Here is a 56,776-nt window from a genome sequence, read left to right on the forward strand (position 1 = left end):
GATTCAAGATCCAGGCGGCGAGAGTGCTCACTCACCAGCGGCTACCAGGCACCGAGTCTGCCCGATCAGCAGCCACGGTAGCTCCCATTAGGCGGTGCGGAGGGTCAGGCCGTACGCGCTCAGGATCTCGTTGACGGGCTGGAAGTACGTCGTGCCGCCCGTGCTGCAGTTGCCGGAGCCGCCCACGGTCACGCCCTGGGCCTGGCCGCCCGAGATGAACGGTCCGCCGGAGTCGCCGGGTTCGGCGCACACGTTGGTGCGGGTCAGGCCGTACACGGTGCCCTGGGCGTAGGTGACGGTGGCGTTGTGCTGCTGGACGGTGCCGCAGTGCCAGCCGGTGGTCGGGCCCCCGCGGCAGACGGACGCCCCCACCGTCGCCTGGACGGAGCCGCGTACGGTCACCAGCGTCCCGCCGGGACCGCGGACGTACGGCTGCGCGGTGTACCCGGGGGTGGCGACCCACGCGTAGTCGTTGCCCGGGAAGGACGAGCCCTGGAAGGTGCCGGCCGGTGACTTGACCAGGTCGCCGGTGTGCCCGCAGTGTCCCGCGGTGACGAAGCCCGGAATGCTGCCCTTGGTGACCGAGAAGCCGATCGTGCAGCGCATCGAGCCGACGTAGAAGGGGTCGCCGCCGATGATGTCGGCGTACGTGCGGGGCAGTTCGGCGGACGGCGCCACCACGACGGCCGCACTGCGCGCCGCCGCCGCCAGGGCCGCGGCGACAGGGGCCGCCGTGGCCGAGGACCCGGACGCTGAGGACCCGGACGCTGAGGACCCGGACGCTGAGGACCCGGACGCTGAGGACCCGGACGCTGAGGACCCGGACGCTGAGGACCCGGACAGGGAGGGAACCTGGAGGACGACCCGGTTCGCGCGGACGTCGGCGTACCAGAGGGCGGGCCCCGTCCGGATGCGGCGGGCGGCCTGGTCCAGGCGGCGGACGACGGCGTCCAGCTCCGACAGCGAGTGCCGCACGACGACGGGTCGCGCCCCCCGGGCCGAGATCGCGGCGGTCCGATCGGGGTCGGTGGTGGCGACGACGAGGGCGGAGGCGTCCTCGGTCAGCCACGATCCGCTGTAGGAGTCGCCCAGCGAGGTGGCCAGTTCGGCCTCCAGGGCGGCGGCATGCCGCTCGTTCGCCAGCCGGGTGACCACCGCGGGCACCGAGAGGCCGAGGTCGCGCGAGAGCGCCTCGATCACGGGGTCGGACGCCGCGTGGGCGGGGGTGGCCAGGCAGGCGGCCACCAGGGTGATGCCTGCCACTGCACAGCGAAACATGCCGCCGCTCCTCGATGGGGGGTTCTGTCACGGTAACGGCTGACAGACAAATGAGGAGATACCAAATATTTCCTATTAAGGCGATATGCCCGTCCTTCCGGCCACCGGCCACAAATGGAGATTTTTCGTCCTAAAGTTGTAACTGGTGGTATGTCGGTATCGTATTGGGCCTGGAGGTGTTCCCTATGGGTAATGGTGTTCGTCATTTCGCCGGGGCCGCGGTGGGGGTCGCCGCGATCCCGTTGATCGCGGCCGGTCTCCTGTACGGACCCCGCGCGACCACGTCCGTCCCCGACTGGACGGCGACGGCGGCGCTGGCGGGGACCGCGGTCCTCATCGGAATCCTGGCCGGTTCCCGGATTTCTCCGGCCGCCTCGCTGCTGCCCGGCCTGGCTTTCACGGCCCTGGCCGGGGCGACGGTCGTGCGGGCCGCCACGGGAGGCGACCGGAGAATGGGATTCGACCTGGTGCCCGCCGATTATCTGGACGCGTACGCGGCATTGCTGAATACCTGGTCGTTGGCGGTCGGCGGCATTCTGCTGACCGCTTCGCTGTTCCCGTCCCGCTGGCGGGCGCGCCGGGGCGGGGCGCCGGCTCCGGAGAAGGAGGGGGAGGAGCCGCCGCCGCTGCCCAAGCGCGTCCCGTTCGCGTCGAAGAGGATCACATCGGCGCGACCCGCTCCCGGGCCAGCCACAGGGCGATGACCACGTACGGCAGGACCAGGAGGGCGAACGTCGTGCCGTGGGACAGGAACGGCGATCCCGCGCCGTAGGCCGTGTAGACGGCCAGGGTGACCATGTTCGTGCCGAGCCCGGCCACCGACGTCACGGTGGCCCGCTGATCGCCCGAGACGCGTTCCTGCAGCCGCGTGTCGGCCACCACGCCGGCCATCTGGAACGCCCCGAAGGCGCCGGCGACCAGCGCGAACCCGGCCGGATGCGGAACCAGCGCGCCCGCCGCCATGGCCAGCGCGGCCAGCCCCAGGACCAGCGCGAACGACCGCTCGCTCAGGCGGCGGGCGGGCCCCGCCAGCAGGCCGCCCGCCGCCGCCCCGACCCAGACGGCCAGGACGAGCAGCGGAACGGCCGTCCTGGGCGCGCCGGTCGAGGCGGCCAGGAAGGGCACGTACTCCTCCAGAGCGCCCCAGATCGCCGTCACGACGGAGATCAGGACGATCGCTTCGAGCACGTTCCGATCGGTACGGGCCTCGGCCACACCGGCCCGCAGAACCGCGAGATACCGTCCGTCCGAATCAGTGGACGCCGCTCGGGCAGGACGCCGCTCGGGCAGGGTCAGCGCGGTGGCGGCGCACAACAGGCAGGCCGCCACGCTGGCCGCGCCCACCGCCGGATATCCGCCGGCCGCGAAGACGGGCGTGGCGAGGGCGATCGCCGACGCGGCGGCGGCGATGCCGATCGAGTGGGCCCGGCCCATGATGGCGGCGTACCGGCCCTGGAGGCCCCGGCGTTCGAGCTCCTCGTACGCGAGCGCCTCGAAGGCGCCCGAGACGAGCGCGCCCTCGGCCCCCCACAACACGAAGCCCAGCGCGAAGGCCCAGTAGGACGGGAACAGCACCCACAGCCCGAAGCCGACGCCGGCCAGCAGCGGGCCCAGGAACAACAACAGCCTGCGGGACACCGCGTCGGCCCAGGCGCCGGAGGGGATCTCCAGCACCATGCCGGTCACGGACCAGATGACGAACAGCGAGGACGTCTCGGTCACCGAGAGCCCGGAATCGGTGAACAACAGCGTGTACACCGGGTAGAGCAGGACGAACTCGCCGAGGAACGTGTAGACGTAAAGCTTGGGGACGAACATGCGGCCCTCTCGGAAGGGGCGGACAGGGACTCCGTCTGGTGCTCGGCACCTCGGAGGCCCGCGCGCGCTCCTGCCGCGTCGGCCGCTGGTGGTTCATCAATGTCGCCAGTGCATGCCCGGAGTCTAACCCCGGCCCGCCTCCCCGCGCTCGCCCGTACGCGCTAGGCGGATCTGGCCGGCTCCTCGGGCCGCGGGATCCACTTGTGCGCCCAGGTGACCAGCTCGTCGAGCACCGGGCGCAGCTCCTGACCCATCTCCGTCAGGTGGTATTCGACCCGCACCGGCGACGTGGCCAGCACCCGCCGCTCGACGAGCCCGGCCGTCTCCAGCTCGCGCAGCCGGCGGGCCAGCATCGTGTCGTTGATGCCCGGGATGGCCGCCTTGAGATCGGCGTAACGATGGGCGCCCTTGAAGATCATGTGGATCAGGGCTCCCGACCACCGGGCGCCGATCAGTTCGAGGGCGACGTGGAACCGGACGCAGACGGAATGGGGGCTCACGGGGCAGATCCTAGCATTTGCTAAGAAATGTTTAGTTACTCAATAATGTTGAGGTATCAACTATCTGAGGAGGAACCCCATGGACAAGCCAGTCCTGCAGATCATCGTCGCCAGCACCCGTCCCGGCCGCGCCGGGCGCGAGGTCGCCGAGTGGTTCAGGAGCCGGGCCGTCGCCGCCGGGCAGTTCGACGTCGAGCTGGTCGACCTCGCCGAGGTGGGCCTGCCGTTCCTCGACGAGCCGAACCACCCCAAGCTCAAGCAGTACGTGAACGCCCACACCAAGGAGTGGAGCGCCACCGTCGAGCGGGGCGACGCCTTCGTGTTCGTGACCCCCGAGTACAACCACAGCTTCACGGCCGTGCTGAAGAACGCCCTGGACTACCTGCACCACGAGTGGCAGCACAAGGCGGCGGGGTTCGTCAGCTACGGCGGGATCTCCGGCGGCACCCGGGCGGTGAACGGCCTGCGCCAGGTCGTCAGCACGCTGAAGATGATCCCCGTGGTCGAGGCCGTCAACATCCCCTTCTACCAGCAGTTCATCGCCGAGGACGGCACCGTGGCGCCCAACGATGTCATGATCGCCGCCGCCGACGCCATGCTCGCCGAGCTGGCCAAGCTCACCGGCGCGCTGCGTCCCATGCGGCTGGCCTCCGCCTGAGCTACGCTGCCGGTCGTGGCGCTGGCTGTGGATGTGGTGGTCCGTTACCGCAAGGCCGTGACGTACGGCGTGCACGCGGTGCTCGCCGCACTGGAGACCTCGGGCGTGGAGCACCGGCAGCTGCTGGGAACCACCCCGGAGGAGACGGCGGCCCACATCGCGGCGAGCCGGGCCGACCGGGTGCTCGTGCTCTGGTCGTTCTACTCGCCGGACGCCGAGGCCATGGCCGCCGAGCTGGCCGCCGTCAGGTCGCTCAGCGACGGCCGGGGAGTGCACATCGCCGGCGGCGTGCACGCCACCGCCGAGCCGCAGCAGGTCCTCGACGCCGGCTGGGACCTGGCCGCGATCGGCGAGGGCGAGTCCACGATCATCGCCCTGGTCGAGGCGCTGCGGCGGGACGAGCCGCTGACGACCGTGCCGGGCCTCGCGGTCAAGGACGCCGACGGCGTCGCGCTCAGGACGCGTCCCGCCCCGCAGCTCCCGCTCGACGCGTTCCCGTCGTTCCTGGGGCGTAAGGGGCCGATCGAGATCACCCGGGGCTGCCGGTACACCTGCCGGTTCTGTCAGACGCCGTTCATGTTCGGCGGCCAGTTCCGCCACCGGTCGGTGGCCAGTGTGCGCGAGCACGTCAAGGGCATGGTCGAGCAGGGGCTGCGGGACGTGCGGTTCATCACGCCGACCTCGCTCTCCTACGGCTCGCCGGGCCCCGACCCCGATCTCGGCGCGGTGGAGGAGCTGCTGGCGGGGGTCAAGGAGGAGCTGCCGCCGCACGGCCGGGTGTTCTTCGGCAGCTTCCCCTCGGAGGTGCGGCCCGAGCACGTCACGCCGGAGGCCATGCGGCTGCTCAAGCGGTACGTCGCCAACGACAACCTGATCATCGGCGCCCAGTCGGGGTCCGACCGGGTGCTGGCCGCCTCTGGCCGGGGGCACGGCACCTCGCCCGTGCGCGACGCCGTCCGGATCGCCGTCGAGCACGGCTTCAGGCCGAACGTCGACTTCATCTTCGGCATGCCGGGGGAGTCGGAGGAGGACCAGCGCCAGTCGCTCGTGCTGGCCGGAGACCTGGCCGAGCTGGGCGCCCGCATCCACACGCACACGTTCATGCCGCTGCCCGGGACGCCCTGGCGGGACGCCGAGCCCGCGTTCATCCCGCTCGCGACCATGCGGGAGCTCGACCGGCTGGCCCAGCGCGGCGACGCGTACGGCCACTGGCGCCGGCAGGCCGAGCACTCGGCCCGGCTGGCCGAGACGGCCAAGGCCTACCCCCGCCGCACCCGCCGCCGCCGAACGGACTGAAGGGCCGCGAAACGCCACGCCGACGCCGACGGAGACGGAGACGGAGACGGAGACGGAGACGGAGACGGCAAGCCGAGCACGCGCGGGACAACCCGACTGCGTCCACCCGGCACACGCGGCGGCGGGCCGGTCAGTCGTCGTCGGTGAGTCGTTCGAGTGCGCGGTTGATGGAGTCGCCGAGCGGCCGCAGAACCTCGGAGAGCGCCTCGGCCAGCGGCCTCAGGATCTCCGTCGCCTCGTCCAGCAGGTCGGGCGACTTGTGCTCGGGAGGCGCCCATCGCATGGCGTCCGCGCTCAGCGTCTCCCATTCGTCCACGACGCCGTCGATGGCGTCGAGGACGTGATCCGGATCGTTTGGCATGACCCTCTCCGGAACAAATCGGTCGGATACCTGCCACGGTACCTTCAGGCCGGGATCGACACCCCTACCCCGCCCCGGGTCTGCGCGCCGTACCGCTCCTTGTCGGCGGCCAGGTCGAGCGGGCGGATGGCGGACCGGGCGGCCAGGGTCTCCTCCGTGATCAGCGCGGCGGGCACGAGCCAGGAGACCTCGAACTCCAGGCCGTCGGGGTCCTTGGCGTAGAGCGCCTTGGTCGTCCCGTGGTCGGAGGCGCCGACGAGGGAGCCGAGCTCGCTCAGGGTGACCGCGATGCGCTCCAGCTCGTCGAGCGTGTCCACCTCCCATGCCAGGTGGTAGAGCCCGACGGCGGTGCGTCCGGCGGGCGAGGAGCCGGCGCCCGCGCCGATCTCGAACAGCCCGAGGTCGTGGTCGTTGCTGGAGCCGGGGGCCTGGAGGAACGCGGCGCCGCGCATGCCCATGACCACCTCGAATCCGAGCGCCTCCCGGTAGAAGGCCACGCTGCGCTCCACGTCACGGACGTAGAGGACCGCGTGATTGAGCCTGTGGACCGGCATGGTCGTCCCCTTTCACCTGTTTCTCCCGGCCAGAGTATATGAGAGTTCAACTAAAATGAGAGGGTGACTCGATGGCTGGATCCGGACGAGCAGCAGACCTGGCGTGACTTCCTGGCCGCCGGTCAGCTCATCAACGAGGCGCTGGACCGGCAGCTCCAGCGCGAGGCGGGCATGCCGCACACGTACTACATGATCCTGGTGGCCCTGTCGGAGGCGCCGGACCGGTCGATGCGCATGAGCGAGCTGGCCGCCAGGGCCCAGAGCTCCCAGAGCCGCCTGTCGCACGCCGTCGCCCGCCTGGAGGAGCGCGGCTGGGTGCGCCGTGAGCGCTGCCCGGCCGACGGCAGGGGCAACGTCGCCGTCCTGACGGACGAGGGGTTCGCCACACTGGCCGCCACCGCTCCCGGTCACGTGGAGGAGGTGCGCAGGAGCCTGTTCGACGTCCTCACCCGCGAGCAGGTCCGCGAGCTCGGCGCGATCTGCTCCGCCGTGCGGGCCGCGCTGGAACGGTGAAGCACCCGGCCGTGCGGGCCGCGCTGGAACGGCGGAACGCCCGGCCGTGCGGGACACGCTGGAGCGGTAGCGAGCGAACTGTCATGGCCAGGCCGTAGCCTCTCCCGGTAGCCGAACGAGGGGATTGCCGATGCACGACACCGAAGAGGCACTGTTCCGGACGGTCCACGGCATCGCCGGGCTGATGGCAGGCCAGCCCGTGCCCGTCGTCATGGAGGCGTTGCTGCGCCACCTGCCCAAGGCCCCAGGTCTCGAGGTGGCGGAGATCCGCAAGATCGCGGAGGAGATCAGCGTCGGCCGCGACCCCTCGGGGCTGTAAATCACCCGAATTGCCGCTGAACGTCGCTCCCGAGCGGGGATACCATCTCAACCATCTCGCGCGGGAGCACGCATAAGGAGTTCGGGTGACGCTGGTCGCTGGGGTCGATTCCTCCACGCAGAGCTGCAAGGTCGTCATTCGCGAGGCCGAGACGGGCGCGCTGGTCAGGCAGGGCCGCGCCGCCCATCCGGCCGGCACCGAGATCCACCCCTCCCACTGGTGGACCGCGCTGCTGCGGGCCGTCGAGGAGGCCGGCGGGCTCGCCGACGTCGCCGCCATCAGCGTGGCCGGGCAGCAGCACGGCATGGTCTGCCTCGACGAGGCGGGCGAGGTCGTGCGCGACGCCCTGCTCTGGAACGACACCCGCTCCGCCCGGGCCGCCGCCGACCTGGTGGCGGAGCTGGGCGGGCCCGGGGCCTGGGCCGACGCGGTCGGCTCGGTGCCCGTCGCCGCGTTCACCGTGGCCAAGCTGCGGTGGCTGGCCGAGCACGAGCCGGACAACGCCCGCCGCACGGCGGCGGTCTGTCTGCCGCACGACTGGCTGACCTGGCGCCTGGCGGGCGCGCTCGCCCTGGGCGGCGGCTCCGGCCGGGGCGGCGGCTCGGGGCCGGGCAACGGCTCCGGCCGGGGCGGCGGCTCAGGTCCTCGGGGCGGCTCGGGCTCGGGCTTCGATCTCGCGGCCTGGCACCACGCGCCCCCGCCGCCGCTCGACCTGCTCACCACCGACCGGGGCGACGCCTCGGGCACCGGCTACTGGTCCCCGGCGACCGGCGCCTACCGCACCGACCTGCTCAAGGCCGCCTTCGGCGCCGTCCCGCTGCTGCCCCGGGTGCTGGGGCCCGCCGACCGCGCGGGCGACCCGGCGTCGGCCGGGCCGCTGCTCGCGCCCGGCACGGGCGACAACATGGCGGCCGCTCTCGGCGTCGGGGCCGGGCCGGGTGACGTGGTGGTCTCGCTCGGCACGTCCGGGACGGTGTTCGCGGTCGCGGAGACGCCCAGCGCCGACCCCACCGGCGCGGTCGCCGGGTTCGCCGACGCCACCGGGCGTTTCCTGCCGCTGGTGTGCACGCTGAACGCCGCCCGGGTCCTCGACGCCGCCGCCGGGCTGGCCGGGGTCGGCCTCGACGAGCTGAGCGACCTCGCGCTCCGGGCCCCGGCGGGGGCCGGCGGCCTGACGCTGGTGCCGTACCTGGAGGGCGAGCGCACCCCCAACCGGCCCACCGCGACCGGCTCGGTCCTCGGGCTCACGCTGGCCACCTCGACCCCGGCCCACCTGGCCCGCGCGGCCGTCGAGGGCATGTTGTGCGGCCTCGCCGACGCCCTCGACGCGCTCGGCACCCGTGCTGAGCGGGTGCTGCTGATCGGCGGCGCGGCCCGCTCGGAGGCCGTCCGCCGCGTCGCGCCGACCGTCTTCGGCGTGCCGATCGCGGTGCCGTCGCCCGGCGAGTACGTCGCCGACGGCGCCGCCCGCCAGGCCGCCGCCCTCCTCACGCCCCCCGACTGGCGGACCGAGGACACCGAGACCTACGACGCCCCGGCCGTCCCGGAGATCCGCGCCCGCTACGCCAGGGCCACGTCCCACGTGCTCGACTGAGGGCTCTGGTATCGGGTGAAAAAGCCTCGCAGTTGACAATTCCTTAGAAGTCCGGATGCGTGTCGGACGTACTGATCGCGGCCGTACGAAGCGATGCTGCGATCAGCGTGGTGTGCGGAACCACGGGTGTCGTGCCTGCGAGAGGGGATCCGGCGATGAGACGGGCACCGAGGAGTGCCGTCCACCCCAGGGGGCCGGGGAGGGGGACTCAGGGGTGGACTCAGGGACGGCTCGGGGGTGCCACCGGATGTGCCGGCACGCCTGTGGGCGCGAGAGTTGGGCACATGACCGCAGTGCCGAACAGCAGAGTGAGAGTCGCGAGAGCGCCCTGGAGCGTGAGTCTGAGGGCCCTCATGACCCCGACGAGGCTCTACCCCCTGATCGCCTGTGCATCGATCGTGTTCTCGGTGGTCGCGATCCTGGTCGGCCACTTCGGGCCCGACCCGTACCTCGACCCCATGAACGTGACCATCAGCGAGTACGCCGTGACCGACCGCGGGGGCGTCACGGAGGTCGCGATGGCGGTGCTCGGGATCGGGTCGCTCGCGCTGCTGACCGCGCTGCGGAGGATGGGGGCGCCGGTCCGGGGGCTGCCGGAGAAGTTGCTCATGGTGTGGTCGGCGGCGCTGGTCGTGGTGGCGGTCATCCCGACCGTCCCCCTCGGTCTCGATCTCGACGTCGCGGCCCAGGTTCACCGGTACGTGTCGATCGCGGCGTTCGTGAGCCTGCCGGCCGCCGGGGCGCTGCTGGTGCCCAGGCTGACCGCGGACGTCCACTGGAAGCCCGTCGCGCGGGCCGTGGAGTGGGTGGCGCTGGCGGGCGGGTTCGGGCTGCTGGCGATCACGTACGTGGCCCTGCCGGGGGAGCGGGTCATGATCGGCCTGGTCGAGCGGCTGCTGCTGGGCGCCGAAGTGTCGTTGCTCGGCCTGCTGGCGGCGTGGGCGCTGTGGCTGACGTGGTCGCCGGCCCGCGCCCCGAAGCACCCAGTAGACGCAAATTTCCCGACATATCACAGATTTATCGCTAGTCGATCTTAATCTCGTCCGTTTCGATGCTATTCTCTCCCGCGATCTTCTATGCGGGAGCAGGTGTCATGGCATCGGGCAGATCCATCCGATTCAAGATCTCGACGCTGCTCGTCATCCCCTTGATCTCCCTGATCGCGCTCTGGGGCTTCGCCGCGAGCACGACCACGGGTGAGGCGCTGAACCTCTTCAGGATCGATGCGATCTGGTCGAGTGTGATCAACAACGCCGACGACCTGGTCTCCAGCCTCCAGACCGAACGCCTGGCCTCCGCCGAACGCCTCGCGGGCACGGCGACCGAGCAGGCGGCCCTGTCCAAGGCCCGCGCCAAGGTGGACGCCAGCAGGAAGACCCTGCGCGAGCAGGGCCTGTCGGAGGACGCCCAGTCGGCGATGACCGACGACATGAAAAAGCAGTTCCAGGTCGTCCTGGACACCGTCGACCGGCTGCCGGAGGTCAGGCGCAAGGTCGACGAGCGCAGGATCACCCCCGGCAACCTGGTCACCGAGTACGCCAAGGTCTCCGACGAGGTCCACCTGCTGTACTCCAGGCTGACCGTCAGCACCGACCTCGAACTGTCCCTCCAGGCCCACGGCCTGATCGCGGCCGACGAGGTGCGCGAGCTGCTCAGCCGCGAGAACGCCCTGGTCGTCGCCTCCAACGGCCGTCCCTCGATGCACGACGTGCACCTGCTGGCCGGCATCGACGGCACCCGCACGTTCCTGTTCCCCAAGGCGCTGGCCAACCTCGACACCGAGCTGCGGGCGCCGTTCGAGAAGCTGTTCTACTCCTCCAGGTACATCACCATGGAGAGCCTCCTGCGGAGCTTCGTCGCCGGCCAGCCGGCCGACATGGACCTCTGGCGCGGCATCGGCGACCAGGTGCTCAAGGAGTACAGCGAGGCCGTCTGGGGCACCGGGGACAAGCTGCTGGGCCGGATGCAGCCGGCCGGCGTGGTCATCGTGGTCAGGGCCGCGATCGCGGGCGCTCTGGGGCTCATCGCGGTGGCCTTCTCGATCTTCATCTCCGTCCGGGTGGGCCGCAGGATCACCAGGGAGCTGGCCACCCTCCGCCGTACGGCGCTGGACCTGGCCGAGGTCAGGCTGCCCGACGTGGTGACGAAGCTGCGTACCGGCGAGCGGGTGGACATCGACGCCGAGGCGCCGCCCATCAAGGTCGGCGACAACGCCACCAGCGAGGTCGCCGACCTCGCCGCGGCCTTCGACAGCGTGCAGAGCACCGCCGTGGACGCCGCCGTCGAGCAGGCCAGGCTGCGCGAGGGCGTGGCCGAGGCGCTGCGGAACCTGGCCAGGCGCAGCCAGTCGCTGCTCCAGCGCCAGCTCAGGATGCTGGACGAGATGCAGCACCAGACCGAGGAGCCCGAGGCCCTGGAGCGCCTGTTCCGGCTCGACCACCTGACCACCCGCATGCGCCGCCACGCCGAGGGCCTGGTGCTGCTCTCGGGCGGCACGGCGGGCCGCAGGTGGCGCGGCGTCATCCCGGTCGAGGACGTGCTGAGCGGCGCCGCCGCCCAGGTCGAGGAGTACACCCGGGTCCGGGTCTACCCGATGCCCGAGTGCGGCGTGTCCGGCTCGGCCGTGGCCGACCTCATGCACCTGTTCGCCGAGCTGATCGAGAACGCGACGTCGTTCTCCTCGCCCGCCAACGAGGTCTCGGTGCGCGGCGAGATGGTCGGCAGGGGCTTCGCGGTCGAGATCGAGGACCGCGGCCTCGGCATGGACGAGGAGACCCGCAAGTCCATCAACGACCGGCTGGCCAGCCCGCCCGAGTTCGACCCCGCGCAGACCGAGCGGCTGGGGTTCGCGGTGGTCGGCATGCTGGCCGCCCGGCACGGCATCAAGGTGACGCTGAAGCTGTCCCCGTACGGCGGCACGACCGCCATCGTGCTCGTGCCGGGATCGCTGGTCGAGCCTATGGCGACGCCGGTGCGGCCGATGGAGTTCGAGCCCGTGTCCGTCTCCGTCCTCCGGTCCGAGCGGCCGGTCGACGCGGGGGAGGCGACCGGGCCGGGCGAGCTGCCGCGCCGGGTGCGCACGAGCAAGCGCGCGGGGCCGGCGCCGGGCGAGGGGCAGGACCTGCCCCGCCGCGACCGGCAGACGGGCCTGCCGCAGCGGCAGCGGCTCAGGCAGGCGCCCCTGGCCGCGCCGACGCCGCCGGCGCCCGTGGCGCCCGTGGCCGACGAGCGTTCTCCTGAGGAGACCAGGGCGCTGCTCTCCTCACTCCAGTCCGGATGGCAGCGGGGGCGGCAGGAAAGCGACCAGGATGGGGGTTCCCGAGCGTGAGCGGCGAGCACGAGTGGGTTGACGAGGAGGCCGGGCCCGTCGTCCGGCCGTACGCCGTGGCGCGGGGGCGCACCAGGCCCTCGTCCCCGGCCCTCGATCTGCTGGCGACCGTCGTCTCGACGGGACGGCCCGCGCCGGCCAAGGCCGAGCTGAGCGGCCAGCACCGGCGGCTGATGAGCTGCCTGTCCGGTCACTCCAGGCCCGTCGCCGAGGTCGCCTCGGAGCTCGGGCTGCCCGTGGGCGTGATCCGGGTGCTGCTCGGCGACCTGCTGGAGTACGACCTGATCGACGTGCGCCCGCCGCGCGACAAGACCGCCACCCCGACGGAGAGCCTGCTCCGCGAGGTGATCAACGGGCTGCGCGCGCTCTAGCCCGGCGGCGGGCCGCGCCCGCCCGGGTTCGCGACGGGCCGCGCGTCCTAGTTGGCGGCGGTGAGCGTCCGCAGGGAGTGCTCGACCAGGGTGATCATCACTTCCTTGGCCGAGGCCCTGCGCCGCACGTCGCACAGCATCACGGGGACGTCGTCGTCGAGGTCGAGCGCGATGCGCACGTCGTCCACGCTGTGCTGGGACGCGCCGTCGAAGCAGTTGACGGCCACCACGAACGGCGTGCCGCGCTGCTCGAAGTAGTCCACCGACGGGAAGCAGTCGGTCAGCCGCCGGGTGTCGGCGATGACGACCGCGCCCAGCGCGCCGTAGGACAGCTCGTCCCACATGAACCAGAACCGTTCCTGGCCGGGGGTGCCGAACAGGTAGACGACCAGTCCGTCGCGGATCGTGATGCGGCCGAAGTCCATCGCCACGGTGGTGGTGGTCTTGGCCTCCACGCCGTCGAGGTCGTCGACCCCGATCCCGCGGTCGGAGAGCACCTCTTCCGTGCGCAGCGGCTTGATCTCGCTGATCGACCCGACCAGGGTGGTCTTGCCGACGCCGAACCCGCCCGCGATGAGGATCTTCAGCGCGACGGGGTCCTCAGAGAGCACGGAGTCCATTGATCACTTCCTTGAGAATGCGCTCATTCGAACGCGACCCCGTTGCCGAGGGCGACGTCACCGAGATGAGGCCGTGGTCACGCATGTCGCCGAGCAGCACCCGGACGACGCCTACGGGCAGGTCGAGCTCGACGGCCAGGTCGGCCACCGAGATCGGGCTCCGCGCCGCCCGCAGGATGAGCTGCTGTTCCGGCCCGAGGTCGTCCGCCTGGTCGGCGAGCGCGCGCACGGACGCGACGAGGTCGAAGGCGTCTCCCGACGAGCGCGTCCGGCCTCGGATGAGGGCGAAGGGCCGGACGACGGGCCCGGCCTCCTCGTCGTACCAGCGGGGGGCGTCGGTCATGCCGTTCCCGCGCGCGGGTTGGTGGTGATGTGCTGGCCCACCCGCTTGACCAGCATCGCCATCTCGTACGCGATGTGCCCGACGTCGACGTTCGCCTCGGCGATCACGGCCAGGCAGGTGCCCTGGCCGGCCGCGGTGACGAACAGGAACGCGCTCTCCATCTCCACGATGGTCTGGCGCACGTCGCCGCCGCCGAAATGGCGCCCGGTGCCGCGGGCCAGGCTCTGGAAGCCCGCGGCCACGGCCGACAGGTGCTCGGCGTCCTCGCGGGTCAATCCCTTGGAGTACCCGACGGCCAGGCCGTCGGTGGAAAGGATGACCGCCTGGCGGACGGCGGCGACCCTGCCTGCCAGGTCGTCGAGCAGCCAGTTCAGCTCACCGGTGTTGGTGGTTTGCGCAGTCATGCGTCCCCCTTGCTCATGGGCTCCTCCTCGGAGGCTTCTTCTCGGGCACGTTGGGTTCCCCGCTGGAACGCGGAGAACAGATCGCGTACCTCGTCGGGAGAGCGTTCGGCCTGCGGCTCCGGCTCCGGCGGTTCTTCCTTCAGCTGCGGCGCCAGGTTCGCCTGGCGCACGCGCCTGGGCAGTCCGGCGTGGGTGCCCGAGGTGACCACCGCGAGGGCCTTCTTCGTCCGGCTCGGCAGCTCCGCCGGCCGGCCGTCGTCGTCGCCGGAGGTCAGCGCGGCCTGGTCGGCGACCAGCGAGCGCGGCACGAGCACGATGGCCGCGGTGCCGCCGTAGGGCGAGCGGCGGAGCTGGACCTTGAGACCGTGGCGTTCGGCCAGCCTGGCCACCACGAACAGGCCCAGCCGGTCGCTGTCGGCCAGGTCGAACTCGGGCGGGGTGGACAGCAGCTTGTTGATCGCGGCGTACTCGACGGCCGACAGGCCGAGCCCCTTGTCCTCGATCTCGATGGCGTAGCCGTTGCTGACCACGTCGCCGCGGATCTGGACCACGGTGTCCGGCGGTGAATAGATGGTGGCGTTCTCGATCAGCTCGGCCACGAGGTGCGTGAGGTCGGCCGCGGAGCCGCCGTCGAACGCGCTGACCGGCATGGCCTCGACGTTGACCCTCGTGTAGTCCTCGACCTCGGCGACCGCGGCCCGGACGATGTCGATCACCGGCACCGGCCTGCGCCAGGCCCGCGCCGGGGGCGCGCCCGACAGGATCATCAGGCTCTCGGCGTGCCGCCGCATGCGGGTGGTCAGGTGGTCGAGGCGGAAGAGCTCCTCCAGCCGGTCGGGGTCGTGCGTGCGGCGCTGCATGCCGTCGAGCAGCCCGAGCTGCCGGTGCAGCAGACCCTGCTTGCGCCTGGCGAGGTTGAGGAAGACCTGCCCGACCCCGCGGCGCAGCGCGGCCTGCCCGACGGCCGCCGTCACCGCCGTGCGCTGCACGGACGCGAAGGCCCGGCCCACGTCGGTGATCTCCGCCGATCCGCTCACCCTGATGGCCCTGGCCTCCTTCCGCACGTCAACGTCCTCGCCCTTGCGCAGCCTGTCCACGACGTCGGGCAGGCGCACCTCCGCCAGCTCGATCGCGGCGGTGCGCAGCCCGTACAGCTCGCCCGCCAGGCGGCGACCGAAGCGTACAGAGATGATGATCGACGCGAGCACGGCTATCAACCCGAGGCCGCCCGCGACGGAGATCTCGACGACCGTGCCGGTCGCGGCCCGCGAGGTCCGGCCGGCCAGCGCCTTGGCCGCGGCGGCGCTGTCGCGGTCCAGTTCGGTGGTGAGCCGGTCCACCGCGCTCTTCCACGCCTCGGCGTCGGCGGGCGGCGAGCCGGTCTTGACGACCCTGGATTCCAGCGCGGAGAAGGTCAGGAACGGCTGGGACGCGAACACCTGCTCGAACGGCCTGCGCAGCGGCACGTCGAGCCCGGCCAGCCCGCGGGCGTGCAGGAACTTCCTGGAGGCCGCGTACTCGGTGAAGGCGGCCCGCTCGGGCTCGGTCAGCCGCTTGTCCACCAGCGCGCCGACGATGAGGGCGTGCTCCCTGGCGATGTACTCCCGGGCGCTGCCCATGGCGTGCAGGGAGGTGGCCTGCTGGAAGACGGTCAGGTCGGAGACGGAGATCAGGTGGTCGTAGAGGGCGAAGACGGCGTCGAGCACCTGGTTGTAGGCGTCCACGCCGGCCAGGCGGGAGCTGATGCCGCCGTCGATGTCGGCGCGGATGGAGCCGAGCCGGTCGAGGTGGGCGGTCAGGGCGTCGAGCGGCGTCCGCAGGTCGTCGCCGACCGCGTCGCCCGCCTCGGTGACGGCGTGCGCGAAGTCGGCGGCCGCCTTGTCCGTACGGGCCCGCTGCGCGCCCAGGACCTCGGTGAGTTCACGGGTAGTGAGCGCCTCGGCGGAGCGCACCCGTTCGGACTGGAGCTGAACGCCCAGGTCGGTGGAGGTGACGCCGAGTGTTTCGTAGAGCGTGTCGGCCCGGAGGAGTGACTGTGCGTCGCCCATGGTCAGGTTGAGGACGAAACCCCACAGCGCGCTGAGAGACAGGAGGGGTAGCAGCAGCAATAAAAAGATCTTGAACCGAATTGACCGGTTTCGCGAGCCCATGTCCCAACCTCGAGTCGGGGGCATTTCCACACCTTGTGTAAATACACCTCCGGAAGATCGCACAGGAGACTAGCATCGTTTATGGTTCCGGCGCAGTGGGAGGAACAGGATGATTACCGTGATTATTGGGGCATGATCTCGGTCTCCCGGCGGGCCGCGCGCAGCACCCGCCAGAGCCACCCCAGCGCGACCAGCGAGATCACGATGAGTCCGGCCCAGTTCACCAGCGTGTACACGTGCACCTGCCCTTCGGTCACGTTCGGCACCCGTCCGATCCGCAGCAGCTCGAACTGCCACGGCCGCCCGGTCAGCACCAGCGTGATCGCGATGGCGATGGCGCTCATCGAGTCCCACAGCGCGTGCAGCAGCGAGACGCCGAGGTAGCACCACACGACGTGCCCGGTGAGGCGTCCGTGGGCGGCGAACAGCACGCCGCCGAGTATCGCGGTCCACAGGCCGTGGCCCACCGGCGCCAGGATGCCCCGCAGGATCTCGGTCTCGACGAGCTGCGCCAGCGACAGGCCGTCGGCGGTGAACAGGGCGTTGAAGGCGTAGCCGGAGCTCTCGAAGGCGGCGAAGCCGAAGCCGACCGTCGTGCCGAGCACCACGCCGTCCCTGGACGAGCGCCGGACCGCGTGCCGGGTGACGTACATCAGCGCGGCCAGCTTCACGCCCTCCTCGATCAGGCCGACCAGTGCGTACATGAGGAACGAGGGCCGGATCAGCCAGCTCTCCAGCAGCGACGCGCCGAGCACCCCGAGCACGCCGCCGACCACGAACGCCCGGAACTGCAGCTCCACCGTGACCACCGGCGAGCGGTCGCGCCCGTGCGCCCACACCACGAACGTCACCGGGATCAGGAAGCTGCCGAACAGCACGACGGTCGGCACCAGGTTGGAGTTGGCCGTCCAGGCCGTGACGGCGACCGTGGCCAGCCACAGGACCAGCCCGCCGAGGAAGACCCGCAGCCAGGGCCTCATGCGGTGAGCTCGCGCACGGCCCGGTGCGCGGCCACCACGGCCGCGTCGCCGCCGGCCGCCGGTTCGGTGTCCGACCCGGCGATGGCGATGCGGCCGAACCGCCTGCGGGCGACGTCGGCGGGGAAGGGGCCGTCGGGGTAGAAGGGGTGCCAGGGCCTGCAGTACGCCACCGGCAGCCCGTGCCCCCAGCGGTGGACGGTGACCGCCTCGACGCCGGCCCGGGGGCCCAGCAGCCGGGCCACCTGGTCGCGCACGCCGTCCGCCAGCCGGTCGTACGGCGTCGCCATCAGCTCCCGCCGGCCCGCCGCCGCCCCCGCCACGGGCCCGAGCTCCGACCGGCACGGCGTGGCCAGCAGGCGCAGCCCCTCCGGCGCGGGCTCGCTCAGGCACCAGAACGCGCCCGTCCAGCGGGTGCGCCCGATCCGCGCCCGCCCCCCGCGCAGCCGCACGCTCGCCTCCAGGACCGGCAGCCGGGCCGCCTGGCCCAACGCCCGCCGCTGCTGCTCGGGCAGGTCGGGCACCAGGTGCGGCACGTCCGCGCTCCAGCAGGCCATGATCACCGACTCCGCGCCGACGGTCCTGACCCGATGCCCGTCGAAGTACGCGACCACCACGGACGCGTCCCCGTGCCGGACCGAGACCACCGGGCTGGACGGCCGCAGCACCGCCCGCGCGGCACCGGGCGGGCTCCCGGTCGCGGGCCCGGCCGCCGAGGCGTACCGCGAGGGCTTGTCCAGCCCCAGGCCGCCGAACCCCGGGTAGCCGGCGGCCCAGGCGTCCACCGCGCCGAGCGCCCGGCCGTCGTAGGCCCGTTCGGCGCACGGCAGCGTCCGGCAGAACCGTTCCGCGTCGGGATGCGCGCCGCAGACCTCCAGCAGGAACCGGGAGTAGGTCAGCCCGGCCAGGCGCTCCTGCTTGTCCTCCTGCGACAGCCCGGGGAACCAGTCGGGCGGGTCGTCGCGCAGCATGCGCAGGTCGTCGACGGCCCGCGCGGCGAGCGGCAGCTCCTCCAGCCGGCCGGCCGGGACCAGCGTGTCGGCGCCGAAGCTCTCCCTGTCGCACATCACGTGCGCAGCCGGCCCCGCGCCGAACCCCGCCGGGCCGCCGTGCTCGCCGGGGTCGCGGTTGTCCAGCACGAGCACGCGGGCCCTCGGCTCCCGGCGCAGCCACTCCGCCGCCGCGCTGAGACCGCTGCGACCGCCGCCCACGACCACGAGGTCGTAGCTCTCGCCGGTGGGCTCGGGCGGGCCCGCGTGCCGCCAGAAGCGGCCGTCGCGCAGCGCGTGCGGCACCGCGACCGCCTGCGCGGTGTCCCCGCGCAGCCCTGCGGCCGGTTCCGCGGCATTGACAACGGCCTTCGCCGCCGAGCAGCCCAGAGCGCTCACCGCAATCCCGTCGAACAAGTCACGGCGGGAAATGGGCACATCCATCCCGAGGTCGCGCGGATTCCTGCTCATGAGGGCGATCATCAGCACTTCGGCCAAAAGCCCCACCGGGGCGCGCAGCGGTTCGAGAAACATTTTGCGTGGCCTATTACCGCGAATGCCCGTTTGGAGTAGCGTCCGGAATGCAAGCGAGCGGGGGGAGCAGGGTGGTCGGCAAGCAGGGCAGAGTCACCGGAAAGATCGGCCCAGGGCTCGTCGGCGAGGTCATGATCCCGGTCAGGGGCGGGGTGGAGGCCTTCTACGCCCACCCCAGCGTGCCCGACGAGGAGTTCGGCCTCGGAACCATCGTGGTCGTGGTGGACTACTTCCCCCCGCGGACGGTTTACGTGGCCAGAGCACTCGTCTAGGGAGGGCCCGATGTCCCCCGAGGTCTTCATCGTCGCCGGAGCCGCGGTCGTCGCGGTCGTCATCGTGATTCTGCTGTTCAAAGCCGTCTGGCGGGTCGCCGAGCCCAACGAGGCGCTGATCATCTCCGGGCTGGGGGCGCGCCGCCGGGGCGAGGGCGTCGACAGCCTGGGCTTCAAGATCATCACGGGCAAGGGCACGGCCGTGCTGCCCGGCTTCCAGGCCGCCCGGCGGCTGCGCCTGGACACCAGGGCGGCCAATCTCCAGGTCTCCTGCGTCACCCAGCAGGGCATCCCCGTGCACATCCGCGGCGTGGTCATCTACAAGGTCGGCGACGACCTGTCCTCGATCGCCAACGCCGCCCGTCGCTTCCTCGACCAGCAGGACTTCATGACCAGCGCGATCCACGAGCTGTTCACCGGGCACCTGCGCTCGATCATCGGCAACCTCACCATCGAGGACCTGATACTCAACCGCGAGCGCCTGACCAGCGAGACCAGGGCCTCGGCGGCCGACGAGATGAGCAAGCTCGGGCTGATCGTCGACTCGTTGCAGATCCAGGAGATCGACGACGAGACCGGCTACATCGCCAACCTCGGCAAGCCGCACGCCGCCAGGGTCGCCGCCGTCGCCCGCATCGCCCAGGCCCAGCGCGACCAGGAGGCCACCGAGGCCGAGCAGATCGCCGCCGCCAACAAGGCCGCCGCCCAGCGCGACGCGCAGCTCAAGCGGGCCGCCTACCAGGCCGAGATCGACCGGGCGCAGGCCACGACCCGGCAGGCGGGGCCGCTGTCGGAGGCCACCGCCCGGCAGGAGGTCGTCGTCCAGGAGACCAGGGCGGCCGAGCTGGAGGCCCAGCTCGCCGAGCAGCGGCTCCAGTCGCAGGTGCGCAAGCCCGCCGACGCCAAGGCGTACGAGACCGTCACGCTCGCGCAGGCCGACCGGGACGCCCGGATCGCCCAGGCCCAGGCCGAGGCCCAGGAGACCGAGCTGCGCGCCGGGGCCCAGGCCGGCCAGGTCAAGCTGGCCGCCGCCGCCGAGGCCGAGTCCGTACGGCTGCGCGGCGAGGCGGCCGGCGCGGCGACCAAGATCGCGGGCGAGGCGGAGGCCCAGGCCGCCCAGGCGCGCGGGCTGGCCGAGGCGCAGGCGGCCAGGGCGCTGGGCCTGGCCGAGGCCGAGGCGATCAGGGCGCGGGCCGAGGCGCTGAAGGAGAACCAGGAGGCGGTCATCGCCCAGCAGCTCGCCGAGCGCTGGCCGGAGGTCGTCGAGGCGGGCGCGAAGGCGTTCGGGAACGTGGACCACATGGTGGTGCTGAACGGCGCCCAGGGCGTGGAGGAGCTGCTGGCCAAGGCCCTCACGCTCGGCGGCACCGGGATCGGCCTGGCCAGGGCGCTGCTCAACGGCGGAAGCCGGAACGGCGCCGAACCCGAGGTCCCGCGCGAACCCAAAACCTCTCGCGAACCTGAAATTCCTCGCGAACCTGCCGAATTCCGTGAATAGCGACGTTACTCGGCTCCTTACTCGGCCCTTCCTCTAGCGTTTTCGAAAAAGCCGCTAGAGCAAGGGGAGAATTCGTGCTTAAGGCTATTTCGGGGGTATGTCTGAGCATGATGGTCGTCGCCGGATGTTCCGCCGGCGAGGCCGATGATCAGGCCGCCGGGTCGGCGCAGCCCGCCGCGTCCTCCTCGGCGGTGGAGGCGGCTCGGCTGCGTGCCGCCCTGTTGCCCGTGCCCAAGGGCATGCGCATCGCGTACGGGCCGGAGATGGGGGCGTTCGGCTCGCTCAAGTCCACCCAGGAGGGGCTGGCCGCCATCCAGCAGGCCAAGCTGGAGCGTCCGGAGTGCGCCGGGGCCGCCCAGCTCGACGCGGCCAAGCCGGAGGTCGCCCGGGCGCCCGCCGCCGTCATCGCCTTCTCCGCCGCGCGCGGCTCGATCACGCAGGCCGTCGTGTCGATGCCGTCGGCGTCCATGCCGGCGCCGCTGCCGCCGCAGTGCGCCCTGTACAAGGCCACCGTCGAGGGCGCGGACGTGACCTACCGCACCGCCAAGCTGGCCATGCCGGCCAGGGGCGACGAGTCGCGGGCCTACCTGACGACGGCCTCCGGCGGCGACAAGCGCGCCCAGATCGGGTCGGTCGTGATCAGGCGGGCCCACCTGATCATGAGCATGCTCGTCGTCGGCGAGAAGGTGAAGGCGGCCGGCCTGTACGAGCTCGCCCGCCTGGCCGACCAGAACCTGGCCCGCGTCACCCGCTGAGGCTCAGATGAGCACGTGGTCGTCCGGGCGGCCGACGAAGGAGAACTGCGCGTTGCGGGTCAGCTTGATGTGGTCGGCCTGCCAGGTGTGCATCGAGGCGTCGGCGCTGCGCCAGTAGACGAAGTTGAACCGGTCGGCCGAGTAGATCTTGACGGAGTCCTCCTTCAGCCGGCGTACCAGCTGGGTGTCCTCCCCCCGCGTGATGTCCGCGAAGCCGTACGAGCGGAACATGTCCGCCTTGCCGAGGAACGTCCCGCCCTGGACGAGGAAGGAGTACCGGTGCTCCAGGCCGGGCAGCCGGAGCATGGTGGTGTTGCTGCCCTCGAAGTACGCGTAGTGCGCCCCCTTGCCGACCAGCTCTGCGTCGGAGTAGTCGAACGCGCGCACCAGGTCCGACAGGTAGTGCTCGCCGTAGAGGTTGTCGTCGTCCATCTTGGCGATCAGGTCGCCCTCGGCGGCGGCGATGCCCAGGTTCATGCAGGCGCCGAGCGTCAGTTCCGGGGCGGCGGGCAGGACGACGACGTCCGTGATGCCGGCCATCCGGGCCTTGTCGGCGACCACCACCGGGTCGATGTCCAGCCCGTGCAGGACCATGACGAGCTGCAGCGGCCGGTGGAGCTGCCGGGCCACCGACGAGATCGCGTGCTCGATCTGCGAGGCCCGGTTGGTCGGCAGCACGACCGAGATCGAGCGCGACCGGGGCGTGGTCGCCTGGCCGAGGTTCTGCAGGATCTGGTCCACCCGGTGCGAGAACAGGTGCTTGTCGAAGACCTCCCGCATCGCCAGGTGGCCCATCCTGGCCCGCAGCTCGGGGCTGTTGATCAGGTGCAGCACCTGGTTGTACGACTCGACCGGCTCACGCGCGATCGGCACCAGCTCGCCGAACGTCTCCTCGATCGCCCGCGACCACCCCGACACCACCGGGGTCGCGCACGCCGACAGCTCGAAGACGCGGCGGGCGCACATGGTCGGCGAGTCGAGCACCGAGTTGACGTTGAGGAAGACCTTGTACATCCGGTACGCGGCCAGCATCTGGTCGTAGGGCAGCTCGCCCACGATGTGCGGGCGGTACTTCTCCGGCCAGGCGTACTTCTCGTCCACCTCGCCGTTGCGGGCGAAGATGTGCAGGCCCAGCTCGCGCACCGGGTCGAGGACGACCTCCATCTGCTCGCGCCGCTCGGGGTGCTTGTCGCGGAAGTACATGCCGGCGAACACCACGTCGTGCAGACGGCCCTGCTTCTGCTGGATCGGGTTGTGCACGCGCGGCTGGGCGGCGAACTGCAGCACGTCGACCCGGTCGTGGCCGAGCACCTCGCGGTACTTCGGCACCATGTCGCCGTCGCAGGTGAACACGTGGTCGAACAGCTTGGCCGTGTCGATGAAGAAGTCGAAGTTCGGCGGGTCCTCCTTGTTCCAGAAGACCGTGGGGATGCCCTCGGCGCGGCACCAGGCGACCAGGTCGCGCAGCGGCTCCTTGGGGGCGTTCGTGCCGGTCATCTGGTAGCGCCAGCGGCCCTGGTTGCCGTGCCAGGCCGACTCGCAGAACAGCAGGTCGGGGCGCTTGTCGGCGAAGATCTCCGGCCAGTCCTTGAGGCCGAACTCGATCTGGTCCCACTCGTACCTGAAGGCCATCCTGGAGAAGTCGTCCAGGATGACCGCCACCTTGAGGTCGGGCCGGTTGACCGGGCCGAGCGGCCACTTCGCCGTCGGCACCTCGACCAGCGGAGGACGGTGGTTGGCGAGCTCGACCGCCTCGGTGACCGGCATGGGCGGCTTGGGCGCCTTGTCCTTCGACCTGACCGCCTCGACGATCCTCCCCGGGCTCTTCGAGCCCAGGGCCTCGCCCAGCTTGAACGTGCGCTTGGCCTGCGTGGCCTCCAGCTTCCAGCCGGCGTACGCGGCCTTGGCCTCGGCGATCTCCAGCCGCCGCCGCAGCTCCCTGACCTCGGCCTCGTACCGCTCGATGAGCTTGCGCTCCTCGGGCAGCCAGTTGACGGGTCCCAGTCGCTGGAACGCGGGGGGCTCAGGGTTTTCGGCCATGGTGATACGCCTATCGCTCAGCGGAGGTATGTCATAGTACGGCGGATTCAGCCGCTATTCGGGGCGTTTGGCCTGGGAAGCGGGGGCCAGGTTGTCGCCCTTCAGCCACGCCGCGATCACCGTCGCGATGCGCGGACCGGCCTTGCCGTCCCACAGCACCGGCAGCTCGCCGGCCGGCGTGGCGGCGCCGTCGGCGAGCGCCTTCTCCGCCGCGGCGGGCAGCAGCGCGGGCGTGACCAGGCGGTTCGTGCCGTGCGTGATCGTGATCGGCCGCTCGGTGTTGGGCCGCAGCGTCAGGCAGGGGACGCCCAGCATGGTCGTCTCCTCCTGCACGCCGCCGGAGTCGGTGACGACCAGCGCCGCGCCCCGGACGAGTGAGAGGAAGTCCACATAACCCAGCGGCTCGATGACCTTGATCGTGTCGCCGTCCACCAGACCGGCCTCGGCCAGCCGCGCCTTGCCGCGCGGGTGCACCGGCACCACGACCGGCGTCCGCCGCGACACCTCCAGCACCGCCTCGACCAGCTCCCTGGCGGCCTCGGCGGTGTCCACGTTGGCCGGGCGGTGCAGGGTCGCCACGGCGTACCGGGCCGGCAGGCCGAGCCGCGCCACCACCGGCGCCGGGTCCAGCGAGGGCAGCGCGGCGAACAGGCTGTCGATCATCGGGTTGCCCACCAGGTGCACCTTCGCGGGCGGCACGCCCTCCGAGGCCAGATAGGCGAGGGCCTCGGGCGAGGTGACGAACAGCAGGTCGGCCAGCGCGTCGGTGACGACCCGGTTGACCTCCTCGGGCATGCCCCGGTCGAACGAGCGCAGCCCGGCCTCGACGTGCGCCGTCCTGATGCCCAGCTTGGCGGCGACCAGGATCGCGGCCAGCGTCGAGTTCACGTCGCCGTAGACCACGACGAGGTCGGGCTCCTGGGCGACGAAGACGTCCTCCAGGCCCACGAGCAGGGCCGCGGTCTGCCTGGCGTGCGTGCCGGAGCCCACCGCCAGGTTGGCCACCGGCTCGGGCAGGCCGAGATCGGCGAAGAAGACGTCCGACATCAGCGCGTCGTAGTGCTGACCGGTGTGGATGATGCCCTGCCGCACGCCGAGTTCACCGAGTGCACGCACCACCGGGGCCGCTTTCACGAAATTGGGACGAGCACCCAAAACGTGCAGGACCAGGGGGTTCTCCCTCATTGACCTCGCCTTTCATAGCGGAAGGGAAAAAACGCTGCCTATGGTACGGTCCCAGCGTGGCATCCGACGCCAGTCGTCAAGACTCCTCCAAGGTTTCCGCGAAGTCCGCCCGGGCCGGCGTCGGGGGACTTCTCAAAGGCTTCGTCCAGCACCCCGTCATCGTTTCCCGCGTCGTCGTGACCAAGGTCAAGTCCGACCCCGTCCGCGTGGCGCAGGCCGCCGCCGACGCGCTCCCGCCCAAGCTGCGCCCGCTCGTCGGAAGCGTGGCCTGGCCCGCCGCCCGCCGTGCCCGGCGCATGGTGCGCAAGATCGGCATGCGCGTGATCAAGGCGCCGTGGAACGAGGCGAAGGCCCACTGGGACGCCGGGCGGGTCTCGCAGGCCGCCGAAGTGCTCGACGCGCACACCAAATACCCCTTCGTCAAGCGCAGGGCCGCCTACTACCGCGGTGAGCTGGCCGCCATCAGCCCCGACCCGATCCCGCCGGCGCCGAAGGTCGCCATCGCCGGGCGCGTCGAGGGCCGCGTGCTGCACCTGGTCACCAACGCGCTGCCGTACACGCAGGCCGGTTACACCGTGCGCACCCACCGGATCGTCACCTCCCAGAAGGCGGCCGGGCTCGACCCGCACGTCGTGACGAGCTGGGGCTGGCCCATGCTCCAGGGGCACGCCGACGCGCCCGCGCAGGAGGAGATCGACGGCATCCCGTACTACCGCCTGCTGCCCGACGGGCACGGCGAGGTGCCGTTCGAGATGCGCGGTCGCATGGTCAAGGGCGCCGAGGGCGTCACCCGCCTGGTCGAGCAGCTGCGCCCGCAGGTCCTGCACGCCGCCACCGACCACCGCAACGGCTCGGTCGCGCACGCCGTCCGCGACCGGACGGGCACCCCCTTCGTCTACGAGGTGCGCGGCTTCCTGGAGGAGACGTGGGCCTCCCGCGACCCCGTCCGGGTCGGCAGCCAGCGGCACGTGCTCCAGCGCGAGCGCGAGGCGTTCCTCATGCGCGAGGCCGACGCGGTCGTCACGCTGGCCGAGACGATGGCCACCGAGATCGTCGAGCGCGGCGTGCCCAGGGAACGCATCCATCTGGCGCCCAACGCCGTCGACGACACCCTGCTGTCGGCCCACTACGACGGCGCCTCGTTCCGCGACGCCTACGGCATCGCCCCCGGTGAGATCGTGGTCGGCTCGGTGTCCAGCATCGTGGCCTACGAGGGCTTCGCGACCCTGCTGCGCGCCGCCGCGCTGCTGCGTGACGACCGCACGCCGGTGCGGGTGCTCATCGTGGGCGACGGCGCCGAGCGGGAGAACCTGCTCGCCCTGGTCGAGGAGCTGGGGCTGCGCGACGCCGTCCTGCCCGGCCGGGTCGGCCCCGACGAGGCGCTGCAGGCCCAGGACGCCATCGACATCTTCGCCTGCCCGCGTGAGGACCTGCGGGTCTGCCGGCTCGTCACGCCTCTGAAGCCGGTCGAGGCGATGGCGCTCGGCAAGCCGGTGGTGCTCAGCGATCTGCCCGCGCTCTCCGAGCTCGTCGGCTCCGACGGGGCCGGTCTGCTGGTGCCTGCCGGCGACCCGGCCGAGCTGGCCAAGGCGATCGCCGGCCTGCGCGAGGACCCGGCCAGACGGGCGGAGATGGGCGAGGCCGGACGCGCCGAAGTCGCCGCGAAGCGGACCTGGAGCCGCGTTGCCGAGACTTATCAAGCTCTATACCGATCGCTTGCCGAAAGATGACCTCCACGTTGCCTGTACGTTGTGACGGGTTCGGTCGCATTAGGCGTGAGCTAGGTGGACTTGAGATAACCTTTGCGACCATGAAGTGTTGTTTCCGGCTCTCGAAGGCACTGCTGTGACAGAAATCGACTTGGCTGTCATCGGCCTGGGCTACGTCGGTATGCCGCTTGCGAAGGAAGCGGTTGCCGCCGGGCTGCGGGTCGTCGGCGTGGACGTCGACCCCCGGAAGGTCGACGCGCTCAACGCCGGGCAGTCCTACATCGATGACCTGACCGACGCTGACCTCGATCACATGCAGGCGAACGGATTCAGCGCGACGCTGGACGAGTCCGTGCTGGCCAGAAGCAACACGATCGTCATCTGCGTTCCCACCCCGCTGGACGAGGACCACCGTCCCGACCTGTCCGCGGTCGAGGGCGCGACCAAGGCCGTCGCCCGCAACCTCAGCAAGGGCACGCTCGTCGTGCTCGAATCCACCACCTGGCCCGGCACCACCGACGAGGTGGCCCGCCCGCTGCTGGAGCAGTCGGGCCTGGCCGCCGGCGTGGACTTCCACCTGGCCTTCTCGCCCGAGCGCATCGACCCGGGCAACCCGAAGTTCGGGCTCAAGAACACCCCGAAGGTCGTGGGCGGCTACACGCCGGTCTGCCGCGACCGGGCGACGGCGTTCTACAAGCAGTTCATCGAGCAGGTGGTGCCGGTCAGCGGCACCCGCGAGGCCGAGATGGCCAAGCTGCTGGAGAACACCTACCGGCACGTCAACATCGCCCTCGTCAACGAGATGGCGATCTTCTGCGACGAGCTCGGCATCAACCTGTGGGAGTCGATCGAGGCCGCGGCCACCAAGCCGTTCGGCTTCCAGAAGTTCCTGCCGGGGCCGGGCGTCGGCGGTCACTGCATCCCCGTGGACCCCTCGTACCTGTCCTACACCGTGCGCAAGCTCGGGTACCCGTTCAGGTTCGTGGAGCTGGCCCAGGAGATCAACGAGCGCATGCCGTCCTACGTGGTGGCGCGCGTCCAGCGACTGCTGAACAGACACAAGAAGCCCGTGAACGGCGCCCGAGTGGTTATGCTCGGCGTCACGTACAAACCGGATATCGCCGACGAACGGGAAACTCCGGCTCTGCCTGTGGCGCGTGCGCTGCTGGAGCTGGGGGCCGATCTCTCGTTCGCCGATCCGTACGTCAAGGAGTGGTCGGTCGACGGCACTCCGGTGCCACGGGAAGAGGATCTGACCGAGGCCGTGGTCAACGCCGACGTGACGCTGCTGCTGCAGCAGCACGCCGCGTTCGATCTGGCCATGGTCGAGGCGAAGGCCAAGCTCGTGCTGGACACCCGCGGTGTGCTCACCGAGGGTGAACGCGTCGAGCGGCTGTAGCGACGGAGGGCTGCGCGCAGTGCACGTGCTCGTCATGACGGTGGTGCATAACCCCGAGGACGCGAGAATTCTGCATCGGCAGATCCGTGCCCTCGTGGATGCCGGTCATGAGGTCACGTATGCCGCCTCCTTCTCGGCGCACGGGGTCGTACCGCGTCCATGGGTCAACGGCGTCGATCTGCCCAGGGCCGCCCAGCGGAAACGCGTGGCGGCCGTCTGGGCCGCCCGGCGGCTGTTCAAGCGCATGCGGAACAAGGTCGACCTGGTCCTGATCCACGACCCGGAGCTGCTGTTCGCGGTCTGGGGCGTGCGCAACCGGCCGCCGGTGGTCTGGGACGTCCACGAGGACACCCCGGCGACGTTGTCGCTCAAGCCGTGGCTGCCCTCGTTCCTGCGCCCGCCGGTGCGCTTCTTCGCCCGCATGCTGGAGGGCACGGCCGAGCGGCACATGCACCTGCTGCTGGCCGAGACCGCCTACGCGGGCCGGTTCAAGCACGCCCATCTGATCGTGCCGAACGAGACCTGGGTACCGGACTCGGTGACGCCTCCGGGCGACGACCGGGTGGTCTACCTCGGGTGGTTGTCGCGGGCGCGCGGGGTGTTCGAGGCCGTCGAGGTGGCCAAGCTGCTGCAGCCGTACCGGGTGACGGTGGAGCTGATCGGGTACGCCGATCCGCAGAGCCGTCCGATGCTCAACCAGGCCGTCGCCGACGGCCTGCTGGAGTGGCGTGACTTCATGCCCAACGACGAGGCGCTCAAGCGGCTCGACGGGGCGCTGGCCGGGCTGTCGCTGCTGCACGACGAGCCCAACTACCGGCACTCGATGCCCACCAAGATCGTGGAGTACATGGCGCACGGCATCCCGGTCATCACGACGCCGTCCCCGCGCGCGGTCGAGCTGGTGGAGCGGTACGACAGCGGCGTCGTCGTGCCCTGGGAGGACCCGAAGGCCGTCGCGCAGGCGGTGCTGACGCTGCGGGACGACGTGCGCGAGCGGCGGGCGCAGGGCGCTCGCGGGTATGCCGCGGCCCGCGCGAACCACCACTGGCCGAACTCGGCCAAGCGGTTCGTGACCCAGCTTGAGGCATGGGCCGGGATCACGCGATAGCGGTTTATCTCCGGCAGATCACGAGAGCGGTAGGTTCCTGAACGTGCGATGGCTCTTCCTGCTCGTGGGCGCAGCCGTCCTGGCCGTGGTCGCAGTGGTGATCATCCTCTTCCCGTCGTCGTCCGAGCGGCCGGTCGCGTCCTCGTCGAGCACGCCGACGCCGTCCAGGACCGTATCGACGCCGCCGCCGCCGAAGGTCAAGGAGTTCACCGACCCCTGCGGCACGTTCGACACCACGACCAAGAACTTCTACGCCGTCACCGGCTACTGGATCACGCCGAAGTCGAACCCGTGCACCTGGCGTCACCAGCTCCAGGAGATCCACCGCGCCGGCGGCGACACGATCATCAGGATCGGGTACGGCCTGCAGTTCCGTAGCGTCTCCGACGACACCGGCGAGGTGCTGGCGAAGGACGGGACGCTCGACCCGCTGTACAAGGCGTGCGAAGAGGACGGCCTGAGCTGCCACGACGCCGCCGAACAGGACCTGCGCAAGGCCAACCCCGGCAACCGGATCGGGCGCACGTACGTCTACCGCACCGACGAGGCGTTCGGCGGCGACCTGTTCCGCTGCCCCAAGATGGAACACGCCGTCAAGGCCGGCGACCGCATCTACTACCGCATGGTCGCCCCTCCGGACGGCTCCGACGACGCCACCTGCGACTTCACCAAGAAGGCCACGTCGTACGACCTGATCCTGGTGGCCGGCTCGGCCAAGGACAGCCTGGCCGAGCTGCTCGACCTGGCCGACCAGTTCAGCATGCGGGTCTTCCCGGCACTGCCGCTCGCCCCGCGCGACTCCGAGACGCCGACCAGGGCGAACAAGCGGCACATCGGCACCCTCACCACGCTGACCCGGCGCATCCTGCAGGACTACGGCGTGCGCTTCGCCGACCGGCAGGCCCTGGGCGGCGTCTACCAGCCGTTCGAGGTCCAGATGGGGGCCACGCTGGCCACCAACCCCACCCTTGAGGTGTACGCCGACCAGCACCGGATCGTGGAGCAGGAGCTGGGCAAGCCGATCCTGATCAGCCCGTACCTGGACGCGCGCAAGCGGGTGGGCTTCGGCCAGACGCCGGCGCAGGTGGCCGAGGCGTTCAAGGCGCTGGCCCGGACCGGCGTCGGCATCATCGCCCCGCAGGACAGCCGGGGGACCGGCAAGGTCGGCCTGTTCTGGCCGGACGAGCGCGACACCGAGGTGGACGACCGGCTGCGTCCGGTGGTCGGCGAGGCCACGTACGGCACCGCGTACCACGGCTCGACCCGCGACTACTACCGGGAGATGGCCAAGGCCCGCGACGAGATGCTCCAGGCCGGTCACGAGGTGGAGCTGTGGGCGAACGTGGAGGCGTTCGAGCCGTCCGGCAAGCAGCCGTGCGCTCCGCAGGGCACCCGCGGCCAGACGGACAAGAAGCGCCTCGACCAGGCCGTCACGATGGCCGGCCGGTACGTCCAGAAGATCGTCTCCTACATGTGGAGCGACTTCATGACCTGCGGCGACCCCTCGCTCCAGGACGAGATCGCCGGCGACTGGCAGCGCCCGATCGCCGTGGACGCCATCAGGCGGCCCCGCGACCCCCAGGACGGCGTCGAGGTGCGCGGCTACAACCTGGACGGCAGCACCGTGCTCGTCGAATGGTCCGGCGGCACCAAGGAACTGGTGGTCGCGGCCGTCGGCTGGCTGGACAAGGACCCGCTGGACGAGCACCCGGCCCGGATGGCGACGGCCTGGGTGCCGTTCGACTGGACCCAGGTGCCGCCCGGGGAATGGGTCAAGATAGGGATCAAGGGGGCGTCCGGCAAGGAGGCCACGACGCCCCTCCACGTACGCATATCCGCATAGGGCAGACGGGACTCCGTGTAACGTGCCGTCCATGGTCCCGAGCATCCCGGTCAGCGTCGACCTGGTCGTGCTCACCGTGCGCAACCACGCCCTGAGCGCCCTGGTGTGGCGGCGCGACAACCCGCCGTTCCTGCGCCGCTGGTCGTTGCCCGGCGGCTTCATCCAGCTCGACGAAGACCTGCCGGCCGCCGCCCACCGCATCCTGGCCGAGCGGGCCGGGCTCCCGGGCGCCCCGGTGCACCTGGAGCAGCTCCAGACGTACGGATACCCTGACCGCGACCCGCGCCAGCGCGTGCTGAGCGTCGCCTACCTGGGCCTGGCCCCCGACCTGCCGGCCTCGGAGAAGGCGCACATGAGCTGGCAGCCGGTCGAGGCGCTGTCCGTCATGGCCTTCGACCACCGCCGCATCATGCTCGACGGCGTCGACCGCGCCCGCGCCAAGCTGGAGTACACGTCCCTGGGGGCGGCCTTCTGCCCGCCGGAGTTCACCGTCGCGGACCTGCGCCGGGTGTACGAGATCGTCTGGGGGCGTCCCCTCGATCCCCGCAACTTCCACCGGAAGGTCACCAAGGCGGAGGGCTTCCTGGTGGAGACGGGCGCCACCACCACCAGAGACGGCGGCCGCCCCGCCAAGCTCTTCCGCCGCGGCCCCGCCGAACTCCTCCACCCGCCCATGCTCCAGGAGTGACCATCCCGGACGACCTCATCGACGTCATCGAGACCCCTCGCCTCTCGCTCGTGCCCCTGCGGGTCGAGCACGCCGCGGAGATGGCGGCCGTGCTCGCCGACCCGCGCCTGCACGAGTTCATCGGCGGCGCCCCCGCCACCGAGCAGGAGCTGCGCGCCCGCTACGAACGCCTGGCCGCGGGCCCGCCCGGCTGGCGCAACTGGGTGCTCCGCCTGCGCGCCGACGGCCGGCTGACCGGCTACGTGCAGGCGACCGTCGAGGCGGGCACGGCCGAGATCGCCTGGGTGGTCGGGGTGCCCTGGCAGGGCCGCGGCCTGGCCGCCGAGGCCGCCCGCGCCCTGGTCTCCTGGTGCGACGCCCACGACCTCGGCACGGTCGTCGCCCACATCCACCCCGGCCACGCGGCCTCCGCCGCGGTCGCCGCCCACGCCGGTCTCCACCCCACCGACCTCGTGCACGACGGGGAGACACGCTGGGAACGCGTCCGGCCGTGAGCCCTCTCGACGTGCGGGGGCTGGCGGATGCTTCATCGGGCGTGGCCTTTTAAGGTAGTTCTATGCCTCGTTTCCGCCACATCCTGGACACCATGCCCCCCTACAAGCCGGGCAAGGCCGTGGTCTCCGCCGACGGCCGGTCGTACAAGCTCTCCTCGAACGAATCCCCCTACGACCCGCTGCCCTCCGTGGTCGAGGCCGTCGCCGAGGGAGCCCGGCAGATCAACCGCTATCCCGACCCCGGCGCCGTCGGGCTGACCGAGGCCATCGCCGAGCGGTACGACGTGCCGTTCGAGCACATCGCGCTGGGCGCGGGCTCGGTCACGGTGGCCCAGCAGCTGTTCGAGACGGTCGGCGAGCCCGGCGTCGAGGTCGTCTACGCGTGGCGGTCGTTCGAGGCGTACCCGTTGCTGGCGGACCTGTCGGGGGTCACGTCCGTCCGGGTGCCGCTGGCGGGCGAGGACCACGACCTGGACGCCATGGCGGAGGCGATCACCGACCGCACCCGCATGGTCTTCGTGTGCAACCCCAACAACCCCACCGGCACCGCGATCCGCCGCGACGCCCTGGTGTCCTTCCTGGACCGCGTGCCGGAGAACGTGCTCGTGGTGCTGGACGAGGCCTACCGCGAGTACGTCCGCGACGAGGACGTCCCCGACGGCCTGACGCTCTACCGCGACCAGCCGAACGTCTGCGTGCTGCGCACCTTCTCCAAGGCGTACGGGCTGGCGGGCCTGCGGGTCGGCTACCTGATCGGGCACGAGCCCGTGGCGGCGGCCGTCCGCAAGACGATCATCCCGTTCGCCGTCAACCACCTCGCGCAGGTCGCCGCCATCGCCTCGCTGAAGGCCGAGGACGAGCTGCTGGAGCGGGTCGAGCGGGTGGTCAAGGAGCGCGGCCGGGTCCGCGAGTCGCTGATCGAGCAGGGCTGGACGGTGCCGCCGACCGAGGCGAACTTCGTCTGGCTGCGGCTCGGCGAGCGCACCCTCGACTTCGCCGCCGCCTGCGCGGTGGAGGGCGTGGCCGTACGGCCGTTCGCGGGCGAGGGGGCCCGGGTGTCCATCGGTGACCCCGAGGCCAACGACGCCTTCCTCGCCGCCGCCAAGGAGTTCCGCGGTTAGGCGCTGACCTCCTCCGCGAGGGGCGCGGTCCTGGCTCTGGCGCGTCGTTCGGTGGAGACCACCAGGGCGACGCCCACCAGGATCACCGCCCCGCCGGCGATGATCTGCGGGGTCACGTGCTCGTTCACGACCAGCACGCCGAGGAGCACGGCGACGACCGGGTTGACGTAGGCGTACGTGGAGACCAGCGAGATCGGCGCGTTCCCCAGCAGCCAGGTGTAGGCGGTGAAGCCGACCAGCGAGCCGACCAGCACCAGGTAGGCCAGCGCCGCCCAGGAACGTCCGGAGACCGCCGCCAGGTCGAGCCGTTCGCCGAGCACCGTGCCGGTCACGGCCAGGCCGGCGCCGCCGACCAGCATCTCGATCGAGCTGGCCGCGAAGGGGTTGGCGGGCATGGGGATGCGCGCCGACAGGAACGAGCCGACCGACCACGAGAACGAGGCCACCAGGATCACCACGATCCCGGTGGTGTCCACCGACTGGCCGCCGGTCAGCGACAACGCCGCGACGCCGGCGAACCCGACGAGCACGCCGGCCAGCGTCAGCACGGCCGGCCGGTCCCTGACCAGGATCCGGAACACGACGAGCCAGAGCGGCACCGAGGCCACGAGCAGCGCGGCCAGGCCGCTGGAGATGTGCTGCTCGGCCACGGCGACCATGCCGTTGCCGCTGGTCAGCAGGAGCAGGCCGACCAGCCCGGCCCCGCAGAACTGCCGCCACGACACCCGGAACGGCTCCAGGCCCTTCCTGATCAGCAGGAAGCCGCCGAGCAGCAGCGCGGCCGTCACGAATCGCAGCGCGCCGCTCAGCATGGGGGGCATGGTCTCGATGGCGATCCTGATGCCGAGGTAGGTCGAGCCCCACACCACGTACACGATCGCCAGGGCGCTCCAGACGAGGACGGGAGCCCGGCTGTCAGTGGTGTTCGCACTCATGGGTCATGACTTTATCGGGCGACCACGACAAATCACCTGCGGGTATCGGACTTAGGGATTTGGCGCGATATTAGCGACAGGCGGCTTTCGTGCCACTGTTGAGCGGGCGGGCCTGCTGGGACGATCGCCACTGACCAGCAATGAAGGGAAATGTCGAAGATGTCAGCCGTCACCTCCACCCCGGCCGCCCCCAACGCCGCCGCCCTCGCCCACTTCGCCGCCCGCCTGGCCTTCGAGACCGACGTCTCTGACGTGGCCGCCGACCTGGCCGCCGGCGCGCCGGGCGTCGTGGTCGTGGACTCGCGCAGCCGGGAGAGCTGGGAACAGGGGCACGTCCAGGGGGCGGTGCACCTGCCGACGGCCGAGATCGCCGCCGGGGCGGCCGCGCTGATCCCCCGGGAGGCCACCGTCGTCACCTACTGCTGGGGTCCCGGCTGCAACGGCGCCACGCGGGCCGCCCTGGAGTTCGCCCGGCTCGGTTACGCCGTCAAGGAGATGCTCGGCGGCTTCGAGTACTGGGCCAGGGAGGGCTTTCCGGTCGAGACGGCGTCGGGCGTGACCCGGCGACCGATCGACGCCCTGACGGCGCCGGTGTCGGGAATCGCGTGCGCCTGCTGACGCCGGTGTGGGATGGCGTGCGCCTGCTGAACGGGCGATTGGCGTGCGCCTGCTGAAAGCGTCCCAGGCGGGTTGTGGTGACCGGCTATATCCGGACATGCCCGCCGGTCCGACAGTGCCGCCAAACGGCCTCACAGCCCCGTCCGGACGCCTTCCGTAAAAAGGGCGGCGGCGAAGGGGCTGTGCGGGAAAGTTTGGCGCCCCCGTCCGAATCCCGTCGATCGGGGGCGTGGGAGAACATACCCGCATCTACTCGGGTCAACCAATAAGACCACAAGAGTCAAGCGGATTGTCTGTACCTTTGACTCCCCAGGTCAAGAACCGGGCACCCGTCGCCCCTGAAATGGGACGACGGGCCCCGTACGGTCACCGCGGTCCGAGCTTCTCCACGATGAGCCGGTAGAGCTGGCGCGGACGCCCCGGCTGCGGGGTGCGGTTCGGCGGAAGCGGCCACGCGAGTCCCTCGTCAACCAGCGTGCGCAGCAACCGCCGAGCCGTGCGCGGCGTCACCCCGAGCATCTTGCCCGCGCCCTCGGCGTCGACCACCGTGTCGCCGCCTTCGAGCTTGGCCGCCAGCCTGGCCAGCACCTCCACGCCCTTCGGCTTGAGCGCGGTCGACCCGGAGGGTGGCATCCGGGGGGCCGGGATGAGGGCCCGGCCCTCGCGGTCCACCGCGAACCCCTGCGCCTGCTTGCCCGCCTGGGTACGGGCCAGCGCGGCCCGCGCGTGCGACTCCGCGTCGTGTGTCGTCCGCCCCATTCCGACGCCCACCTCGACCGCCAGCCCGAGCTCGTCCCGGATCCTGGCCGCGAAGGGCAGCACCCTGAACCCGTCGGTGGCCGCGGCGATCGAGCCCCTGGTCGCGGTGACCAGGTAACTGTGATCGTCGATCGGCCAGACGGTCGCGTTGATCCGGTTCGCCTCCTGGACCAGTAACCGGTGGAGCGACAGCCGCAGCTCGTCGCGCCAGTAGCGCGGCGCCGCGCGCCGCACGGGCTCGCGCAGCGTCGGCACCTCCACCAGCACCACGGTGAGCTGCGACTCCTCCAGCCGGTGATGCGCCCCGAGCAGCGCCGCGGTGTGCAGCGCCGTCCGGACCGCGGCCGAGGTCGGCCTGATCCTGATGACCGGCACGCCGGCTGCGTGCAGGCGTTCGGCCACCGCGGGCAGGCACGTCAGTGCCCCCGAGGTGGCGCCCTGGCGGGCCAGCCGTTCGTGGTAGGCCGCGATCGTGCCCGTGGCTCCGGGCTCGTCGCGGCTGTGCACGTCCGTGGCCGGTATGCCGAGGTCGGTGTACGCCTCCTCGACATCCGCCCTGCTGACCACGTCCACGCTGACCCGTTGCGGGTCCATCCGAGTGTCAAGTGCGGCCTTCGCCAGCGCCGCCACCAATGCCGCTCCGCCGAGTTGCACGTAGGTCGCGGGCATCGTCAGCACGCCTGATCGCCGGGCCAGGTCATAAGGGACCGGGCTGGCGAACAGGCACGCGTCGACACCGGGACCGAGCCGCGTCACCTTGTCGGGCGCCTCCTGCTCATCGCGGTACGCGGCCGCGACCAGGCGACACGGCAGCGGTGCCGCGGCGTGACCCATCAGCATGACTCGCTCGACCAGGTCGTGGGGTCCGACCACGCCGATGGTGAGGTCCGGTGTCATGGCGCCCGGGCGTGACACTCGGGGAGTTTCTTCGGCCCTCTCGACCAATGTTCGTCCCATCCTGCCGTCCGTTGCAGTGCTCTCTTTTGGAACGATCGCTCGCGGGGGCCGTAATGTCACGCCCGACTTTTCCGGAAAGTCGTTCTGGTTGACCGCCCGACAAGATGTCTCAGCAGCTCAACGCGGTTTTTCTCATGTTTTTTAGCGCTCAGAAATCTCTCGTGTAATGTCCGCGCCGAGCGCGCGCATTCGCGCCGCGAGATGTGCGTGGCCGCGATCGATGAGGTATCCGGACTCGATGACGGTCTCTCCTTCGGCCGCCAGACCGGCGAGCACGAGCGCGATACCGGAGCGCAGATCGTGCGCCGTGACTTGTGCGCCCTTGAGCGGCGTGCGCCCGCGCACGACGGCCCTGCTGTCGTCGACCTCGACGTCGGCGCCCATCTTGTTGAGCTCGCCGGCCAGGGCGAAACGGCCGTCGAAGATGCGCTCGTGGATGTAGCTCGTGCCGTCGGCCAGGGCGGCCACCGTCATCATCGGCGACTGCAGGTCGGTCGCGAAGCCGGGATAGGTGTCGGTGATGATGTTGATGGGCCGCAGCGGGCGGTCGCACCGCACGTGCAGCACCGCGCCCTGACGGGCGAAGTCGACGCCCATCTGCTCCAGCTTGTAGCGGACGACGCCCAGGTCGAGGCCGGTGCCCACGAGGCTGAGCTCGCCACCGGTGATCGCCGCGGCCATCGCGAACACGCCCGCGTCGAGCCGGTCGGGCATCACGGTGTGCTCGACGGCGTGCAGCTCCTCCACGCCCTCGACGGTGATGAACCCGGTGCCGCCGCCGCTGATGCGCGCGCCCATCTTGGTGAGCATGTCGATGACGTCGAGCACTTCCGGCTCAAGGGCCGCGTTCTCGATCACCGTCGTGCCCTTGGCCAGGGCGGCGGCCATGATCAGGTTCTCGGTGCCGGTGTGGGAGGGCGTGTCCAGGTAGAGCGTCGCGCCGGTCAGGCCGCTGGCCTTGACGTGGATGACGGTCTCGCCCTCGTCGACGACCGCGCCCAGCCGCTTGTAGCCGAGGTAGTGGAAGTCGAGGTTGCGGCTGCCGAGGTTGCAGCCGCCCACGCCCTCCACGATCGCCTCGCCCAGCCGGTGGAGCAGCGCGGGCGTGAACAGCACCGAGCCGCGGAACCGGCGCGCGATCTCGGCCGGCAGCACCGGGCTGCTCAGCCGGGAGGCGTCGATGACCAGCGTGCGCTCGGACTCGTGCAGCTCCACGTACGCGCCGATCGCCTCGGCCAGCTCGACCGCGCGCCGGACGTCTTCGATGATCGGCACGTTCCGCAGCACGGTACGGCCCTTGGCGGCCAGCAGAGCCGCACCGATCATGGGAAGCACGGCGTTCTTCGCGCCCTGGATGAACGCGGTTCCACGCAGTGCGTTGCCACCGCGCACGCGGTAACGGACCATTTCGTGCGGCTCCTTGAAATCAACGGTGAGGCTCGATCGGGCCAACAGTAGTGGCTGACACCAGGTGACCCAGCCGAATCATCCGCTAAAGGGAGCCCCCGTGACGCGCTCATACGCTTCTAGGTATCGCTGCCTCGTGCGCTCGACAACATGCTCGGGAAGCCGAGGTGGGGGGTTTCCGGAGGATTTGTCCCATCCGGATTCGGGCGAGAGTAGCCAATCACGTACATATTGCTTATCGAAAGAAGGTTGCGCCCTGCCCGGCTGCCATTCGTCGGCCGGCCAGAACCGCGACGAGTCGGGCGTCAGCACCTCGTCGCCCAGGGTCAGCACGCCGTCGGCGTCGAAGCCCAGCTCGATCTTGGTGTCGGCCAGGATGATGCCGCGCTCGCGGGCGATCTCCGAGCCGCGCGTGTAGACGTCGAGCGTGATGCGCCGCAGCTCGTCGGCCGTCTCCGCGCCGACCTCGGCGACCACCTGCTCGAAGGAGATCGGCTCGTCGTGCTCTCCCTGGGGGGCCTTCGTGGAGGGGGTGAAGATCGGCTCCGGCAGCCGGGAGCCGTCCTCCAGGCCGGGGGGCAGCGGCACCCCGGAGACCGTGCCGGTCGCGCGGTACTCCGACAGGCCGCCGCCGGTCAGGTAGCCGCGGGCCACGCACTCCACCTGGACCATGCGCAGCGGCTTGCACAGCACGCTGCGCGCGTCGTCGCCCCTGGCCAGGATGTGGTTGGGCACGACGTCCTTGAGCTGGTCGAACCACCACAGCGACATCTGCGTGAGGATCGCGCCCTTGTCGGGGATGCCGGGCTCCAGCACGTAGTCGAAGGCCGAGATGCGGTCGGAGGCGACCATCAGCAGCAGGCCCTCGTCGGTCTCGTAGAGGTCGCGTACCTTGCCGGAGTGCAGATGCTTCATCGGGCGATGTCCGTCCTGTGGTGCGAGCCGCGCAGCTCGACGCGGTCGACGAGGTCGTAGGCGTTGCGGCGGGCGCTCGCCTGGTCGGGGCCGTGGCCGACGACGGTCAGCACCCGGCCGCCGTTGGAGACGACCTCGCCGCCGGGGCCGCGCGCGGTGCCGGCGTGGATCACGTACGCGTTCTCGGTCTCGGTCAGGCCGGTGATCACGTCGCCCTTGACCGGGGAGTCGGGGTAGTTCTCCGCCGCGATCACCACGGTCACCGCCGAGCCGTCCTTGAACACCGGGTCGAGGCCGAGCTCGCCGGTGGCGCAGGCCATCAGCAGCCCGCCGAGCGGCGTCTCCAGCCGGTCGAGCAGCACCTGCGTCTCGGGGTCGCCGAACCGGGCGTTGAACTCGACCACCTTCGGCCCCTTCTGGGTCAGGGCCAGCCCCACGTAGAGCACCCCCTGGTACGGCAGCCCGCGCCGCCCCAGCTCGGCGATCGTCGGGTGCACGACCTCGCGCATGACCTGCTCGGTCAGCCCCTCCGGCGCCCAGGGGAGCGGCGTGTACGCGCCCATGCCGCCGGTGTTGGGCCCCTCGTCGCCGTCGTAGGCGCGCTTGAAGTCCTGGGCGAGCTGGAGCGGCACCGCCGTGCTGCCGTCGCAGAGCGCGAACAGCGACACCTCGGGCCCGTCGAGGAACTCCTCGATGACCACCCGCTCGCAGGCCCGCGCGTGCTCCAGCGCCTGGTCGCGGTCGCGCGTGACGACCACGCCCTTGCCCGCGGCGAGGCCGTCGTCCTTGACGACGTAGGGGGCGCCGAACTCGTCGAGCGCGGCGGCGGCCTCCTCCTCGGTCTCGCAGGTGCGGGCCCGGGCGGTGGGCACGTCGGCGGCATTCATGATCTCCTTGGCGAACGCCTTGGAGCCTTCGAGCATGGCCGCCTCACGGGTCGGCCCGAAGCAGGCGATGCCGGCCTCGCGCACGGCGTCGGCCACGCCCGCGACGAGCGGCGCCTCCGGCCCGATGACGACGAGGTCCGCCCCCAGCCGCCCGGCCAGCTCGGCCACCTGCGCGGGATCGACGGGATCGACGGGATGAACGGTCGCGACGCCCTCGATGCCCGCGTTACCGGGAGCACAGTGGAGCTCGCTGACCTGGGGATCGAGTTTGAGCGAACGGCACAGGGCGTGCTCACGCCCTCCGGAACCAATGACTAGAACGCGCACGTGCCCCATTGTCGCAGGCCCGGCCCCCTCGCCCGGCGCGGGTCCCGGGCGGGTTGCAGGCACGTCGAATGCCGGAACAAGCCCGCATCTTTGTGCGGTTCTACCTGAACCGAGCACCCTCCGGCGAGTATCGTCGTTTGGGTTCACCCGCCTGTGGTAGGTTAAGGCGGCTTTGCGGCGTCTCTTGTGATTGGAGGTGGTCCGGGATGAAACCTGGTGATCCCAGCAGTACGTGCTCTCCCACGTACGCCCCAGTTACCCCCGACCACTCCAATCCGGCAGCCTGATCGTGCCTCCACGCATTTGTGTCGATTGAGGTGACTTTTCATCGCGCGTGGAGCGTGCCAGGTCGGGCGGAAAGGGACTGCCATGCGCTCGTCCACGCTTTTCCGTCGCATCAACCGTCACCCTGTTCAGCCGCATGCCGCACGCCCGCTCACCAAGCCGGTGCGTGAGGTCTGCGTGCCCCCTGTCGACTCCATCGTCGAATTCGGCGCCTACATCCAGGGCAAGAAGGTCTGCGCCCCGGGCATCGTCGAGTCCCTCGACCTCGTCCGCGAGCACAACAAGAACTCCGACGGCGCGAACGCGTTCGTCTGGGTCGGGCTGCACGAGCCCGAGGCCCCCGAGGTGGAGTGGTTGTCCGAGGTCTTCGGGCTGCACCCGCTGGCCGTCGAGGACGCGGTCAAGGCCCACCAGCGTCCCAAGGTCGAGCGCTACGGCGAGTCGCTGTTCATGGTGCTGAAGACGGTCGCCTACCTCGACCACGACGAGCTGACGGCCAACAGCGAGATCATCGCCACCGGCGAGATCATGGTGTTCCTCGGGGTCGACTTCGTGGTCACCGTGCGCCACGGCGAGCACTGCCCGCTGACCCTGGTCCGCGAGCGTCTTGAGGACAAGCCCAAGTTGATGAACCGCGGCCCGGCCGGCGTGCTGCACGCCATCGCCGACCACGTCGTCGACCAGTACCTCCAGGTGGCCGACCTGATGCAGTTGGAGCTCGAAGAGGTCGAGGCGACCGTCTTCGCCGACGTCAGCTCCCGCGACATCAACCGGATCTACCAGCTCAAGCGGGAGATGCTGGAGATGAAGCGGGCCGTGACCCCGCTGCAGTCGCCGCTGTCGGCGCTGCCGCAGCGCCGCGTCATCCCCTCGGAGATGCGCGAGTACTTCCGCGACGTCGGCGACCACCTGTCCCGCGTGTGCGAGCAGGTCGAGTCCTCCAACGAACTGTGCAGCTCGATCCTGCAGGCCGCCCTGGCCCGCTCGAACGCCCTGGCCAACGAGGACATGCGCAAGATCTCGTCGTGGGTCGCCATCCTGGCCGTGCCGACGATGATCGCCGGCATCTACGGCATGAACTTCGACTTCATGCCCGAGACCAAGCAGGTCTGGGGCTATCCGGCGGTGCTGGCCGTGATGATCACCGCCTGCGTGCTGCTGCACCGCGGCTTCCGCCGCAACGGCTGGCTCTGAGCGGCGCGTCCGGACGCTCGGGGGCTCGCGCGGCGCTCAGACGCTGACGGGCTCGCGCGGCGGTCAGACGCTCACGGGCTTGAGCGGCGGTCAGACGCTCACGGGCTTGAGCGGCCGGACGCCCTCCGGCAGTTCGAGGCCGCGTTCGCGCCACAGCTCCCGCATGCGGTCGGGGTAGTCGGTCACGATCCCGGCCACGCCGAGGTCGATCAGGCGGCCGGCCAGGGCCTGGTCGTTGACCGTCCAGACCGCCACGTCGAGGCCCGCCGCGGCCGCCTGGGCCATCAGCTTCTCGTCGACCATCACGTGCTCGGGCGAGAGCGTGGTGGCCCCGGCCTCGCGGGCGGCGGCCGGGATGTCGTCGCCCAGCCCGTCCTTGTGCCAGTGGAGCGTGTCGAGCTCGATCAGCGCGAACCGCCTGGCCGCCGGCGCCAGCCGCGCCGCGTGCCTGATGACGCGCCAGTCGAAGCTGAGGACGGCGGCGTTGCCCAGCCGGCCGTGCCGGTCGAGCTCCTCGACCACCAGCTCGGTGAACATCTCCGGGTCGGCCGTCAGCTCCGGCCTGGTCGGGTCGGACTTCAGCTCGACGTGCAGCCGCACGTGCTCGGCCTCGTAGGCGTTGACCAGCCCGAGCACCGCGCCGAGCGTCGGCATCCTGGTCTCCGGCATGGCGACCTGGGTGAGCGCGAACGGGTCGTCGAGGTGCCGCGGCAGGCGTACGCCCACGTCGAGCGTGCGCAACTGGGCGAGGCTGAGCGCGTTGATCGGCTTGCCCACGTACGGGAAGAGCGGATCGCCCTGCCGCAGCGGACGGCGGTCGGCACTGGTGACGGCCGAGACCGTGAGGTCGTGCGTGAGCACGAGGCGGCGATCGGCGGTGAGGGCGACGTCGAGCTCAAGCGCGTGAACGCCCAGCTCCATCGTGCGGCTCAGCCCTGGCAGGGTGTTCTCCGGCCACAGGCCCCGCGCTCCCCGGTGACCATGAATCTCAACGCGCACACCGGGGACACTACCCGGCGCGAGGCCCGCTGAGGCAGTGCCACGCCGTGTCCTTTTTATCCTGCTACGCCCCGGTCGGAAGGGAAGGCGCCAAGAGGACTCTCCGCCCGCTTATTGCACGATAAATGCAACTACCTTGCAATAAGCTGGAGCTCATGACGGAGGTTCTCAAACATGCCCATTCAGCAACAGTCCGGGCATGGGTGGACGGCTGGGTGATCTCCCGCAACGCCCCGCGGCCCGTACCCGAACCGTGGGGCCTCAGAGTGGACGTCGGCCTTCCCGGCCACGTGGCGCGGCACGTCGTCCCCACCCCTACCGCGGAGATCCTGGACCACCTGACCGGCGCCCTCACCGTCCCCGGCACCTGGCTCAAGCTCTGCGCCCCCGCCGAGGCGGTCGCCCCCTCCCTGCCTCCTCGGTGGTCCGTGCAGGAGCAGGAGTACATGATGACCACCGCGTCCCTGGCCCGCACCACCCCGAAGGCCCCCGCGGGCTACACCCTGGCGATCACCACCAGGGCGGGGGTGACCGTGGCCCGGCTGCTCACGGCCGCGGGCGAGGTCGCGGCGCGCGGCCAGTTCGCCGTCGCGGACCGGGCCGCCGTGATCGACCAGGTGGAGACGGCCGCCGAACACCGCCGGCGCGGCCTCGGCACGGTCGTCATGGCCGCGCTCGCCGCCGCCGCCGTCTCCCGGGGCGCCCGCACGGGCATCCTGGTCGCCACCGAGGCGGGCCAGGCCCTGTACGAGACCCTGGGCTGGACCCTGCACACCCCGATGACCGCCGCCGTCCTCACCGCCGGAGGCCCGGCGGAGGAGGAGCCCGCCGTCCGGCCGTAGTCCCCTGACACGTGAGGAGCCCGCCGTCCGGCCGTAGTCCCCTGACACGTGAGGGGCCCGCCGTCCGGCCGTAGTCCCTTTTACACGCGAGGGGCCCGGCGCGTTGTCGCGCCGGGCCCCTCGTCACGTGCCGGTCAGACCAGCGACCGCACCACGACGGTCTGGTCGCGGCCGGGGCCGACGCCGATCGCCGAGATCGGCGCCCCGCTCATCTCCTCCAGCGCCCGCACGTACGACTGCGCGTTCGGCGGCAGGTCGTCGAACGACTTCGCGTTGGAGATGTCCTCCTTCCAGCCCGGCAGCTCCTCGTAGACCGGGACCGCGTGGTGGAAGTCGGTCTGGGTCATCGGGATCTCGTCGAACCGCTCGCCGTCGACCTCGTAGGCCACGCACACCGGGATGCGCTCCAGCCCCGACAGGATGTCGAGCTTGGTGAGGAAGTAGTCGGTGACCCCGTTGATCCGGGTCGCGTAGCGGGCGATCACCGCGTCGAACCAGCCGCAGCGACGGTCGCGGCCGGTGGTGACGCCGTACTCGCCGCCGGTCCTGCGCAGCCACTCGCCCGTCTCGTCGGTCAGCTCGGTCGGGAACGGCCCCGAGCCCACGCGGGTCGTGTACGCCTTCAGAATCCCGATGATCTTCGTGAGCCGGTTCGGCGGGATGCCCGCCCCGGCGCACGCGCCCCCGGACGTCGGCGAGGAGGAGGTGACGAACGGGTACGTGCCGTGGTCGATGTCCAGCAGCGTGCCCTGACCGCCCTCCAGCAGCACGAACTTGCCCTCGTCCAGCGCCTTAGAGAGCACCAGCGAGGTGTCGGCGATGTGCGGCTTGAGCCGTTCGGCGTAGGCCAGGTACTCCTCCAGCACGGCGGCCGGGTCGATGCCGCGCCGGTTGTAGACCTTGGTCAGCACCTGGTTCTTCTCGGTCAGCGCGACCTCGATCTTCTTGGCCAGGATGCCCGGGTCGAGCAGGTCCTGGACCCGCACGCCCATCCGGGCGATCTTGTCGCCGTACGCGGGGCCGATGCCGCGTCCGGTGGTGCCGATCTTGGCCTTGCCCAGATAGCGCTCGGTGACCTTGTCCAGCGCCTTGTGGTGCGGCATGATCAGGTGCGCGTTGGAGGAGATCAGCAGGCGTTCGGCGGAGATGCCCCGCGCGGCCAGCCCGTCGATCTCGCTCAGCAGCACCCCCGGGTCGATCACCACACCGTTGCCGATCACCGGTACGACGTCCGGCGACAGGATCCCCGTCGGCAGAAGATGCAGAGCGTATTTCTGGTCACCGATGACGACGGTGTGTCCCGCGTTGTTGCCACCCTGATAACGGACGACGTAGTCGACGTCGCCACCGAGCAGGTCGGTGGCCTTGCCCTTGCCCTCATCGCCCCACTGGGCCCCAACGAGAACGGCAGCCGGCATTGTTCAGTCTCCCGAGCACAAAACGAAACCCCTGGCGCAAGTGCGACAGGGGCTCTTGCGTAGAGAGACTACCCGAGTCTGCCCATTCGTCCCAAGGCGCGTGGGCCCAATGCGGGCCCAATGCGCTGCTAACCCTTGGTCAGCGCCTCATATCCGGTCTCGCTGCTGTCCTTGAGGAACTGCAGGCAGCGCTCGGCCTCGTCCTTCTCGCCGATGGACTGCGCCGCCCTGGACAGGGCGTGCAGGCAGCGTAGGAAGCCGCGGTTGGGCTCGTGCTCCCAAGGGATGGGACCGTGGCCCTTCCAGCCGTTCCTGCGCAGCTGGTCGAGGCCGCGATGGTAGCCCGTGCGGGCGAAGGCGTAGGAGGTGACGGCATGGCCCTGCGCGAAGTACTCCTCCGCGAGCGCGGCCCAGGCCGCCGGGTGGGCGGGGAAGCGGGCGGCCACGTCGGCGGCCTTGGCCCCGGATTCCAGCGCCTCCCTGGCCTCGGGCAGGTCCGGCAGGTGAGTCGGGGGCGGCCCGGCGAGAAGGTTATCCATAGGACAAGTCATACCCGCCGTGCCGCCCAAGTGGCTAGGAGATCTTCGTCCCACTGCTCTTGAGGTTGTGGCAGGCCTCCGCCACGCGGGCCGCCATGCCGGTCTCGGCGCTCTTGCCGTAGGCGCGCGGGTCGTAGGCCTTCTTGTTGCCGACCTCGCCGTCGACCTTCAGCACGCCGTCGTAGTTGCGGAACATGTGGTCGGCGATCGGCCTGGTGAAGGCGTACTGGGTGTCGGTGTCGACGTTCATCTTCACCACGCCGTAGGAGATGGCCTCGTGGATCTCCTCCAGCAGCGAGCCGGAGCCGCCGTGGAAGACCAGGTCGAACGGCTTGTCCTTGCCGTACTTGGCGCCGACCGCCTCCTGGATCTCCTTCAGCACGCTCGGCCGCAGCTTCACGTGGCCCGGCTTGTAGACGCCGTGCACGTTGCCGAACGTGGCGGCCAGCATGTAGCGGCCCCGGTCGCCGACGCCGACGGCCTCGGCCGTGGCCAGCGCGTCTTCGGCGGTGGTGTAGAGCTTCTCGTTGATCTCGCCGACGACGCCGTCCTCCTCGCCGCCGACGACGCCGATCTCCATCTCCATGATGATCCGGGCGCGGGCGCACTTGTCCAGGAGCTCCTTGGCGATCTCCAGGTTCTCCTCCAGCGGCACGGCCGAGCCGTCCCACATGTGCGACTGGAAGAGCGGGTCGAGGCCCTTGGACACCCGCTCCAGCGAGATGTCGATCAGCGGTCGCATGTAGCCGTCGAGCTTGTCCTTCGGACAGTGGTCGGTGTGCAGCGCCACCGTGACCGGGTACTTGGCGGCCACCACCCGCGCGTACTCGGCCAGCGCGGTCGCGCCCGTCACCATGTCCTTGACCGTCGTGCCGGAGAGGAACTCGGCGCCGCCGGTGGACACCTGCACGATGCCGTCGCTCTCGGCCTCGGCGAACCCGCGCAGCGCGGCGTTCAAGGTCTGAGAAGAGGTCACGTTGATCGCCGGATAGGCGAACCCGCCCGCCTTGGCACGGTCGAGCATCTCGGCGTAGACCTCTGGAGTCGCGATGGGCATGAGTCATCTCCCTGAGAAGTACGGCTTCGCGCCTGCCCAGTATCCCGGCTCCCAACCACAACTGGTAGTGACAACGCGTGCCGGATGGCCACATCCGATTCGCTCGGCTCCAGGTAGGCTCACGGGGTGGACTGGCTCTGGAATCTCCTCGACCCGACGTGGTGGCTCACCATCCTCGGCGCCTTCGCCACCATCGGCGTCCTGGCGATCATCTTCGCCGAGACGGGTCTGCTGCTCGGCTTCTTCCTGCCGGGCGACTCGCTGCTGGTGGCGGCGGGGATCTTCAGTTCCGCGTCGCTGGTCGTGGGCGAGGCGCCGCCGATCTCCTTCCCCGTCCTGGTGATCGGCACACCGTTGTGTGCCATCGCGGGCGCCCAGCTCGGCCACTTCCTGGGGGCCAGGTTCGGCAGGAAGATGTTCGACCGGCCCGACTCGCGGCTGTTCAAGCGCGAACACGTGGTGCGCGCCGAGGAGTTCTTCCAGAAGTTCGGCCCGGCGCGGGCGGTCGTGCTGGCGCGGTTCGTGCCGATCGTCCGCACGTTCATGAACCCGGTGGCCGGCGTCCTGGAGATGCCCGCCAGGCGCTTCTTCCTGTGGAACGTCATCGGCGGCGTGGTCTGGGTCGAGGGCCTGGTGCTGCTCGGCTACTTCCTCGGCAGCAAGGTCGATCCCAAGCAGATCGACAAGTACATCCTGCCGGGCGTGTTCATCATCGTCTTCATCTCGCTGATCCCGATCATCGTCGAGGTCGTCAAGAAGCGCCGCGAGCGCAAGCGGCTGCCGCTGCCCAACGGCAAGCACCACCGCGTGCCCTCCAGCACCGACCCCCAGCACTGACACCAGGCCCCGGCCCCCGGCGCTGACCGGGGGCCCTTGAGTTACCACCGGGTACAGTGCGCGTCCCCGGCGGGGACGTGCTGCACCATCGCGAGATGAGCAGGGGCGAAGAGGTCAGCTACTTCGAGCCCGAGCTCGACGTCGTGCTCGGCGACGCGGGCACCGTCCGCGTCGCCGAGAACGGCAGCCCCCGCGCCCCCGGCGAGCAGGGCGCGAGGGAGGCCTTCACAGCCCGAGGTCCTGGAGGGTGAAGGCGGTGCGGTAGTCGAGCCCCTCCTCCGCCATCCGCGCGCCCGCCCCCCGGTCGACGATCGTGGCCACGGCCACCACCTCGGCGCCCGCCTCCCGCAGCGCCTCCACGGCGGTCAGCGGCGAGCCGCCGGTCGTCGAGGTGTCCTCCACGGCCAGCACCCGGCGGCCCTTCACCTCGGGCCCCTCGATCCGGCGCTGCATGCCGTGCGACTTCTGCGCCTTGCGCACCACGAACGCGTCGAGCGTGCGCCCGCGCGCCGCCGCCGCGTGCAGCATCGCGCAGGCCACCGGGTCGGCCCCCATCGTGAGCCCGCCGACGGCGTCGAAGTCGAGATCGTCGGTCAGGTCGAGCATCACCTTGCCGACGAGCGGCGCGGCCACCCCGTCGAGCGTGATCCGCCGCAGGTCGAGGTAGAAGTCGGCCTCCTTGCCCGAGGAGAGCGTGACCTTGCCGTGGACGACGGCCTTGCGCTTGATCTCGGCCAGCAGGTTGTCGCGGTCTGTCATGCGCCCAAGCTTAGGGTCCCAGGCTCAGCGTCCTGATGAGAGCCAGGGCCTGCGCGTGCGCGCGAGGAAGCCGGCGCACCCGGACGCGGGGGTGGCGGCCGTACAGGATCTCCGTGGCGCGCAGGTCGGCGACCTTGCCGGCCAGCCGGTCGTCCTCCCTGGTCACCGCGCCGACGCGGGTGGGCGCGAGCAGTGCCAGCGTCTCGTCGCCGGTGAACGCCCTGCGCAGCGCCGTGGCCAGGTTGAGCGCCGCCGCCAGCCGCTCGGCCAGTTCGGCGATCTGCCCGTACGGCTCGGCCACCACCAGCAGATGCCCGCCCGCGACCGCCCCCCGGTAGAGCTCGCCCAGCCTGGTACGCAGGTAGGCCACCGTGGCCAGGCCGGTCAGCGGGTCCTCGCACTGCAGGTCGTTCATGGGCGCGAAGCTCTGCTCGGCCCACCCGGCCGCGTACGCCCGTACCAGCGGGAACGTCGGCTCTCCTCGATCGGTGACGGCGAACAGCGCCGCCAGGTCGCCCAGTCCCTCGCTGATCCCCACCCCCGCCCCGGCGCGCGCCGCGCCCAGCTCCTCGCAGGCGCGCGGCAGGTCGCCGCCGTCCGTCACGGCCTTGATCGCGTACGCCGCCGCCGGGGTCCACCAGTCGTCGGCCAGCGACCAGCCCTCCGCCATGCTCCGGCCGCGCCAGCGCGACAGCACGTCCTCGTCCATGCGTCCTCCCGTGGTCCTCAGAGGTAAAGACGGCGCTGCGGTTTAGTCATGACGGAGAATGCGGAATGATTGCGCGGGGCAACCCACCGTAATCGTGAGGTCACAATGAGTGTGGAATCGCCGCGAAGCGATGCGGACCTGCTGAAGGAGGTCCGCGCCGGCGACGCGACCGCGTACGGACGGCTCTACGAGCGTCACGTGGCCGCGGCCCGCGCGCTGGCCAGGCAGCTCGTCAGGGGCGAGTCCGAGGTCGAGGACGTCGTGGCCGAGTCGTTCACGAAGATCCTCGACCTGGTGGGCAGAGGAGGCGGCCCCGAGTCGGGGTTCCGCACGTACCTGCTCACCGTCGTGCGCCGTACCGTCTACGACCGCGGCCGGGTCGAGAGCCGCCAGGTGACCACCGGCGAGATCGAGCGCTACGACGCGGGCGTGCCCTTCGTCGATCCCGCGCTCGTCGGCCTGGAGCGGTCGATGATCTCGCGCGCGTTCCTGTCGCTGCCCGAGCGGTGGCGGGCGGTGCTCTGGCACACCGAGGTGGAGAAGTGCAAGCCCGCGGAGGTCGCGCCGCTGCTCGGCCTGTCGGCCAACGGGGTGGCGGCGCTGGCCTACCGGGCGCGCGAGGGGCTGCGGCAGGCGTACCTGCAGATGCACCTGCGCGCGGCGCCGCAGCACGAGTGCCGTCCGGTGCTCGGCAAGATGGGCGCCTACGTCAGGGGCGGCCTGGCCAGGCGCGACTCGCGCGCGGTCGACGACCACGTCAACGACTGCGAGGAGTGCCACGGCGTCCTGCTCGAACTGACCGACGTCAACCGCGGCCTGCGGGTCATCGTCGGCCCGCTGATCGCCGGCCCGGTGTTCAGCGGCTACGCCGCGGCGCTGGCCAAGGCGGGCGCGGCCGGCGGCGGAGCGGGCTGGCTGCTGCGGCTGTTCGGCTGGTTGCGGCGGGCGCCCTCCCGGCAGCAGGTGGTGGCGGCGGGCAGTGTCGCGGTCGCGTCCGCGGCGGTGGCGGCGTTCGTGCTGGTGTCCGGGGAGTCGCCGGTGGCCGAGCGGCCGGTGGCCACGCCCACGCTGGTGGCCCAGCCCCCGGTGTCGGTGCGGCCGGTGCCGCTGCCCGTGGCGAGCGAGCCGCCGGCGCGCGTCCCGCCGCCGCGGAGGGAGCCGCGGGGCAGGGCGCGGCTGCGGGCCACGATCGGCGCGCTCGGCGCCCTCGTACGCGCCCAGCCCGGCATCGTCGGCATGCGCCTGCGCAACGACGGCGACGGCCCGAGCGGCGAGCTGGCCGCGACCGTCGAGCTGCCGCCCGGCGTCACCCTCCTGCCGCCGGCCAGGCGCGGGCACGGCGTGGCGCTGCTCGAACCCGTGGGCACGGTCGACGGCTGGGCCTGCCGGCAGGCCGGGCAGGGCGCGTGGTGCGCCAGGCAGCCGCTGGCCGCCGGGCAGGGCACGGCGGTGTTCCTGCGCGTGCTGGTGTCGGAGCTGGCTCCGGAGGGCGCCGGGCCCGCCGTGCGCGTCGACGCCGACGACCTCCACGTCAACGCGCGGGCCGCGCAGGGCGTGCGCACGGTGGGGGCGTCGGCCAGGTTCGCCACCGAGGGCAGGGTGGCCGTCCGGGCGATCGGCAACACGCTGCTGAGCTGTCCCGAGGAGCACGACGGCTGTCCCGAGGCCAGGCGCCGCCAGGGCGACCAGCGCGACAACGACCTGTGGCCGATGACCCCCCTCGACCAGGACGCCAGCCCGGCCACCAGCGCCTCCAGCGCGGCCCGGCTCACCCTGCCCAAGGACAGCCGGGTCGTGTGGGCCGGCCTCTACTGGTCGGCGAGCGGCGCGGCGGCGGGGCCCGTCAAGGTCAGGGCGCCGGGCCGGCGCACGTACGTGTCGGTCCGTCCCGACCACGTCACGGCCCTCGACATGCCGCTCGGCCCGGCCTACCAGGCGTTCGCCGACGTCACCGCGCTGGCCGGGCAGGCGCGGCCGGGCGGCCTGTGGTGGGCGGCCGACGCGCCGATGGCGGAGGGGGCCTCCAGCCACGCCGGGTGGAGCCTGGTGGTGGTCGTGACCGGGCCGCGGCAGCCGTACAGCCAGGCCGTGGTGCTCGACACGGCGACCGTGATCGGCGGCGCGGACAGGAAGGTGCGCATGCCGCTCGGCGGACTGAGCCCGGCCGCCGCGCCGGCCAGGGCCGAGCTGGTGACCTGGGAGGGCGACGCCGATCTCCAGGGCGACAAGGTCTCGCTCGGCACCGGCGCGATCGTCCCGGAGGGCGGCGACCGCGAGCGCGCCAACGTCTTCGACGGCTCCGCCAACGGCGCCGGCGGCATGACCTTCGGCGTCGACGTCGACACGGTCGACGCCGAGCTGGGCCGCGATCCGGCGCTGACGATCGTGACCGACAAGGACGTCGTGCTCTTCGGAGCGGCCGCGCTGACCGTCAGGGCACGCTCATGACCGCAAACAGGACGAACTGGTACGGTCTGCCTAAATGGTCCGGCTGCACGGCGGCCCGCGGTCGAATCGTCGGGATTCACCCTCGCGCGATCACCTGCTTTCATTACCCTGAAAGAGGGCCGCCGAGTCCGGTCTCTGACGGTGCAGAGCCAGCAAGGTCGGACCACCAGGAAAGGGGCGGTGTCAGTGGATCGCTGTGCGCTGTTCGTGGACGCCGGCTATCTGCTGGCAGACGGAGCGATGGCCGTGCACGGCACTCGCCATCGAGAGGCCGTCGCCTGGGACTATCCCGGGCTCCTCCAGCTGATGACCAACCTGTCGCGCGAACGCACGGGCCTGCCGCTGCTGCGGTGCTACTGGTATGAGGCGACCGTCGAGGGCCGCCGCACCCCGGAGCACGACGCGCTGGCCGACATCCCGGGCCTCAAGCTCAGGCTCTCGCGCATCCGGCCGGGCCGCCGCGAAGGCGTCGACGCCCAGGTCCATCGCGACCTCATGACCCTCGCCCGCAACAACGCCATCTGCGACGCCGTCGTCGTCAGCGGCGACGAAGACCTCGCCCAGGTCGTGTGCGACGCCCAGGACCTCGGCATCAGGGTCACCGTCATCCACATCGCCGCCGACGGCGGGTGGGCCGTGTCCCGGTCGCTGCGGCAGGAGTGCGACGACCTGGTCGAGCTGGGCAACGCCCACCTGCGGCCCTACGTCACGATGGTGAGCGGTGTCACCGAGTCCTCCAACGGCCACCACCAGCCGCTCAGCAACGGGCACGCCGCCCCCTCGCTGCCGCCCGCGCCGCCGGCCGCGCCCCCGGTGACCCCGACGGCCTCGCTGCCGCCGGCGCCGTCCGCGGGCAGCCACGCGGCCGGGCAGCACTCCGGGAGCCACGCGGCCCCCTCCTCCGGCCAGTCGTCCGCCAACGGGCAGGCGTCCTCGGGCGGGCGGTCGGCCACGCCGCCGGTGCTGCCGTCGTACTCGGGGTACCAGGAGCAGCCGCCGTCGATCCCGCCGTCCGTGCCGCCGTCCGCGCCGGCGACCGGGCCGCTGCAGCAGCCGCAGTCCGCCTCGCCCAGCACCGGGCAGTTCGCCACGCCGTCCTCGGGGGGCGCCTACCAGCCGGCGCAGCTCGGGCCGTACACCGGGCCGCAGGCCGCGCCCGTCTCCCCGCCGCCCGCCGCCACCGCCGGGGCCACCACGCTGGCCGACGCCGTGAAGGCCGCCCATCGCGAAGGGCACGACTTCGGCGAGTCCGTCGCCCGCGACGCGCCCGCGCTGTGGCTGGAGGCGGTGCTGGCCCGCAAGCCGCGCATGCCCTCCGACCTGGAGGCCCGCCTGCTGCAGGGCTCCTCGCTGCCGATCGACTTCCTGCTGCACGACGAGGTCCGCCACGCCCTGCGCCGCGGCTTCTGGGACGCCCTCGAACGCGCCCGCCACTGACCCACCCGTGCACGGCAAGCCGGACGCCCGGGCGCCATGAGCGGCGGCCCGGGCGTCGGACGAGATCAGGAGAGCGCGTCGAACCCGGCGCGCAGGTGGGCGACCCGATCGCCCAGGTCGGCCAGCGGCACGGCGAGCGCCGGATCCTGCGACTTGCGGGCCAGTTCCCGCGCCCGGGCCAGCTCGTCCTCCACCGCCGTCAGCCGCCGGGACAACTCCGGCAGGACCGAGGCGTGGTCACCCGCTCCGGGCGGCAGCTCGCCGGTCAGCCGCTCGCGGAGCAACGACGCCTGCTCGGCCAGGCGCTTGTTCATGTTGTAGAGCTCGGTGAACACCGACACCTTCGCCCGCAGCACCCAGGGGTCGAACGGCTTGGTGAGATAGTCGACCGCCCCCGCCGCGTATCCGCGGAAGGCGTAGTCGGGGGCGCTGTCGACCACGGTCAGGAAGATGATCGGGATGTTCCTGGTCCGCTCCCGCCGCTTGATGTGGGCGGCCGTCTCGAAGCCGTCCATGCCCGGCATCCGGACATCGAGCAGGATCAGCGCGAACTCGGTGTTGAGCAGCGCCTTGAGCGCCTCCTCGCCGGACCTGGCGCGTACGGGCACCAGGTCGAGCGAACTGAGGATCGCCTCCAGGGCGATCAGGTTCTCCTCGCGGTCGTCGACCAGGAGGATCTTTGCACGGTCCGGCATCGATCACGACCCTTCAGCGGTTGAGGGCGACGAGTCGGTCGTGGCTCCCCGCCCACGGCTGAGCCAGCCGCGCAGCCGTTCGAGCAGGCGATCGACGTCGACCGGCTTGGGCACGTAGTCGGACGCGCCCGAGGCGATGCTCTTCTCGCGATCACCACGCATGACCTTAGCGGTCAGCGCGATGATCGGCAGGTCGGCGAACTGCGGCATGCGCCGGATGGCCGAGGTCGTGGCCCAGCCGTCCATCTCCGGCATCATGATGTCCATCAGCACGAGCGCGACGTCCTCGTTCCGTTCCAGCTGCTCGATCCCCTCGCGGCCGTTCTCGGCGTAGACGACCGTCGATCCGTGTCGTTCCAGCACGCTGGTGAGGGCGAACACGTTGCGGATGTCGTCGTCGACGATGAGGATCTTGGCGCCGTTGAGCGGGTCGTCGCCCTGCCACTGGGCGGGCGTCTCCACCGGCGGCTCGACCAGCTCGGGCATCGGCATGTCCAGCGGCGGCGGCTCGGGCAGGGTCGCGGCGGCGGCCTGCTCCTCGGCGGGCGAGGTCATGAGCTGCCGGCGCGGGGCCGTGCTGCCGTCGGTGGCGGCCAGCGGGCCGGTGTAGGAGGCCGGCAGGTAGAGGGTGAACGTGCTGCCCCTGCCCAGCTCGCTCTCGACGTGGATCTCGCCGCCGAGCAGCCGGGCGATGTCACGGCAGATGGCCAGGCCGAGGCCGGTGCCGCCGTACTTGCGGCTGGTGGTGCCGTCGGCCTGCCGGAACGCCTCGAAGATGACCTCGCGCTTGTCGGGCGCGATGCCGATGCCGGTGTCGATCACCTGGAAGGCCAGCAGGTCGGTGGCGTCGTGGAGGGTGTCGTCGTCGAAGTCGACCCCTCGGGGGGCCGCCGCGACCCGCAACTTGACCTCGCCCTTCGGGGTGAACTTCACCGCGTTGGACAGCAGGTTGCGCAGCACCTGCTGCAGGCGCTGCTCGTCGGCCCGCAGCTCGCTCGGCACGTCGGAGGCCACCTCGACGCCGAACGACAACCCCTTGTCCTGGGCCAGCGGCGCGAAGGCCGCCTCCAGCAGGTCGACCATCTTGGGCAGCGACACCTGGATCGGATGGATGTCCATCCGGCCCGCCTCGACCTTCGACAGGTCGAGCATGTCGTTGATGAGCTGCAGCAGCGCCGAGCCCGCGCTGTGGATCGTGCGGGCGAACTCGACCTGCTGGGACGTCAGGTTGCCCTCGGCGTTCTCGGTCAGCAGCTTGGCCAGCACCAGCAGGCTGTTGAGCGGCGTGCGCAGCTCGTGGGACATGTTCGCGAGGAACTCGGACTTGTACCGCGAGGAGACCGCGAGCTGCTCGGCGCGCTCCTCCAGGGTGCGGCGGGCCTGCTCGATCTGGAAGTTCTGGATCTCGATCGCGCGGTTCTGCTTGGCCAGCAGCGCCGCCTTGTCCTCCAGCTCGGCGTTGGACCTGCGCAGCTCCTCCTGCTGCCGCTGGAGCTCGTCGGAGCGCTCTTGCAGCTCCCGGGTGAGCCGCTGGGACTCGGTCAGCAGGTCCTCGGTGCGGGAGTTGGCGATGATCGTGTTCATCGTGACGCCGATGGTCTCGACGAGCTGCGTCAGGAAGTCGAGGTGCACCTCGCCGAACGGGGTGAAGGAGGCCAGCTCCAGCACGCCGAGCACGCGGTTCTCGAACAGGATCGGCAGCACGACGATCTGCGCGGGCGTGGACTGGCTGAGCCCGCTGTCGATGGTGATGAACTGCGGCGGCACGTCGTCGAGGATGATGTGCCTGCCCTCGGCCGCCGCCTGGCCGACGATGCCCTCGCCGATCGCGAAGCGCCGGCGCGGCCCCCGGTCGGGACGCACGCCGTAGCCGCCGATCAGCGTCAGCTCGTGGTCGCCCTCGGGGTCGATGCCGTAGAAGGCGCCGTAGCGGGCCGAGACCAGCGGAGTGAGCTCGCTCATCGTCAGCTTGGCCACCTCGAACAGGTCGCGGTGGCCCTGCATGAGCCGGGAGATGCGGGCCAGGTTGGACTTGAGCCAGTCCTGTTCCTGGTTGGCCTGGGTCGTCTCGCGGAGGTTGGCCACCATCGAGTTGATGTTGTCCTTCAGCTCCGCCAGCTCGCCCTGCGCCTCGACGGCGATCGACCGGGTCAGGTCGCCCCGGGCCACGGCGCTGGTGACGGTCGCGATGGCGCGCACCTGCGTGGTCAGGTTGCCGGCCAGCTCGTTGACGCTCTCGGTGAGCCGCTTCCAGGTGCCCTCGACGCCCTCGACCCGGGCCTGGCCACCGAGCTGGCCCTCCGAGCCCACCTCGCGGGCCACGCGGGTGACCTCGGAGGCGAAGGAGGACAGCTGGTCGACCATCCGGTTGATGGTGGTCTTCAGCGCCAGGATCTCGCCCTGGGCGTCGACGTCGATCTTGCGGGTCAGGTCGCCGTTGGCCACGGCCGTGGTGACCTCGGCGATGTTGCGCACCTGATAGGTCAGGTTGTTCGCCATGAAGTTGACGTTGTCGGTGAGGTCCTTCCACACGCCCGACACGCCCTGCACCCGCGCCTGGCCGCCGAGCTGCCCCTGCGTGCCCACCTCGCGGGCCACGCGGGTGACCTCGTCGGCGAAGGACGACAGCTGGTCGACCATCGTGTTGAGGGTGTCCTTGAGCTGCAGGATCTCGCCCTGCGCGTCAACGGTGATCTTCTTCGACAGGTTGCCCTGCGCCACCGCGGACGAGACGGCCGCGATCTGGCGCACCTGCGAGGTGAGGTTGTTGGCCATCGAGTTGACGTTGTCGGTGAGGTCCTTCCAGACCCCGGACACGCCGCGCACCTGCGCCTGGCCGCCCAGCTGGCCCTCGGTGCCCACCTCGCGGGCCACGCGGGTGACCTCGGAGGCGAACGAGGACAGCTGCTCGACCATCGTGTTCATGGTCGACTTGAGTTCGAGGATCTCGCCCTGGGCGTCGACGTCGATCTTGCGGGTGAGGTCGCCGTTGGCCACGGCCGTGGTCACCTGGGCGATGTTGCGCACCTGGTAGGTCAGGTTGTTGGCCATCGAGTTGACGTTGTCGGTGAGGTCCTTCCAGACGCCCGACACGCCCTTCACCTCGGCGCGCCCGCCGAGCTTGCCCTCGGTGCCGACCTCGCGGGCGACTCGGGTGACCTCGTCGGCGAAGGACGACAGCTGGTCGACCATGGTGTTGAGGGTGTCCTTGAGCTGCAGGATCTCGCCCTCGGCGTCAACGGTGATCTTCTTCGACAGATTGCCCTGGGCGACCGCCGTCGCGACGGTGGCGATCGAGCGCACCTGCGAGGTCAGGTTGTTGGCCATGAAGTTGACGTTGTCGGTGAGGTCCTTCCAGACGCCCGACACGCCGGTGACCTGCGCCTGGCCGCCCAGCTGGCCTTCCGTGCCCACCTCGCGGGCCACGCGGGTGACCTCCTCGGCGAAGCCCGAGAGCTGGTCGACCATCGTGTTGACGGTGTTCTTCAGCTCGAACATCTCGCCCACGGCGTCGACCGTGACCTTGCGGCTCAGGTCGCCCTTGGCGACCGCCGTGGTGACCACGGCGATGTCGCGGACCTGCGCGGCCACGCGCGAGGACATCGTGTTGACGGCCTCGGTGAGGTCGCGCCAGCTTCCCGACATGCCCCGCAGGTTGGCGCTGCCGCCCAGCCGGCCCTCGGTGCCCGCCTCGCGGGCGACCCTGGTGACCTCGGAGTTGAACAGGGCGAGCTGGTCGACCATGCCGTTGATGGCCTTGCCCAGGCGGCGCACCTCGCCGCGGGCCGACCGGTCGAGGTCGATGCGCCGCGACAGGTCGCCCTTGGCCACCGCGTCGATCACGTCGGCCGCGCCGCTGACCGGGCTGACCAGGGCGTCGATCAGCATGTTGACCGACTCGACGCTCTCGGACCACGCCCCGACGCCCGGGCCGGGCGTCAGCCGCTCGCCGAAGCGCCCTTCCTTGACGACTTCTTTGCGAACCCTTGCCAGCTCGTTGGCGAGATGTTCGCGGCGGTCGGCCACTTCGTTC

The 56,776-nt window shown here is 71.1% G+C and carries 52 protein-coding genes (1 of these 52 cut by a window edge); 26 read left to right on the forward strand and 26 right to left on the reverse strand.

Annotated elements, in window-relative coordinates; genetic code table 11:
* Positions 1-87: 87 nt before the first annotated feature.
* Positions 88-1,278, reverse strand: coding sequence for a S1 family peptidase (locus ACIBQ6_RS19790; RefSeq protein ID WP_397213475.1), 1,191 nt, complete (start codon positions 1,276-1,278; stop codon positions 88-90).
* 164 nt (positions 1,279-1,442) lie between these two features.
* On the opposite strand from ACIBQ6_RS19790, the gene ACIBQ6_RS19795 reads away from it, so the two are divergent.
* The gene (locus tag ACIBQ6_RS19795; protein WP_397213477.1) at positions 1,443-1,982 is read left to right on the forward strand and encodes a hypothetical protein; all 540 of its coding nucleotides are present in this window, start codon (positions 1,443-1,445) and stop codon (positions 1,980-1,982) included.
* Here the strand turns inward: ACIBQ6_RS19795 and ACIBQ6_RS19800 are convergent.
* Both ACIBQ6_RS19800 and ACIBQ6_RS19805 read right to left on the reverse strand, forming a co-directional pair.
* Positions 1,939-3,096, reverse strand: coding sequence for an MFS transporter (locus ACIBQ6_RS19800; RefSeq protein ID WP_397213479.1), 1,158 nt, complete (start codon positions 3,094-3,096; stop codon positions 1,939-1,941). The two genes, ACIBQ6_RS19795 and ACIBQ6_RS19800, sit on opposite strands and share 44 nt — an antisense overlap.
* 161 nt (positions 3,097-3,257) lie before the next feature.
* Positions 3,258-3,596, reverse strand: coding sequence for a helix-turn-helix domain-containing protein (locus ACIBQ6_RS19805; protein ID WP_352357614.1), 339 nt, complete (start codon positions 3,594-3,596; stop codon positions 3,258-3,260).
* 79 nt (positions 3,597-3,675) lie between these two features.
* On the opposite strand from ACIBQ6_RS19805, the gene ACIBQ6_RS19810 reads away from it, so the two are divergent.
* Positions 3,676-4,254 (forward strand): NAD(P)H-dependent oxidoreductase, encoded by a 579-nt coding sequence (locus ACIBQ6_RS19810; protein WP_358290706.1) that lies wholly within the window; start codon positions 3,676-3,678, stop codon positions 4,252-4,254.
* A 15-nt stretch (positions 4,255-4,269) separates the two neighbouring features.
* A complete protein-coding gene (locus tag ACIBQ6_RS19815; RefSeq protein WP_397213482.1) occupies positions 4,270-5,550 on the forward strand; it encodes a TIGR04013 family B12-binding domain/radical SAM domain-containing protein in 1,281 nt (426 codons plus the stop codon).
* Positions 5,551-5,680: 130 nt separating this feature from the next.
* Here the strand turns inward: ACIBQ6_RS19815 and ACIBQ6_RS19820 are convergent, their stop codons facing one another.
* Complete coding sequence (locus ACIBQ6_RS19820; RefSeq protein ID WP_352318077.1) at positions 5,681-5,911, reverse strand: hypothetical protein; 231 nt, start codon at positions 5,909-5,911, stop codon at positions 5,681-5,683.
* Positions 5,912-5,955: 44 nt separating this feature from the next.
* Positions 5,956-6,465: a VOC family protein gene (locus ACIBQ6_RS19825; RefSeq protein WP_358290701.1), complete on the reverse strand. Its 510-nt coding sequence runs from the start codon at positions 6,463-6,465 to the stop codon at positions 5,956-5,958.
* Positions 6,466-6,528: 63 nt separating this feature from the next.
* On the opposite strand from ACIBQ6_RS19825, the gene ACIBQ6_RS19830 reads away from it, so the two are divergent.
* From ACIBQ6_RS19830 to ACIBQ6_RS19855, 6 genes are all read left to right on the forward strand, one after another.
* Positions 6,529-6,978, forward strand: coding sequence for a MarR family transcriptional regulator (locus ACIBQ6_RS19830; protein ID WP_364327728.1), 450 nt, complete (start codon positions 6,529-6,531; stop codon positions 6,976-6,978).
* Positions 6,979-7,108: 130 nt separating this feature from the next.
* Positions 7,109-7,297, forward strand: a complete 189-nt coding sequence (locus ACIBQ6_RS19835; RefSeq protein ID WP_357692877.1) for a hypothetical protein — start codon at positions 7,109-7,111, stop codon at positions 7,295-7,297.
* An 85-nt stretch (positions 7,298-7,382) separates the two neighbouring features.
* The gene (locus ACIBQ6_RS19840; RefSeq protein WP_397213484.1) at positions 7,383-8,891 is read left to right on the forward strand and encodes a xylulokinase; all 1,509 of its coding nucleotides are present in this window, start codon (positions 7,383-7,385) and stop codon (positions 8,889-8,891) included.
* Positions 8,892-9,244: 353 nt separating this feature from the next.
* Positions 9,245-9,928, forward strand: a complete 684-nt coding sequence (locus tag ACIBQ6_RS19845) for a DUF998 domain-containing protein (protein WP_358290692.1) — start codon at positions 9,245-9,247, stop codon at positions 9,926-9,928.
* A gap of 56 nt (positions 9,929-9,984) precedes the next feature.
* Positions 9,985-12,219: a nitrate- and nitrite sensing domain-containing protein gene (locus ACIBQ6_RS19850; RefSeq protein ID WP_397213487.1), complete on the forward strand. Its 2,235-nt coding sequence runs from the start codon at positions 9,985-9,987 to the stop codon at positions 12,217-12,219.
* Positions 12,216-12,590, forward strand: coding sequence for a DUF742 domain-containing protein (locus ACIBQ6_RS19855; protein ID WP_358290686.1), 375 nt, complete (start codon positions 12,216-12,218; stop codon positions 12,588-12,590). Before ACIBQ6_RS19850 ends, ACIBQ6_RS19855 begins: the two co-directional genes overlap by 4 nt.
* 47 nt (positions 12,591-12,637) lie before the next feature.
* Here ACIBQ6_RS19855 and ACIBQ6_RS19860 read toward each other — a convergent pair whose 3' ends face one another.
* From ACIBQ6_RS19860 to ACIBQ6_RS19885, 6 genes are all read right to left on the reverse strand, one after another.
* Positions 12,638-13,210, reverse strand: a complete 573-nt coding sequence (locus ACIBQ6_RS19860) for an ATP/GTP-binding protein (RefSeq protein WP_352318064.1) — start codon at positions 13,208-13,210, stop codon at positions 12,638-12,640.
* Complete coding sequence (locus ACIBQ6_RS19865) at positions 13,191-13,553, reverse strand: DUF742 domain-containing protein (protein WP_352357593.1); 363 nt, start codon at positions 13,551-13,553, stop codon at positions 13,191-13,193. Before ACIBQ6_RS19865 ends, ACIBQ6_RS19860 begins: the two co-directional genes overlap by 20 nt.
* On the reverse strand, positions 13,550-13,957 hold the full coding sequence (locus ACIBQ6_RS19870) for a roadblock/LC7 domain-containing protein (RefSeq protein WP_352318060.1): 408 nt from the start codon (positions 13,955-13,957) through the stop codon (positions 13,550-13,552). The genes ACIBQ6_RS19865 and ACIBQ6_RS19870 overlap by 4 nt, the downstream gene beginning before the upstream one ends.
* Positions 13,954-16,065 (reverse strand): nitrate- and nitrite sensing domain-containing protein, encoded by a 2,112-nt coding sequence (locus ACIBQ6_RS19875; RefSeq protein ID WP_397213489.1) that lies wholly within the window; start codon positions 16,063-16,065, stop codon positions 13,954-13,956. Before ACIBQ6_RS19875 ends, ACIBQ6_RS19870 begins: the two co-directional genes overlap by 4 nt.
* A gap of 164 nt (positions 16,066-16,229) precedes the next feature.
* Positions 16,230-17,087: a PrsW family intramembrane metalloprotease gene (locus ACIBQ6_RS19880; RefSeq protein WP_397213491.1), complete on the reverse strand. Its 858-nt coding sequence runs from the start codon at positions 17,085-17,087 to the stop codon at positions 16,230-16,232.
* Positions 17,084-18,472: a hypothetical protein gene (locus tag ACIBQ6_RS19885; protein WP_397213493.1), complete on the reverse strand. Its 1,389-nt coding sequence runs from the start codon at positions 18,470-18,472 to the stop codon at positions 17,084-17,086. The genes ACIBQ6_RS19880 and ACIBQ6_RS19885 overlap by 4 nt, the downstream gene beginning before the upstream one ends.
* A gap of 206 nt (positions 18,473-18,678) precedes the next feature.
* Here ACIBQ6_RS19885 and ACIBQ6_RS19890 point away from each other — a divergent pair, with 206 nt between their 5' ends.
* The 3 genes from ACIBQ6_RS19890 to ACIBQ6_RS19900 all read left to right on the forward strand — a co-directional run bounded on the left by ACIBQ6_RS19890 (position 18,679) and on the right by ACIBQ6_RS19900 (position 21,132).
* Entirely contained in the window at positions 18,679-18,879 is a 201-nt protein-coding gene (locus tag ACIBQ6_RS19890; protein ID WP_358290673.1) for a hypothetical protein, read from the forward strand.
* Positions 18,880-18,889: 10 nt separating this feature from the next.
* Positions 18,890-20,377: an SPFH domain-containing protein gene (locus ACIBQ6_RS19895; RefSeq protein WP_397213496.1), complete on the forward strand. Its 1,488-nt coding sequence runs from the start codon at positions 18,890-18,892 to the stop codon at positions 20,375-20,377.
* Between the two features lie 107 nt (positions 20,378-20,484).
* Positions 20,485-21,132: a hypothetical protein gene (locus tag ACIBQ6_RS19900; RefSeq protein WP_358290667.1), complete on the forward strand. Its 648-nt coding sequence runs from the start codon at positions 20,485-20,487 to the stop codon at positions 21,130-21,132.
* 3 nt (positions 21,133-21,135) lie between these two features.
* Here ACIBQ6_RS19900 and ACIBQ6_RS19905 read toward each other — a convergent pair whose 3' ends face one another.
* Together ACIBQ6_RS19905 and wecB are read right to left on the reverse strand one after the other, a co-directional pair.
* Entirely contained in the window at positions 21,136-23,172 is a 2,037-nt protein-coding gene (locus ACIBQ6_RS19905; RefSeq protein ID WP_397213498.1) for a glycosyltransferase, read from the reverse strand.
* A gap of 54 nt (positions 23,173-23,226) precedes the next feature.
* Positions 23,227-24,357, reverse strand: a complete 1,131-nt coding sequence (gene wecB, locus ACIBQ6_RS19910; RefSeq protein ID WP_358290661.1) for a non-hydrolyzing UDP-N-acetylglucosamine 2-epimerase — start codon at positions 24,355-24,357, stop codon at positions 23,227-23,229.
* Positions 24,358-24,413: 56 nt separating this feature from the next.
* On the opposite strand from wecB, the gene ACIBQ6_RS19915 reads away from it, so the two are divergent.
* The 7 genes from ACIBQ6_RS19915 to hisC all read left to right on the forward strand — a co-directional run bounded on the left by ACIBQ6_RS19915 (position 24,414) and on the right by hisC (position 32,719).
* A complete protein-coding gene (locus ACIBQ6_RS19915) occupies positions 24,414-26,087 on the forward strand; it encodes a glycosyltransferase family 4 protein (RefSeq protein WP_358290658.1) in 1,674 nt (557 codons plus the stop codon).
* Between the two features lie 115 nt (positions 26,088-26,202).
* Positions 26,203-27,465, forward strand: a complete 1,263-nt coding sequence (locus ACIBQ6_RS19920; RefSeq protein ID WP_397213500.1) for a nucleotide sugar dehydrogenase — start codon at positions 26,203-26,205, stop codon at positions 27,463-27,465.
* Positions 27,466-27,484: 19 nt separating this feature from the next.
* Positions 27,485-28,573 (forward strand): glycosyltransferase, encoded by a 1,089-nt coding sequence (locus ACIBQ6_RS19925; protein WP_358290655.1) that lies wholly within the window; start codon positions 27,485-27,487, stop codon positions 28,571-28,573.
* Positions 28,574-28,616: 43 nt separating this feature from the next.
* Positions 28,617-30,416 carry a DUF4434 domain-containing protein gene (locus ACIBQ6_RS19930; protein WP_397213503.1) on the forward strand — a complete coding sequence of 600 codons (1,800 nt, stop codon included), beginning with the start codon at positions 28,617-28,619 and terminating at the stop codon, positions 30,414-30,416.
* A gap of 31 nt (positions 30,417-30,447) precedes the next feature.
* Positions 30,448-31,104 carry an NrtR DNA-binding winged helix domain-containing protein gene (locus ACIBQ6_RS19935; protein ID WP_358290649.1) on the forward strand — a complete coding sequence of 219 codons (657 nt, stop codon included), beginning with the start codon at positions 30,448-30,450 and terminating at the stop codon, positions 31,102-31,104.
* Positions 31,101-31,598, forward strand: coding sequence for a GNAT family N-acetyltransferase (locus ACIBQ6_RS19940; protein WP_397213507.1), 498 nt, complete (start codon positions 31,101-31,103; stop codon positions 31,596-31,598). Before ACIBQ6_RS19935 ends, ACIBQ6_RS19940 begins: the two co-directional genes overlap by 4 nt.
* Positions 31,599-31,660: 62 nt before the next feature.
* Entirely contained in the window at positions 31,661-32,719 is a 1,059-nt protein-coding gene (hisC, locus tag ACIBQ6_RS19945; protein ID WP_397213510.1) for a histidinol-phosphate transaminase, read from the forward strand.
* Here hisC and ACIBQ6_RS19950 read toward each other — a convergent pair.
* Positions 32,716-33,654, reverse strand: coding sequence for an EamA family transporter (locus tag ACIBQ6_RS19950; RefSeq protein ID WP_397213512.1), 939 nt, complete (start codon positions 33,652-33,654; stop codon positions 32,716-32,718). The genes hisC and ACIBQ6_RS19950 overlap by 4 nt on opposite strands.
* A 150-nt stretch (positions 33,655-33,804) precedes the next feature.
* Between ACIBQ6_RS19950 and ACIBQ6_RS19955 the strand changes: the two genes are divergently transcribed.
* The gene (locus ACIBQ6_RS19955; RefSeq protein WP_358290638.1) at positions 33,805-34,272 is read left to right on the forward strand and encodes a rhodanese-like domain-containing protein; all 468 of its coding nucleotides are present in this window, start codon (positions 33,805-33,807) and stop codon (positions 34,270-34,272) included.
* 366 nt (positions 34,273-34,638) lie between these two features.
* On the opposite strand, the gene ACIBQ6_RS19960 is transcribed toward ACIBQ6_RS19955, so the two are convergent.
* From ACIBQ6_RS19960 to purD, 4 genes are all read right to left on the reverse strand, one after another.
* Positions 34,639-35,928: a GTP cyclohydrolase IIa gene (locus ACIBQ6_RS19960; RefSeq protein WP_352357559.1), complete on the reverse strand. Its 1,290-nt coding sequence runs from the start codon at positions 35,926-35,928 to the stop codon at positions 34,639-34,641.
* Positions 35,929-36,129: 201 nt separating this feature from the next.
* On the reverse strand, positions 36,130-37,395 hold the full coding sequence (murA, locus tag ACIBQ6_RS19965) for a UDP-N-acetylglucosamine 1-carboxyvinyltransferase (RefSeq protein WP_358290635.1): 1,266 nt from the start codon (positions 37,393-37,395) through the stop codon (positions 36,130-36,132).
* A 78-nt stretch (positions 37,396-37,473) separates the two neighbouring features.
* Positions 37,474-38,310 (reverse strand): phosphoribosylaminoimidazolesuccinocarboxamide synthase, encoded by an 837-nt coding sequence (locus tag ACIBQ6_RS19970; RefSeq protein WP_358290632.1) that lies wholly within the window; start codon positions 38,308-38,310, stop codon positions 37,474-37,476.
* A complete protein-coding gene (gene purD / locus ACIBQ6_RS19975) occupies positions 38,307-39,524 on the reverse strand; it encodes a phosphoribosylamine--glycine ligase (RefSeq protein WP_358290629.1) in 1,218 nt (405 codons plus the stop codon). Before purD ends, ACIBQ6_RS19970 begins: the two co-directional genes overlap by 4 nt.
* A gap of 462 nt (positions 39,525-39,986) precedes the next feature.
* Between purD and corA the strand changes: the two genes are divergently transcribed.
* Positions 39,987-41,003 carry a magnesium/cobalt transporter CorA gene (gene corA, locus ACIBQ6_RS19980; protein ID WP_352357551.1) on the forward strand — a complete coding sequence of 339 codons (1,017 nt, stop codon included), beginning with the start codon at positions 39,987-39,989 and terminating at the stop codon, positions 41,001-41,003.
* Positions 41,004-41,093: 90 nt separating this feature from the next.
* On the opposite strand, the gene ACIBQ6_RS19985 is transcribed toward corA, so the two are convergent.
* Complete coding sequence (locus ACIBQ6_RS19985) at positions 41,094-42,002, reverse strand: glycerophosphodiester phosphodiesterase family protein (RefSeq protein ID WP_397213516.1); 909 nt, start codon at positions 42,000-42,002, stop codon at positions 41,094-41,096.
* A gap of 155 nt (positions 42,003-42,157) precedes the next feature.
* On the opposite strand from ACIBQ6_RS19985, the gene ACIBQ6_RS19990 reads away from it, so the two are divergent.
* The gene (locus tag ACIBQ6_RS19990; RefSeq protein WP_397213518.1) at positions 42,158-42,844 is read left to right on the forward strand and encodes a GNAT family N-acetyltransferase; all 687 of its coding nucleotides are present in this window, start codon (positions 42,158-42,160) and stop codon (positions 42,842-42,844) included.
* A 134-nt stretch (positions 42,845-42,978) separates the two neighbouring features.
* Here ACIBQ6_RS19990 and ACIBQ6_RS19995 read toward each other — a convergent pair whose 3' ends face one another.
* The 3 genes from ACIBQ6_RS19995 to fbaA form a co-directional block, all read right to left on the reverse strand.
* Positions 42,979-44,262, reverse strand: a complete 1,284-nt coding sequence (locus tag ACIBQ6_RS19995; RefSeq protein ID WP_358290619.1) for an adenylosuccinate synthase — start codon at positions 44,260-44,262, stop codon at positions 42,979-42,981.
* Positions 44,263-44,390: 128 nt separating this feature from the next.
* On the reverse strand, positions 44,391-44,801 hold the full coding sequence (locus ACIBQ6_RS20000; protein WP_352318011.1) for a DUF3151 domain-containing protein: 411 nt from the start codon (positions 44,799-44,801) through the stop codon (positions 44,391-44,393).
* A gap of 34 nt (positions 44,802-44,835) precedes the next feature.
* Positions 44,836-45,858: a class II fructose-bisphosphate aldolase gene (gene fbaA / locus ACIBQ6_RS20005; RefSeq protein WP_352318009.1), complete on the reverse strand. Its 1,023-nt coding sequence runs from the start codon at positions 45,856-45,858 to the stop codon at positions 44,836-44,838.
* A 126-nt stretch (positions 45,859-45,984) separates the two neighbouring features.
* Between fbaA and ACIBQ6_RS20010 the strand changes: the two genes are divergently transcribed.
* Both ACIBQ6_RS20010 and ACIBQ6_RS20015 read left to right on the forward strand, forming a co-directional pair.
* Entirely contained in the window at positions 45,985-46,695 is a 711-nt protein-coding gene (locus tag ACIBQ6_RS20010) for a DedA family protein (protein ID WP_358290615.1), read from the forward strand.
* A gap of 95 nt (positions 46,696-46,790) precedes the next feature.
* Positions 46,791-46,946: a hypothetical protein gene (locus ACIBQ6_RS20015; RefSeq protein ID WP_397213520.1), complete on the forward strand. Its 156-nt coding sequence runs from the start codon at positions 46,791-46,793 to the stop codon at positions 46,944-46,946.
* Here the strand turns inward: ACIBQ6_RS20015 and pyrE are convergent.
* Entirely contained in the window at positions 46,921-47,454 is a 534-nt protein-coding gene (gene pyrE, locus ACIBQ6_RS20020; RefSeq protein WP_352357535.1) for an orotate phosphoribosyltransferase, read from the reverse strand. The two genes, ACIBQ6_RS20015 and pyrE, sit on opposite strands and share 26 nt — an antisense overlap.
* Positions 47,455-47,464: 10 nt before the next feature.
* Entirely contained in the window at positions 47,465-48,163 is a 699-nt protein-coding gene (locus ACIBQ6_RS20025) for a hypothetical protein (protein ID WP_397154794.1), read from the reverse strand.
* 111 nt (positions 48,164-48,274) lie between these two features.
* Here ACIBQ6_RS20025 and ACIBQ6_RS20030 point away from each other — a divergent pair, with 111 nt between their 5' ends.
* Both ACIBQ6_RS20030 and ACIBQ6_RS20035 read left to right on the forward strand, forming a co-directional pair.
* Entirely contained in the window at positions 48,275-50,611 is a 2,337-nt protein-coding gene (locus ACIBQ6_RS20030; protein WP_397213522.1) for a sigma-70 family RNA polymerase sigma factor, read from the forward strand.
* 186 nt (positions 50,612-50,797) lie between these two features.
* Entirely contained in the window at positions 50,798-52,048 is a 1,251-nt protein-coding gene (locus ACIBQ6_RS20035) for an NYN domain-containing protein (protein ID WP_397213524.1), read from the forward strand.
* Positions 52,049-52,113: 65 nt separating this feature from the next.
* On the opposite strand, the gene ACIBQ6_RS20040 is transcribed toward ACIBQ6_RS20035, so the two are convergent.
* Positions 52,114-52,743 (reverse strand): response regulator, encoded by a 630-nt coding sequence (locus ACIBQ6_RS20040; protein WP_358006940.1) that lies wholly within the window; start codon positions 52,741-52,743, stop codon positions 52,114-52,116.
* A gap of 3 nt (positions 52,744-52,746) precedes the next feature.
* Positions 52,747-56,776 carry the 3' portion of a HAMP domain-containing protein gene (locus ACIBQ6_RS20045; RefSeq protein ID WP_358290600.1) on the reverse strand. The gene runs 161 nt beyond the window's last position, so only the last 4,030 of its 4,191 coding nucleotides appear in the window; its start codon lies off the right edge, out of view; its stop codon occupies positions 52,747-52,749.

Source organism: Nonomuraea sp. NPDC049655, assembly GCF_044465465.1.
In the GTDB taxonomy this organism is placed as follows: domain Bacteria; phylum Actinomycetota; class Actinomycetes; order Streptosporangiales; family Streptosporangiaceae; genus Nonomuraea.

Coding starts and splice junctions, on each gene's coding strand:
- ACIBQ6_RS19790 (WP_397213475.1), bottom strand. CDS start 1,278: ATGTTTCGCTGTGCAGTGGCAGGCATCACCCTGGTGGCCGCCTGCCTG.
- ACIBQ6_RS19800 (WP_397213479.1), bottom strand. CDS start 3,096: ATGTTCGTCCCCAAGCTTTACGTCTACACGTTCCTCGGCGAGTTCGTC.
- ACIBQ6_RS19810 (WP_358290706.1), top strand. CDS start 3,676: ATGGACAAGCCAGTCCTGCAGATCATCGTCGCCAGCACCCGTCCCGGC.
- ACIBQ6_RS19820 (WP_352318077.1), bottom strand. CDS start 5,911: ATGCCAAACGATCCGGATCACGTCCTCGACGCCATCGACGGCGTCGTG.
- ACIBQ6_RS19825 (WP_358290701.1), bottom strand. CDS start 6,465: ATGCCGGTCCACAGGCTCAATCACGCGGTCCTCTACGTCCGTGACGTG.
- ACIBQ6_RS19835 (WP_357692877.1), top strand. CDS start 7,109: ATGCACGACACCGAAGAGGCACTGTTCCGGACGGTCCACGGCATCGCC.
- ACIBQ6_RS19845 (WP_358290692.1), top strand. CDS start 9,245: ATGACCCCGACGAGGCTCTACCCCCTGATCGCCTGTGCATCGATCGTG.
- ACIBQ6_RS19850 (WP_397213487.1), top strand. CDS start 9,985: ATGGCATCGGGCAGATCCATCCGATTCAAGATCTCGACGCTGCTCGTC.
- ACIBQ6_RS19860 (WP_352318064.1), bottom strand. CDS start 13,210: ATGGACTCCGTGCTCTCTGAGGACCCCGTCGCGCTGAAGATCCTCATC.
- ACIBQ6_RS19865 (WP_352357593.1), bottom strand. CDS start 13,553: ATGACCGACGCCCCCCGCTGGTACGACGAGGAGGCCGGGCCCGTCGTC.
- ACIBQ6_RS19870 (WP_352318060.1), bottom strand. CDS start 13,957: ATGACTGCGCAAACCACCAACACCGGTGAGCTGAACTGGCTGCTCGAC.
- ACIBQ6_RS19880 (WP_397213491.1), bottom strand. CDS start 17,087: ATGAGGCCCTGGCTGCGGGTCTTCCTCGGCGGGCTGGTCCTGTGGCTG.
- ACIBQ6_RS19895 (WP_397213496.1), top strand. CDS start 18,890: ATGTCCCCCGAGGTCTTCATCGTCGCCGGAGCCGCGGTCGTCGCGGTC.
- ACIBQ6_RS19900 (WP_358290667.1), top strand. CDS start 20,485: ATGATGGTCGTCGCCGGATGTTCCGCCGGCGAGGCCGATGATCAGGCC.
- ACIBQ6_RS19905 (WP_397213498.1), bottom strand. CDS start 23,172: ATGGCCGAAAACCCTGAGCCCCCCGCGTTCCAGCGACTGGGACCCGTC.
- wecB (WP_358290661.1), bottom strand. CDS start 24,357: ATGAGGGAGAACCCCCTGGTCCTGCACGTTTTGGGTGCTCGTCCCAAT.
- ACIBQ6_RS19935 (WP_358290649.1), top strand. CDS start 30,448: ATGGTCCCGAGCATCCCGGTCAGCGTCGACCTGGTCGTGCTCACCGTG.
- hisC (WP_397213510.1), top strand. CDS start 31,661: ATGCCTCGTTTCCGCCACATCCTGGACACCATGCCCCCCTACAAGCCG.
- ACIBQ6_RS19950 (WP_397213512.1), bottom strand. CDS start 33,654: ATGAGTGCGAACACCACTGACAGCCGGGCTCCCGTCCTCGTCTGGAGC.
- ACIBQ6_RS19955 (WP_358290638.1), top strand. CDS start 33,805: ATGTCGAAGATGTCAGCCGTCACCTCCACCCCGGCCGCCCCCAACGCC.
- ACIBQ6_RS19960 (WP_352357559.1), bottom strand. CDS start 35,928: ATGACACCGGACCTCACCATCGGCGTGGTCGGACCCCACGACCTGGTC.
- murA (WP_358290635.1), bottom strand. CDS start 37,395: ATGGTCCGTTACCGCGTGCGCGGTGGCAACGCACTGCGTGGAACCGCG.
- ACIBQ6_RS19970 (WP_358290632.1), bottom strand. CDS start 38,310: ATGAAGCATCTGCACTCCGGCAAGGTACGCGACCTCTACGAGACCGAC.
- ACIBQ6_RS19990 (WP_397213518.1), top strand. CDS start 42,158: ATGACGGAGGTTCTCAAACATGCCCATTCAGCAACAGTCCGGGCATGG.
- ACIBQ6_RS19995 (WP_358290619.1), bottom strand. CDS start 44,262: ATGCCGGCTGCCGTTCTCGTTGGGGCCCAGTGGGGCGATGAGGGCAAG.
- ACIBQ6_RS20000 (WP_352318011.1), bottom strand. CDS start 44,801: ATGGATAACCTTCTCGCCGGGCCGCCCCCGACTCACCTGCCGGACCTG.
- fbaA (WP_352318009.1), bottom strand. CDS start 45,858: ATGCCCATCGCGACTCCAGAGGTCTACGCCGAGATGCTCGACCGTGCC.
- ACIBQ6_RS20015 (WP_397213520.1), top strand. CDS start 46,791: ATGAGCAGGGGCGAAGAGGTCAGCTACTTCGAGCCCGAGCTCGACGTC.
- pyrE (WP_352357535.1), bottom strand. CDS start 47,454: ATGACAGACCGCGACAACCTGCTGGCCGAGATCAAGCGCAAGGCCGTC.
- ACIBQ6_RS20025 (WP_397154794.1), bottom strand. CDS start 48,163: ATGGACGAGGACGTGCTGTCGCGCTGGCGCGGCCGGAGCATGGCGGAG.
- ACIBQ6_RS20040 (WP_358006940.1), bottom strand. CDS start 52,743: ATGCCGGACCGTGCAAAGATCCTCCTGGTCGACGACCGCGAGGAGAAC.